Source organism: Kiritimatiellia bacterium (assembly GCA_025054615.1).
Classification (GTDB): Bacteria; Verrucomicrobiota; Kiritimatiellia; order CAIVKH01; family CAIVKH01; genus JANWZO01.
The window spans coordinates 1-46,375 of the sequence record JANWZO010000017.1; the positions used below are offsets into that span (position 1 = coordinate 1).

The 46,375-nt window shown below is 60.6% G+C and carries 43 protein-coding genes, 1 tRNA gene and 1 pseudogene; 31 read left to right on the forward strand and 14 right to left on the reverse strand.

Annotated elements, in window-relative coordinates; all coding sequences use genetic code 11:
• The 9 genes from NZ740_08325 to hisS all read left to right on the forward strand — a co-directional run.
• The coding region (locus NZ740_08325) for a hypothetical protein (protein ID MCS6772015.1) at window positions 1–224 on the forward strand (224 nt) is incomplete at its 5' end.
• Between the two features lie 257 nt (window positions 225–481).
• Window positions 482–1,471, forward strand: coding sequence for a magnesium transporter CorA family protein (locus tag NZ740_08330; protein ID MCS6772016.1), 990 nt, complete (start codon window positions 482–484; stop codon window positions 1,469–1,471).
• Window positions 1,468–2,286 carry an ion transporter gene (locus NZ740_08335; protein ID MCS6772017.1) on the forward strand — a complete coding sequence of 273 codons (819 nt, stop codon included), beginning with the start codon at window positions 1,468–1,470 and terminating at the stop codon, window positions 2,284–2,286. The genes NZ740_08330 and NZ740_08335 overlap by 4 nt, the downstream gene beginning before the upstream one ends.
• A gap of 5 nt (window positions 2,287–2,291) precedes the next feature.
• The gene (radC, locus tag NZ740_08340) at window positions 2,292–3,056 is read left to right on the forward strand and encodes a DNA repair protein RadC (protein MCS6772018.1); all 765 of its coding nucleotides are present in this window, start codon (window positions 2,292–2,294) and stop codon (window positions 3,054–3,056) included.
• A gap of 2 nt (window positions 3,057–3,058) precedes the next feature.
• Complete coding sequence (gene lpxA / locus NZ740_08345; GenBank protein MCS6772019.1) at window positions 3,059–3,865, forward strand: acyl-ACP--UDP-N-acetylglucosamine O-acyltransferase; 807 nt, start codon at window positions 3,059–3,061, stop codon at window positions 3,863–3,865.
• Between the two features lie 157 nt (window positions 3,866–4,022).
• On the forward strand, window positions 4,023–5,765 hold the full coding sequence (locus NZ740_08350; protein MCS6772020.1) for a proline--tRNA ligase: 1,743 nt from the start codon (window positions 4,023–4,025) through the stop codon (window positions 5,763–5,765).
• Between the two features lie 22 nt (window positions 5,766–5,787).
• Window positions 5,788–6,018, forward strand: coding sequence for a hypothetical protein (locus tag NZ740_08355; GenBank protein MCS6772021.1), 231 nt, complete (start codon window positions 5,788–5,790; stop codon window positions 6,016–6,018).
• A gap of 139 nt (window positions 6,019–6,157) precedes the next feature.
• Window positions 6,158–6,463 (forward strand): integration host factor subunit beta, encoded by a 306-nt coding sequence (locus NZ740_08360; GenBank protein MCS6772022.1) that lies wholly within the window; start codon window positions 6,158–6,160, stop codon window positions 6,461–6,463.
• 21 nt (window positions 6,464–6,484) lie between these two features.
• Window positions 6,485–7,768, forward strand: coding sequence for a histidine--tRNA ligase (gene hisS, locus NZ740_08365; protein ID MCS6772023.1), 1,284 nt, complete (start codon window positions 6,485–6,487; stop codon window positions 7,766–7,768).
• Between the two features lie 120 nt (window positions 7,769–7,888).
• On the opposite strand, the pseudogene NZ740_08370 reads toward hisS, so the two are convergent.
• Window positions 7,889–8,440, reverse strand: a pseudogene (locus tag NZ740_08370) (thermonuclease family protein).
• Between the two features lie 129 nt (window positions 8,441–8,569).
• Between NZ740_08370 and speA the strand changes: the two are divergent.
• The 3 genes from speA to NZ740_08385 all read left to right on the forward strand — a co-directional run bounded on the left by speA (window position 8,570) and on the right by NZ740_08385 (window position 11,140).
• Window positions 8,570–10,483 carry a biosynthetic arginine decarboxylase gene (gene speA / locus NZ740_08375; GenBank protein ID MCS6772024.1) on the forward strand — a complete coding sequence of 638 codons (1,914 nt, stop codon included), beginning with the start codon at window positions 8,570–8,572 and terminating at the stop codon, window positions 10,481–10,483.
• Window positions 10,484–10,581: 98 nt separating this feature from the next.
• A tRNA-Pro gene (locus tag NZ740_08380) sits at window positions 10,582–10,659 on the forward strand.
• A 169-nt stretch (window positions 10,660–10,828) separates the two neighbouring features.
• Complete coding sequence (locus NZ740_08385; protein MCS6772025.1) at window positions 10,829–11,140, forward strand: hypothetical protein; 312 nt, start codon at window positions 10,829–10,831, stop codon at window positions 11,138–11,140.
• Between the two features lie 457 nt (window positions 11,141–11,597).
• Here the strand turns inward: NZ740_08385 and acnA are convergent, their stop codons facing one another.
• Window positions 11,598–14,288 (reverse strand): aconitate hydratase AcnA, encoded by a 2,691-nt coding sequence (gene acnA / locus NZ740_08390; GenBank protein ID MCS6772026.1) that lies wholly within the window; start codon window positions 14,286–14,288, stop codon window positions 11,598–11,600.
• A 127-nt stretch (window positions 14,289–14,415) separates the two neighbouring features.
• Between acnA and uvrB the strand changes: the two genes are divergently transcribed.
• From uvrB to NZ740_08470, 16 genes are all read left to right on the forward strand, one after another.
• Window positions 14,416–16,509: an excinuclease ABC subunit UvrB gene (uvrB, locus tag NZ740_08395; protein MCS6772027.1), complete on the forward strand. Its 2,094-nt coding sequence runs from the start codon at window positions 14,416–14,418 to the stop codon at window positions 16,507–16,509.
• Window positions 16,493–17,182, forward strand: a complete 690-nt coding sequence (locus NZ740_08400; protein ID MCS6772028.1) for a biotin--[acetyl-CoA-carboxylase] ligase — start codon at window positions 16,493–16,495, stop codon at window positions 17,180–17,182. The genes uvrB and NZ740_08400 overlap by 17 nt, the downstream gene beginning before the upstream one ends.
• A 48-nt stretch (window positions 17,183–17,230) precedes the next feature.
• The gene (locus tag NZ740_08405) at window positions 17,231–17,992 is read left to right on the forward strand and encodes a type III pantothenate kinase (GenBank protein ID MCS6772029.1); all 762 of its coding nucleotides are present in this window, start codon (window positions 17,231–17,233) and stop codon (window positions 17,990–17,992) included.
• A complete protein-coding gene (trpA, locus tag NZ740_08410) occupies window positions 17,989–18,798 on the forward strand; it encodes a tryptophan synthase subunit alpha (protein MCS6772030.1) in 810 nt (269 codons plus the stop codon). The genes NZ740_08405 and trpA overlap by 4 nt, the downstream gene beginning before the upstream one ends.
• Window positions 18,795–19,877, forward strand: a complete 1,083-nt coding sequence (locus tag NZ740_08415; GenBank protein MCS6772031.1) for a sugar phosphate nucleotidyltransferase — start codon at window positions 18,795–18,797, stop codon at window positions 19,875–19,877. The genes trpA and NZ740_08415 overlap by 4 nt, the downstream gene beginning before the upstream one ends.
• A gap of 1 nt (window position 19,878) precedes the next feature.
• Complete coding sequence (gene ruvX / locus NZ740_08420; GenBank protein ID MCS6772032.1) at window positions 19,879–20,319, forward strand: Holliday junction resolvase RuvX; 441 nt, start codon at window positions 19,879–19,881, stop codon at window positions 20,317–20,319.
• Window positions 20,320–20,327: 8 nt separating this feature from the next.
• Window positions 20,328–21,068: a tRNA pseudouridine(38-40) synthase TruA gene (truA, locus tag NZ740_08425; GenBank protein ID MCS6772033.1), complete on the forward strand. Its 741-nt coding sequence runs from the start codon at window positions 20,328–20,330 to the stop codon at window positions 21,066–21,068.
• Window positions 21,069–21,141: 73 nt separating this feature from the next.
• Window positions 21,142–21,294, forward strand: a complete 153-nt coding sequence (locus NZ740_08430; GenBank protein ID MCS6772034.1) for a small basic protein — start codon at window positions 21,142–21,144, stop codon at window positions 21,292–21,294.
• A 283-nt stretch (window positions 21,295–21,577) separates the two neighbouring features.
• The gene (lptD, locus tag NZ740_08435) at window positions 21,578–23,785 is read left to right on the forward strand and encodes an LPS assembly protein LptD (protein ID MCS6772035.1); all 2,208 of its coding nucleotides are present in this window, start codon (window positions 21,578–21,580) and stop codon (window positions 23,783–23,785) included.
• Complete coding sequence (locus NZ740_08440; GenBank protein ID MCS6772036.1) at window positions 23,728–24,591, forward strand: inositol monophosphatase; 864 nt, start codon at window positions 23,728–23,730, stop codon at window positions 24,589–24,591. The genes lptD and NZ740_08440 overlap by 58 nt, the downstream gene beginning before the upstream one ends.
• A complete protein-coding gene (locus NZ740_08445; GenBank protein ID MCS6772037.1) occupies window positions 24,588–25,112 on the forward strand; it encodes a DUF420 domain-containing protein in 525 nt (174 codons plus the stop codon). Before NZ740_08440 ends, NZ740_08445 begins: the two co-directional genes overlap by 4 nt.
• A gap of 94 nt (window positions 25,113–25,206) precedes the next feature.
• Window positions 25,207–26,916 (forward strand): type II secretion system ATPase GspE, encoded by a 1,710-nt coding sequence (gspE, locus tag NZ740_08450; GenBank protein MCS6772038.1) that lies wholly within the window; start codon window positions 25,207–25,209, stop codon window positions 26,914–26,916.
• A 22-nt stretch (window positions 26,917–26,938) separates the two neighbouring features.
• Window positions 26,939–28,006, forward strand: a complete 1,068-nt coding sequence (locus NZ740_08455; GenBank protein MCS6772039.1) for a type IV pilus twitching motility protein PilT — start codon at window positions 26,939–26,941, stop codon at window positions 28,004–28,006.
• Window positions 28,007–28,014: 8 nt separating this feature from the next.
• Window positions 28,015–29,727 (forward strand): type II secretion system ATPase GspE, encoded by a 1,713-nt coding sequence (gene gspE, locus NZ740_08460; protein ID MCS6772040.1) that lies wholly within the window; start codon window positions 28,015–28,017, stop codon window positions 29,725–29,727.
• A gap of 82 nt (window positions 29,728–29,809) precedes the next feature.
• Window positions 29,810–31,117 carry a type II secretion system F family protein gene (locus tag NZ740_08465; protein MCS6772041.1) on the forward strand — a complete coding sequence of 436 codons (1,308 nt, stop codon included), beginning with the start codon at window positions 29,810–29,812 and terminating at the stop codon, window positions 31,115–31,117.
• A 30-nt stretch (window positions 31,118–31,147) separates the two neighbouring features.
• The gene (locus NZ740_08470) at window positions 31,148–31,765 is read left to right on the forward strand and encodes a hypothetical protein (protein ID MCS6772042.1); all 618 of its coding nucleotides are present in this window, start codon (window positions 31,148–31,150) and stop codon (window positions 31,763–31,765) included.
• Window positions 31,766–31,856: 91 nt separating this feature from the next.
• On the opposite strand, the gene NZ740_08475 is transcribed toward NZ740_08470, so the two are convergent.
• On the reverse strand, window positions 31,857–33,308 hold the full coding sequence (locus NZ740_08475; GenBank protein ID MCS6772043.1) for a TrkH family potassium uptake protein: 1,452 nt from the start codon (window positions 33,306–33,308) through the stop codon (window positions 31,857–31,859).
• Between the two features lie 6 nt (window positions 33,309–33,314).
• Window positions 33,315–34,664: a Trk system potassium transporter TrkA gene (gene trkA, locus NZ740_08480; GenBank protein ID MCS6772044.1), complete on the reverse strand. Its 1,350-nt coding sequence runs from the start codon at window positions 34,662–34,664 to the stop codon at window positions 33,315–33,317.
• A gap of 171 nt (window positions 34,665–34,835) precedes the next feature.
• Here trkA and NZ740_08485 point away from each other — a divergent pair, with 171 nt between their 5' ends.
• From NZ740_08485 to NZ740_08495, 3 genes are read left to right on the forward strand one after another with little or no spacing between them, the layout of a single operon-like run.
• Window positions 34,836–35,753 (forward strand): pseudouridine-5'-phosphate glycosidase, encoded by a 918-nt coding sequence (locus tag NZ740_08485; GenBank protein MCS6772045.1) that lies wholly within the window; start codon window positions 34,836–34,838, stop codon window positions 35,751–35,753.
• Between the two features lie 14 nt (window positions 35,754–35,767).
• Window positions 35,768–37,027, forward strand: coding sequence for an ABC transporter permease (locus NZ740_08490; GenBank protein ID MCS6772046.1), 1,260 nt, complete (start codon window positions 35,768–35,770; stop codon window positions 37,025–37,027).
• A complete protein-coding gene (locus tag NZ740_08495; protein MCS6772047.1) occupies window positions 37,024–37,899 on the forward strand; it encodes an ABC transporter permease in 876 nt (291 codons plus the stop codon). Before NZ740_08490 ends, NZ740_08495 begins: the two co-directional genes overlap by 4 nt.
• Window positions 37,900–37,916: 17 nt before the next feature.
• Here the strand turns inward: NZ740_08495 and NZ740_08500 are convergent, their stop codons facing one another.
• The 10 genes from NZ740_08500 to NZ740_08545 form a co-directional block, all read right to left on the reverse strand.
• Window positions 37,917–38,120, reverse strand: coding sequence for a hypothetical protein (locus NZ740_08500; GenBank protein MCS6772048.1), 204 nt, complete (start codon window positions 38,118–38,120; stop codon window positions 37,917–37,919).
• Between the two features lie 29 nt (window positions 38,121–38,149).
• Complete coding sequence (locus NZ740_08505) at window positions 38,150–38,905, reverse strand: tetratricopeptide repeat protein (protein MCS6772049.1); 756 nt, start codon at window positions 38,903–38,905, stop codon at window positions 38,150–38,152.
• The gene (locus tag NZ740_08510) at window positions 38,902–40,686 is read right to left on the reverse strand and encodes a BatD family protein (GenBank protein ID MCS6772050.1); all 1,785 of its coding nucleotides are present in this window, start codon (window positions 40,684–40,686) and stop codon (window positions 38,902–38,904) included. The genes NZ740_08505 and NZ740_08510 overlap by 4 nt, the downstream gene beginning before the upstream one ends.
• A 10-nt stretch (window positions 40,687–40,696) precedes the next feature.
• A complete protein-coding gene (locus tag NZ740_08515) occupies window positions 40,697–41,221 on the reverse strand; it encodes a hypothetical protein (GenBank protein MCS6772051.1) in 525 nt (174 codons plus the stop codon).
• Window positions 41,218–41,925 (reverse strand): hypothetical protein, encoded by a 708-nt coding sequence (locus NZ740_08520; GenBank protein ID MCS6772052.1) that lies wholly within the window; start codon window positions 41,923–41,925, stop codon window positions 41,218–41,220. Before NZ740_08520 ends, NZ740_08515 begins: the two co-directional genes overlap by 4 nt.
• Window positions 41,922–42,926 carry a VWA domain-containing protein gene (locus NZ740_08525; protein ID MCS6772053.1) on the reverse strand — a complete coding sequence of 335 codons (1,005 nt, stop codon included), beginning with the start codon at window positions 42,924–42,926 and terminating at the stop codon, window positions 41,922–41,924. Before NZ740_08525 ends, NZ740_08520 begins: the two co-directional genes overlap by 4 nt.
• A 5-nt stretch (window positions 42,927–42,931) precedes the next feature.
• Window positions 42,932–43,930 carry a VWA domain-containing protein gene (locus NZ740_08530; protein MCS6772054.1) on the reverse strand — a complete coding sequence of 333 codons (999 nt, stop codon included), beginning with the start codon at window positions 43,928–43,930 and terminating at the stop codon, window positions 42,932–42,934.
• Window positions 43,927–44,850 (reverse strand): hypothetical protein, encoded by a 924-nt coding sequence (locus NZ740_08535; protein ID MCS6772055.1) that lies wholly within the window; start codon window positions 44,848–44,850, stop codon window positions 43,927–43,929. Before NZ740_08535 ends, NZ740_08530 begins: the two co-directional genes overlap by 4 nt.
• A gap of 11 nt (window positions 44,851–44,861) precedes the next feature.
• A complete protein-coding gene (locus tag NZ740_08540) occupies window positions 44,862–45,743 on the reverse strand; it encodes a DUF58 domain-containing protein (protein ID MCS6772056.1) in 882 nt (293 codons plus the stop codon).
• Between the two features lie 25 nt (window positions 45,744–45,768).
• A partial coding sequence (locus NZ740_08545) for a MoxR family ATPase (protein MCS6772057.1) occupies window positions 45,769–46,375 on the reverse strand: 607 nt, incomplete at its 5' end.

Here is a 46,375-nt window from a genome sequence, read left to right on the forward strand (position 1 = left end):
TGGAAGTATTTCAAATCCAAAGCTTAATTCCACACCTGATGCAGATCTTCTCGAGTGAACCGGTTCGCTCCGACTTTAAATTCCAGCACAAAAGCGATATGCTGGCAGAGGATAACGGCATCGATTCTCCGCCCATCCGGGGAATGATGAATTCGAGGAAAAGTCCTCCCTCCAAACCTGAGAGCGTTTTTTTCAGAATTCGAATCGTATCCAGGCATGCGTAGCGCTGAGGCAGATCGACAGAGGTTTCACAATGTTCCGCAAGTTGGCCTAAATGCGGTGAGGATTCGAATGCAAAAATGAGGCGATCGAATCGGCATACTGGGCTCGTTGCAGAAGCGGAATGACCGACCGTCAAGGGTTGCCAGACGTCTACGTGTCGAGAATCGTGAAGACCTGCAACCCCGATTCGAAGAACTGCTCCTTCCTGCTCATAGTTCGCTGAACCTCGCTCTTGACGAACGTAAGACGGATGCACGAAATGAGATCCGTGATTACCGCCGTCCGATTCGATTTTGAGCGGAAGATCGAGAGTTCCATTCCGCTTGGATCTCTGACTGACGCGATTCGCGATGGCTATTTCTGTTGGATCGACATCGACGGCTCGTCGGCGTCTGACCACGAGGAGGCGGCTCGAAAGACGGATGAACTGCTGCAATTGCTCCATGTGAACGAGATGGCGCGGCGCGAGGTGATCGGGCCTGACAGGGAAGGCCGCTATGATGTCTATGAGGACTGCCTCCATTTCGCCGTCACCGAAGGTTCGATCTGCGACGGCCGCCTTCGCACGGCGCACCTGGATGTCCTGGTGAGCGGGTCATTCCTCGTGACCTATCGGCGGAAGCCGGTCGAGCTGATCGGGCGAATCCGCCGGACCTACCGCGAGGATTTCATCAAATTTGCCAAAACCCCCGGCTTTTTGATTTATGAGCTGGCTGACCACCTGACGGAGATGTATCGGCGGGCGCTTCAGGCGCTGGCCGAAGAAGTCGAGCGCGTCCAGATTGAGTTGTACGGCGAGGTGGATGACTCCATCTTCAAGCGGGTGTCCACGACAATGACCGATTTGTTGGCGCTCCGAAAGGTGGTTACCGCGTCCCGCGAGTTGTTTCATGAACTGGCGACTCGCCGATCTCCGTTCGTGAGCGAAACCACGCAACCGTTCCTCGAAAATATTGCCGGGACCCTGGAGCGGTTGAGCGAAGACCTGCGCACGGAACGCGAGGTCCTCAATGAAATGTTGAACCTCTATATGGGCATGGTCAGCCATCGGACGAACAAGGTCATCAACCGGCTGACGGTGATCAGCGCGATCTTCCTGCCGCTGTCCTTCATTTGCGGGGTGTATGGGGTGAACCTGAAGGGCGTGCCGGAATTCGAGTGGGAACACGGATATCTGTTCTTTTGGATTCTTGTCCTGTCGATCTCCACGACGCTGCTGATCTACATGCGCAGGAAAAAATGGTTGTGAAAGGCGCCAACGCGATCCGCCCGATGGTCTGGGCGTGGTGCGAGTCCTCCTCGACGTCCGGTCGGCTCGGGCGCGCGCTGCACGGCGGCTTGTTCGCGCTGATCGTTCTGAACGTGGTCGCGGTTGTCGCCGAGTCGATGCCCGAAGTCGCGAATCGCTATCGCGCCTTTTTTAGGGGCTTCGAGACCTTTTCGGTTCTGATCTTTTCCGTCGAGTATGCGGTGCGCCTCTGGGCGTGCACGGCCGACGGCCGATATGCTCATCCGTTGCTGGGCCGCGTGCGGTATGCGTTGTCGCCGATGGCTCTCATTGACCTCGCGGCGATTCTTCCGTTTTATGCCGCGGCGCTGAACGCGGATCTGCGGGTCATGCGGCTGTTGCGTCTGTTGCGCCTCGGGCGGATCGCTAAAATCGGTCGATATTCCGACGCCGCGGCGATCCTGTTCAAGGTTCTTCGCGCGAAGCGGGAGGAGATGATCCTGACCTTTTCGCTGGTGTTTCTGCTGGGGATTTTGTTCGCCACTCTGGCCTTTTACGCCGAACACGAGGCGCAGCCGCGCGCCTTTCGGGACATTCCGCACGCGATGTGGTGGGCCTTTGTTACGATTACGACCGTTGGGTATGGAGATGTGGCGCCCGTTACTCCGCTCGGGAAAATCATCGGAATTTGCACGGCGATTCTGGGCATTCTGATGATCGCACTGCCGACCGGCGTCCTGGGTGCGGCTTTCGTGGAGGAGCTGAATCGGTCCCAAAAGAAGCAGACCCGGGTTTGCCCGCATTGCGGGAAGACGTTGGACCAGGAGTCGGACTAGGCGGCATGCCGGAAGAAGTTGCCAGGAGTCGGCCCATGTTGCGGGAACAATTTTATGCGTTTTCCCGCCCCATGCGGGACGTTCCGCCCGAGGAACGTCCGCGCGAAATTTTCGACCGCGTAGGCCCCGAAAACATGACCGACAAGCAGTTGCTCGCGCTGATCTTGCGAAGCGGCGTGCGGGGTCGCAGCGTCGCGGATCTCGCCGAAGGTCTTCTGCAGGAGTACGGGTCATTGTCGGCTCTCGCCGAAGTGTCGACCTCGGATCTCGCGTCGATCAAGGGGATGGGCCGAGTCCGGGCCCAGGTTCTCAAGGCGACCTTTGAACTGGCGCGCCGTCTCGCGGCGCGCGGCGACGCCGCGCCAGTCCCGATTCGCACACCAGCGGATGCGGCCGCCATCATGCGTTCGGAGGCTCTCGGGCTGGATGTGGAGTGTTTTTGGGTCCTTTTGCTGGATCGCCGCTACCGCCTTCGGCGTCCGCCCTTGCGAGTGACGCGAGGCATACTCGATTCGAGCCTGATCCATCCCCGGGAGGTTTTCAAGGAGGCCGTTCGGACCAGCAGTGCAGCGGTTGTACTCGTCCACAACCATCCCTCCGGCGATCCGAGCCCTTCCGCGGAGGATTTGCGGATCACTCGCCAACTGGTCGAAGCTGGCAAGGTCATGGACATCGAGGTCCTGGACCACATTATTATCGGCCGCGCCGAGCAGGGCCGCTCGTCCGATTATGTCTCCATTCGCGAAACCGGACTCGTCGCCTTCACCTGAACATGGCTGTACATCCCACTGCCATCATTGATCCTCGGGCTGAAGTTGCAACGGACGCGGAAATCGGCGCGTATACTGTGGTCGGGCCGTGGTCGGTCATCGGTCCGCGGGTGCGGCTCGGCCCGCATGTCGTGGTGGTCTCCCATACGCGGATCGGCGAGGGGACGCAGGTCCATCCCCACGCCGTTCTCGGCGACGCCCCGCAGGACTTGGCGTTCGAGGACCGACAAAGTTGGGTAGACATCGGGCGCAACGTCGTGATTCGGGAGGGAGTGACGATCCATCGCGGCACGAAGGCGGACAGTACAACACTGGTCGGTGACGGCTGTTTCCTGATGGCCAATAGCCATGTCGCTCACAATGTTGTGCTGGGGCATCGGGTGATTCTGGCGAATGGAGCGCTGTTGGCAGGGTATGTGGAAGTGGGCCCTGGCGCGTTTATCAGCGGCAACGCGGTCGTGCATCAATTTTGCCGGATTGGGCGACTGGCGATGATATCAGGCGGCAGCGCAATTTCGCAGGATGTGGCCCCGTTTTGCACGACCTATTCGGCTTCAAGAAACCGCTTGGCCGGTCTGAATGTCGTCGGCATGCGCCGCGCCGGTTTTTCCGCAGAAGAACGGCTGCAGGTGCGAAGGGCGTTCCGTCTGCTGTTTCGAGAAGGTCTGAGTCCGTCGGAGGCCGTGGCGAGGATTCGGGCCGAACTTCCAGCGGGACCCGCTTGGGAGATGGCCGATTTCGCCGCGGCTTCGAAGCGAGGACTTGTCAGCTTCGCGCCGGGACCGATGGGGGAGGGGGAGGACGAATAGTGCGGCGGTGCTGCGGCTCCTGCCTCCGGCATGCCGTTCGCGAGCCATTCCATGCCCTCGAATCAATCCGCCGCGGATAGCTGACAACGCGCGGAACCGGTTGCGCGAGCGGTGACGGACAGATACGGTACTGGGCTTTCAGCCAAAGGACTGAGGCATGATTCTCCGTTGGTCTCAACAACTGATCCCGACGCTTCGCGAGGTTCCGGGCGAGGCGGAAATTCCGAGCCATCAGATGCTATTGCGCGCCGGCCTTATCCGGAAGCTGGGCGCCGGCATTTATACGTTCCTGCCGATAGGTCTGCGGGCGCTTCGGAAAGTCGAGCGGATTGTGAGAGAGGAAATGGACAGGGCCGGCGCACTGGAAATTCTGATGCCTGCCCTTCAGCCGCCGGAAATCTGGCACCAGAGCGGTCGTTACAAGACTGCTGCCGAGGTTCTCTACAAAGTGTCTGATCGGGCGGGCCGCGAATGGGTGTTGGGTCCGACTCATGAAGAGGTGGTGACCCATCTGGTCGCGAACGAGATCAGCTCCTACCGGCAGTTGCCGCGCAATTTCTACCAGATCCAGGTCAAGTTTCGGGACGAGATTCGACCGCGGTTCGGGCTGATGCGGGCCCGCGAATTCATCATGAAGGATGCCTACAGCTTCGACGCGACAGATGAGGGCGCCGCGGAGAGTTACCAGAAAATGTATGACGCCTATGTGCGGATCTTCCGGCGGTGCGGCCTGAAGACGATCGTCGTCGAGGCGGATACGGGTGTGATGGGCGGCAAATTCTCGCATGAATTCATGGTTCCCGCCGAGACGGGAGAGAATGAGGTGGCATACACGGAATCCGGCGATTACGCGGCGAATCTCGAAAAGGCAACCAGCCGCGGCCCCGTGGAGCCGACGCCGTCCGAAACGACCGGTCCCGCGCCGGAGCCGTTTGCGACGCCCGGCGTCACGACCATCGAAGACCTCGCGTCCCCGCCGTACGGGGTTCCGGCTCTCCGGCAGATCAAGACGCTGGTCTATATTGTCGAGAGCAGGCCCGTGATTGCGCTGGTTCGCGGGGATGATTCGCTCAACGAAGCAAAATTTGCCGCCGCAGTCGGCTCCACCATCTTTCGGCCCGCCACGCCGGAGGAATGCCGATCCGCACTTGGCGCCTTGCCCGGCAGCCTCGGCGCGGTCGGCGTTACGCATCTCCCCGTCTACGGCGATCTCCAGCTTCGCCAGGCCCGCGGCATGGTAACCGGAGCCAACCGCGACGGCTATCACCTTATGCATGTGGACGCGGACCGGGATCTTGTGAACGTGGTCTGGCGGGACCTGCGGACGGTGAGGGCGGGCGAACTGAGTGTGGAGTCCGGCCAGCCACTAAAGATCCGTCGTGCGATCGAGGTCGGCCACGTCTTCAAACTCGGCACGAAATACAGCGAAGCCATGAACGCATACTTCCTCGATGCCGACGGGAAACAGAAACCCTGCATCATGGGCTGCTATGGCATCGGCGTGACGCGCACGCTACAGGCCGTCATCGAGCAGCACTGGGACGAGCACGGCATCCGATGGCCCGTTTCGGTGGCGCCCGTTGAAGTGGAATTGATGGCCATCAACACGCAACATGCGGAAAGTGTGCAGTTGGTGGAGAAGATCGCGAATGAGTTGTCGCGCCAGGGGCTCGATGTCCTGATCGACGACCGCGATGAGCGGGCGGGCGTGAAATTCAAGGACGCCGACCTGGTGGGGGCGCCCTTGCGATTGAGCGTGGGGGAGCGTTCCCTGTCGAAAGGGTGTGTCGAAATCAAACGGCGCCGCACTGGTGAACTGGAGCAGGTGCCGCTGGATCACGCGGGCGACCGAGTACGCGCATTGCTGGACGACGAATGGAGAACGCTGCGGGACGGGTAAATTGAATGAGGGATTTTATGCCATGACGAAGCGCTTTACGGTCAAAGGAACGGATACCTTCTTTTACTGGTCGATTGGCCTGTTGATCCTGGGCTTGTGGTGCGTAAAGGATGGCTGGTTCCCGTCCCAATCGGTCATCGATCGGAAAACGGAAGAGGAGCTTCGGAATTTCATCTTATTTAACAGAAGCCTTGCATTTCTTTGTCTGCCCGCATCGGCCGTTTGCGCGTATATTCATCGGATTGTCCGATGACCACTCTTCAAGGCACGGACCGCAGGCCGAGAGCGAGAGGATGACCGGCCTCAATTCCCTTGACCGTCTAGCGGATGTATTTAGTATGGCGTGACTGTCGGCGGCAGGATTTTCCAGTTCCAATTCGCGGGGATCAGCCATGGCGGAAAGCGATCAAAAGAATTTGACCAAGCGCGACCTTGTCGTGCGCATCTCCGAGGAGACGGGTCTCACCCAGCAGGACGTTTACAAGGTTATTCAGAAGACGCTCGATTACATCATTGAATCGCTTTCAAAGGGCGAGTCGATCGAATTCCGAAATTTCGGCGTCTTTGAAGTCAAAGTCCGCAAACAGCGTATCGGCCGCAACCCGAACAAACCGGAGCAGGTGGTGACCATACCCGAGCGGAAGGTCGTCAAGTTCAAGCCCGGTAAGATCATGAAGAAACTGATCACCGGGATTTGAATCGGACGGGTTGCGCACGGGATGTCGAACGAAGAGCTTCAACCCCTTCAGGGGATGGCCGACATCGGCCCTCCGGAAATCAGCCGCTGGCAAGAGCTCGAAGCGGAGGCACGCCGGGTGCTCGCCTTGTATGGCTTCGAAGAGATCAGGACTCCGATTCTCGAAAGGCTGGATTTGTTTGTCCGTTCCTTAGGCGATTCGACGGATGTGGTTCAGAAGGAGATGTATAGCTTCACAGACCGGGGTGGCCGGCGGCTTGCCCTTCGGCCGGAGGGGACGGCGGGCGCCATCCGTTACCTTGCCTCCAAGGGCCAGGATGCGGCCGACGCACGCATCTACTACATGGGACCCATGTTCCGCGCCGAACGCCCGCAGGCGGGGCGGCGGCGCCAGTTTCATCAGCTCGGCGTGGAGGCGCTCGGCCCGCCCAGCCCGGAGTTCGATGCCGAGATCATCGCCCTGCACACGGACCTGTTGCGAAGCTGGGGAATCTCCCGGTTTACCGTCCATGTCAACACCCGCGGCGCACCGGGCGAGCAGGCGACAGCCGGCCGACTGTTCCGGGAGCATCTGCTGCCCCGACAACAGGAATTGTGCGACGATTGTCGGCGCCGTTTCGATGTGAACGTCTTGCGAATTCTGGACTGCAAGAATCCCTTGTGCCGGGCGATTGTGGAGGCCGTGCCGCCGCCGACCGATTTCCTCAGCCCCGAGTCCAAAGAGTATCTAAAACGCGTCCTGCAGGTTTTGGAGGCCTTTTCGATTCCGGTCACCCATAATGCCCGGTTGGTGCGCGGTCTGGATTACTATGTGCACACCATTTGGGAAATCACGCATCCGGCCCTAGGCGCGCAGGATGCGATTGCCGGCGGCGGACGTTACACGCTCGAAGTGGCCGGCCGATCCCTAGAGGGTGTCGGTTTCGCCATCGGGATGGAGCGGGCCCTGATGGCGCTGGACGCGGAAAAACCGGCCGTCGAATCCGGCCGGGCGCCGTTGGTCTGGCTAGTCTCGCTGGGCGAGGCGGCTCGGCTCGAAAATCTGCGTCTGTTGCAGACGCTTAGGCGGCATCATGTAGCCAGCCGCATGTGTCTGGATGCTCGAAGCGTGAAGGCCCAATTCCGCGCCGCAGACCGCGCGGGCGCGTCCCTAGTGGTCATTCGCGGGGACGCCGAACTGGCGAAGGGCGTTTTCGCCCTCAAGAATCTCAGCACCGGCGAGCAGACCGAGGTCGATTTGAGCGAATTGATGCGGCAACTCATGCAGCTCCGGTCTTCCGCGCCGAAGCCAGAAGCGGTCCCCTAGGCGTTCCTTTGTTCCTCCGGGCACGGCCCGCCCCAATCGCCGGCCCGTCTCGATGATGGCAGCCTGACGAAACGGCTCGTTCCTAAACCGGCCGAGTTCGCGAGCGTGTTTCCAGGCTCCGACGCGCCCTGCGCGCGCGGCAGCTTCAAGATCGAGCAAATGAGCACGATAGTGCGATGCTCGGCGTCCGTCCGGACGGTTGACACGGACGCCGTATACTCGGGCAAGACCTTGGATCACCAGCAGCTCTCCCAGATCTCCGGCTGTCGTCTCGACGTACGCGTAGAAACGAGGCACTAGGCTTCGACCCTGGGCGCCCTGCCATCGCGTGATCACGGTGAACGACCCGGAGAGGAGATCCATGGCATAACGTGTGGCCTGGCGGCCATACTCCACGACCTCTTCCGTTGTAATACCGAAATGGAGGGCCTGATCCCGTACCCGCTCCGGGAACTCCAGATCCTGTTCCGGCGCGTCCACAAAATACAGTCGGAACAGGTATTCTTTCCCCTCGTGGCGCACCCGGAAACTGTCGGCATCGTTGTAGGGGTTCGGTACGAGGGAGCAACCCTCCAGGCGCGTCCACTCGCGCGCGGCCTCAACCGGTTCGATCCAGACCGCGCCCGACAGGGCGGTGAGCAAGACGGCCGAAAGCAGCCGGAATCGGGTCATCGGGACCGAACCATTTCTCCGATGTGAAATAATTTCTGCAGCATCAGTTGATTCTTCGACGGCACGGGCTACGATACGCCGCTGAAAGAAATATAAATATATGTTCGGAGGGGCGAAGCTCAAACCTTCATGAAGACAGATACGTTGACGCGGTGGACGAGTGCGGATTCCGCCGAACTCTACGGCGTGCGCAACTGGGGCAGCGGATATTTCGATGTTTCCGAATCGGGCGAACTGGTGGTTCGTCCACGCGGAAAGGGGAGTTCGGAAACGATCAGTATGATGCAGATCGTTGAGGGTCTCAAAGCCCGCGGCATCGGCCTTCCCGTTCTGCTTCGATTCGGAGATATCCTTGCCTCGCGAATCGCGACGATCAATCTGAGCTTCCAAAAGGCGATTCAGGAGGCCGGTTACAAGGCAATTTTCAAGGGCGTTTATCCCATCAAGGTCAATCAGCAGCAACAGGTCGTCGAGGATATTGTCGCCTATGGACGCCCCTACCACTATGGGCTGGAGGCCGGCAGCAAACCGGAGTTGATCACCGCGCTTGCCTACAGCCAGGACCGCGAGGCGCTAATCGTCTGCAACGGCTACAAGGATGAGGAGTTCATCGATCTAGCGCTGTATGCGCTGAAGATGGGGCTCCAGACGATTCTCGTCATCGAGATGCCGAGCGAGCTTCCGATGATCATCGAGCGGTCGCGCAAGCTAAATGTCCGCCCCCGCATCGGCGTCCGCGCAAAGCTCGCAACGCGCGGCGGCGGGCACTGGAACGAGTCTGGCGGAGACCGCAGCCAATTCGGCCTCAACGCCGCACAGATCATCGACCTAGTGGACCATCTCCGCGCCCAGAACATGCTCGATTGCCTGGAGATGCTGCATTACCACCTCGGCTCCCAGATTCCCAACATACGGAACATTCAGGCGGGCATCGTCGAAGCGTCACGCATTTATGTCGACCTCGTGCGGGAGGGCGCCCGAATGGGGATGCTGAATGTGGGCGGCGGGCTAGCGGTGGATTATGACGGGTCGCATTCCAATTTCGCGAGCAGCGCAAATTACACGATCGATGAATACGCCGCGGACATAGTGGACGGGATCATGCGCCGATGCGACGCGGCGGGGATCCCTCATCCGCTGATCGTCAGCGAATCCGGCCGCGCGACGGTGGCTCACCACTCCGTGCTGCTGTTTGACATCTTCGATGTCAGCCGGTTCGAGCCCGATCGTCCGCTGGAGGAGATCCCTCCCACGGCCCATGAGAGCCTGCGACGCCTGGCTGAAATCGGCCGCAGCCTGAATGCCAAGAACGCGCAGGAATGCTACCACGACGCGGTGTTTTATCGGGACGAGATGCGCTCGCTGTTCAACCAGGGGCTGGTCTCGCTTCGGGAGCGTGCGCTGGCCGAACGTTACTTCTGGAGCATCATCAATCGAATCGCGCAGGAGATCCGTGACCGGAAATACGTTCCCGACGAGCTGCAAGATCTGGAGGCGGCCATTGCCGACGTGTACTTCGGAAACTTCAGCGTCTTCCAATCTCTTCCCGATGCCTGGGCCATCGAGCAGCTCTTCCCCATCATGCCGATCAACCGCCTGAACGAAATGCCGACGCGCCAGGCCGTCCTCGCCGACATTACCTGTGATTGCGACGGCAAAATCGACCGATTCATCGACCTGCACGACGTCAAGCGGACGCTGCCGCTTCATGAATTGAACGGGCGGGAATACATCCTGGGCGTTTTCCTCGTCGGCGCCTATCAGGAAACCCTGGGCGACCTGCACAACCTGCTGGGCGACACGAACGTCGTCAGCGTCAAACTGGGCGAGGGGGGACAAGTCGAATTCGCCGAGGAAATAGCCGGCGATACCGTGGCCGACGTGCTGTCCTATGTCGAATATGACGTTCAGGACCTCGTGGAGTTGATGCGCAAAACCGCTGAGCAGGCGGTTCGCGCGGGCCGCATTACCCCCGAGGAGCGCCGCGAAATTATGGAGGCTTATGAAAACGGGCTCCGGGGCTACACGTATTTTGAGAAATGAATGGAGGGACAGCCCCGACGGCTGCGCGCCTGTGAAGATCCCAATCCGCTCTTGAGTTTTGCCGGCCGACCGATCATAAACCTCGTTTGCCGTGGACTCGGGGCGTGGCTCAGCCTGGCTAGAGCGCTTGGTTCGGGACCAAGAGGTCGCTGGTTCAAATCCAGTCGCCCCGACCATTTTCCCGGCGACACCAACATCTGTTGTCCGGCTGCGGCTATCGGCTTCTCTGAAGGCATCCTCACCATCCGGCCGGTGCCCCGCGACGTCAGATCGAATGGAAAAATCGAACGCGAGCCCTTTACTCGGGTCAATTCTGACGTATCGTAAATGTACCGGAGGTAAAACATGAAAAAGTTTGCACTGATCGTAACACTCATTTTGGGCGCCTCGGTGGCGTCATGGGCGGGTAGCGCTTGCTGCGCGGCCGGCAAATCGAAGGCGAAATCAAAGACTTACGACACAGCCTGTACGCGGCCCTTGGCCAGCATTCAGCTGACGGAGGAACAAAAGGCGAAAATCGCTGAAATCGAGGCCGCTTGCAAAGCCCAGGGATGCAGCAAGGAGATGTGCGAAAAATCGCGATCCCAGATCCGTGAGCTGCTGACCGCCGAACAGCGGGGCGTTTACGACGAGCAGCTTTCTAAGATTGCGAACTGAAATTATTGCATCCTTCTTTTTTGCGGGATACGCAGGCGACCCCCTCGTTTGAGGAGTCGTCTGCGTTTGTTTACAGAGGTCGCAACAGACGATCGCTCGTGTACGGATCCTTCTATCTTGTGTTATTCGTTTCCTGCCAGGGGCAAGGAATTTGCAGATTATGGAGGCCCACTCCAGGTTTTTTTACACACGATGGAAATCAACCCTCGCTTAGGTTCGGCATCGACGGATAGCGGCCACCCTGGACTCCACTCATATGAACCCGGCCAACAGCGCGAATAGAAAGATCGCTAGGAAGAGGAGAGCCCCACCGAGTCGAAGGCCCTTTTGGATTGGGGAAGGGTGGGGAAACTCATAACCGCAGATTGGGCACCGGTTGTTGTTGGCTTTTACCTCGGTTGCGCAGCCGGGACATTCACGGACCCCGAAATCCTTGGAGGGATCGATCCGCATCCGGTCATTTCATCGCGGCCCGCAGCACGAAGGGAAGAATCCCGCCGTGCCGCATGTAATCGATCTCCACTTCGGAATCAACGCGGGCCTTGACCTCAAAGGTTTTCTTACCGTCCGCAGACTCGGCGACGACCGTCAGGCGTTTGCCGGGAGAAAATCCGCCGGAAAGCCCCAGGATGGAAATAGTTTCGCGGCCGGTCAGGCCAAGAGAGGACGCGTTTTGGCCGTCGACGAATTCGAGCGGAAGGACGCCCATCTCCACGAGGTTGCTGCGGTGGATGCGTTCGAAACTTTCCGCGATGACCGCCTTGACGCCCAGCAGGTAGGTCCCCTTGGCGGCCCAATCTCGAGAGGAGCCCGCTCCGTACATTTTGCCCGCGATGACCACCAGGGGGGTACCGGCGGCCATGTATTTCATGGCGGCATCGTAGATGCTCATAATTTCACCGGTGGGATGGAAAATCGTGTAGCCGCCCTCCCGGCCGCCTAGCATTTCATTTTTGATCCGGATATTGGCGAAGGTGCCGCGCATCATCACCTCGTGGTTTCCGCGGCGCGCGCCGTAGGAGTTGAAGTCCTCCGGCTTGACGCCCCGGGCGATCAGATATTGGCCGGCGGGGCTGGTTTTCGGAATCGAGCCGGCGGGCGAAATGTGATCGGTGGTGATAAAATCGCCGAAGAGCGCCAGCACGGCGGCGTTGCGAATGTCGGAAAGGTCGGCGACCTCCGAAAGATTTTTGAGGAAAGGCGGTTCCTGGATGTAAGTCGAATCGGGATCCCACTGATAAACTGGCGACCCGCCGCCGGGGAGCTTGTTCCACAGCGGATTGGAAACCGTGATGTCGCGGTAGAGCTCGCGATAGGTTTCCGGATCGGCGGCGAGGGCGAGGTATTGACGAATCTCCTCTTCGGCGGGCCAGAGCTCCCGAAGATAGACGGGCCGACCGTCGTTGCTGTTTCCAATCGGCTCATTCTCCAGGTCGATGTCGACGCGGCCCGCAAGGGCATAGGCGACCACGAGCGGCGGGGAGCACAGGTAGTTCGCCTTGGTCAGAGGGTGGACGCGGCCCTCGAAGTTGCGGTTCCCGCTCAGCACGGCGGCCGCAACGATGTCGCCCTCCCGAATGGCTTTTTCGATGCGCGGATCGAGGGGTCCGCTGTTGCCGATGCACGTGGTACAGCCGTAGGCGACGACATGGAAGCGAAGGCGGGCCAGCGCGTCTAGCAGGCCGGACTTTTTGAGGTAGGCGGTCACCACGCGAGAGCCCGGGGCGAGACTGGTCTTGACATACGGGGGGACTGTGAGCCCGCGTTCCACCGCTTTTTTGGCCAGGAGCCCCGCTGCCAGCAGCACGTGTGGGTTCGAGGTGTTGGTGCAACTTGTGATGGCCGCCACGACCACGGAGCCGTGGCGAAGTGTGCCGAGGCCGTCAGCAGAGACGGACACGGAGAGCTTCTCCGGCGGGAGGGCATAGCCGCGTTCCTTGAGGGGGGCGGTGAGCGCCTTCTGAAACGAGGGCTTAACCTCGCCAAGTGTGAGCCGGTCCTGCGGCCGCTTGGGCCCGGCCACGCTCGCTCGGAGGGTGGCCAGATCGAGTTCGACGACCTGGGTGAACTCCGGCACGGGCGCGTCATCGGTCCGAAATAGTTTCTGCGCTCTGCAATAGGCCTCGACCAGTTCGATCTGCTCCTCGCTGCGTCCCGTTTCCCGGAGGTAGCGAAGGGTCTCGGCGTCCACGGGGAAGAATCCCATGGTGGCGCCATACTCGGGCGCCATATTGGCGACTGTTGCGCGGTCCGCGAGAGTTAGGGCGGTGACCCCCGGCCCGAAAAATTCCACGAATTGTTCGACAACCCCGACCTTGCGAAGCAGATGCGTGATGGCGAGTGCGAAATCCGTGGCCGTCGCGCCCGGCGGAAGTCGACCAATCAGCCGGACGCCCGTGACCTTGGGCGATACGAGCGGGATCGGCTGGCCCAGCATGGCCGCCTCCGCCTCAATGCCGCCGACGCCCCAGCCCAGGACGCCCATGCCGTTCACCATCGTTGTGTGGGAATCCGTGCCGACCAGCGTGTCGGGGAAGGCAATCGTGCGGCCCGCCTCGTCGACGGACGTCATGACAACCTGCGCGAGGTATTCCAGATTGACCTGATGGCAGATGCCGAGGCCGGGCGGAATGATGCGAAGTTTTTTGAAGGCGCTCTGCCCCCACCGGAGAAAGACGTAACGCTCGCTGTTGCGCTCGAATTCCTTCTCGACGTTGATCTGGAAGGACTCGGGCGTCTCATAGGTGTCGACCTGCACGGAGTGGTCGATGACGAGGTCGACTGGAATCAGCGGTTCGATGCGCGCCGGGTCGTGGCCGGCCCGCTGCATCGCGCTGCGCAGTGCGGCAAGGTCCGCGATGCAGGGGACGCCCGTGAAGTCCTGGAGCAGGACGCGCGCCGGTTGGAACGGAAATTCCTCCGGATTTTCGGCGCCCGGGCTCCAGCGAGCGAACGCCTCCACATGGTGGGGCGAGAATGCGGGACGGCCTTGGTAGCGGATGAGCGATTCCAGCAGGACGCGGATTGAGTAGGGGAGTCGATCCAGACGGACAAGACCTTCCGCCTCCAACCGGGGCAGACTGTAGTAGTGGATGGTGCGGCCGTTTTTGAGCTGGAAGGACGACAAATAGCGATCGAGTGATGCCATGCGAACTCCTCTTTCTGGGGAGACCCGTCGTTTTCCTGCACACACGCTAGGAGACGGCGCGAGCGTTGTCAATCAACGGTCGTTGCGCGACATTGCGCGTCGGCCCGGGCGATGTATGCTGAATCGTATGAGCCGATCCCCCTTCCGATTGGTGTCGGAATACCAGCCGACGGGCGACCAGCCGGAGGCCATCGAAACCCTTGTGAAAAGCCTCGAATCGGGAAACCGATTCCAGCTCTTGGAAGGGGTCACCGGGTCGGGCAAGACCTTCACAATGGCGAATATTATAGAGCGCTACGGGCGCCCGACGCTCCTGATTTCCCATAATAAAACGCTGGCGGCGCAGTTGTACGCGGAGCTGAAGGGATTCTTTCCTCACAACGCGGTGGAATACTTCGTAAGTTATTTCGACTACTACCAGCCGGAAGCGTACATTCCGCAGACAGATACCTTTATTGAAAAGGACTCGTCGATCAACGAGGAGATCGAGCGGCTCCGCCTTGCGGCGACCGACGCCCTGCTGAATCGCGAAGATGTCATCATCGTGGCCTCGGTGTCGTGCATTTACGGGTTGGGATCACCCGAGGATTACCGTACCATGACCGTGGAGGCGGCCCGTGGGCAGCCGCTGGACCGAGATGCTTTTCTGCGCGCGCTGGTCGACATTCAGTACGGCCGAAACGACGTGGAGAATAAACCCGGCACGTTCCGCGTGCGCGGCGACACGATCGATATTTTTCCCTCCTATGCGCGCCATGGGATCCGCGTCGAGTTGTTTGGCGACTTTGTCGATCGGATTCAGCGGATTGAGACGCTGACGGGCCGTCCGGAGGCCGAGCTCGATCATGTGGTCATCTCGCCGGCGAAGCATTTCGTGACTCCCTACTCGAAACTCGAACGGGCGTTGCAGACCATTCAGGAGGAACTTGAGGAGCGGGTCCGATGGTTTGAGGAGCGGGGTCGATTGCTGGAGGCCCAGCGCATCCGAATGCGCACACAATACGACCTCGATATGATGCGCGAGTTGGGCTACTGCTCCGGCATCGAGAATTATTCCCGCCATCTGACCGGTCGCGCCCCCGGCGAGCGCCCGTTCACGCTGATCGACTATTTCCCCGGCGAGTTTTTGACGATTATTGACGAGTCCCACGCAACCGTTCCGCAGATTCGCGGCATGTACAACGGCGACCGCGCTCGCAAGGAGGTTCTTGTGGAGCACGGCTTTCGGCTCCCCAGCGCGCTCGACAACCGGCCGATCCGCTTCGACGAATTTCTGGAGATCACAGGGCCGATCCTTTTCGTGTCCGCGACGCCGTCGGAATATGAGCGGCAGGTCAGCGCCGTGACGGCGCAACAGATCATTCGCCCAACCGGTCTGCTCGATCCGCTGGTCGAAGTTCGCCCGCTCAAAAACCAGATCGACGACGTCATCGAAGAGATTCGAGTTCGGGCGGAACGCAAGGAGCGCGTACTGGTCACGACGCTCACGAAAAAAACGGCTGAGGACCTCGCCGAATATCTCAGCCGGCTCGACCTTCGCGTGAAATACATCCACTCTGAAATCGACGCGATCGAGCGTGTGGAAATCCTGCGCGGTCTTCGCAAGGCGGAGTTCGACTGCCTGGTCGGCATCAACCTGTTGCGGGAGGGCCTGGACCTTCCCGAGGTGTCGCTGGTTGCGATCCTCGACGCGGACAAGGAGGGCTTTTTGAGGTCGGAAACCTCGCTGATCCAGACAGCGGGACGCGCTGCGCGCCACGTCGACGGCCGCGTTATCCTGTATGCCGATACCATCACCGATTCGATGCGGCGGATGATTGACATCACGCGGGAGCGCCGGGAGCGGCAAATGGCGTATAACCGCGCGCACGGCATCACGCCGCGATCGATCCAGAAAGCGATCCAGGAGAGCCTGGCGATCCGGCGGGAGGCCGAGGAGGCGGAGCGAATGGTGGTGCGGGAGGCGGGGGTTGACTACGATGTTCAAAAGACGATCGCCGAGATCGAGCGGGAGATGCTGGAAGCGGCCGAGCGGCTCGAATTCGAGCGCGCAGCGCTGTTGAGAGACCAACTGTTCGAATTGCGCCGCGCCAGCGGAGCTGTCGTGAACTCCGGGGCTGAGCCCTTCGGCGTAGGGCCAGTCCGGTACGACCGTCCCGCCCGGAAACAGCGTGGGCGCCGCCGCACGGGCGCCGCAGCCTCTCATGCTAAGCGAGCTTGAAGGCCAGCGCGACGTCGCGTGGGAGGCGCGGCTCTCCGAAGGATTGTTGACCTCGCGGGTCGGCTGCCCAATTCTGGCGTTTCACGAGGTGGGTTCCACCAACGACATCGCCAAGCACTTGGCGGAAGCGGGGGGGCCCAGCGGATTGGCCGTGATTGCGCGGAACCAGACTGCCGGTCGTGGGCGCCGTGGCCGGCATTGGATTTCGTCTCCCGGACAATCGGTTCTGATGTCCGTGGTTTTGAGAACGCCGCTGCTGCCCGGTGAAAGCCCTTGGCTGGGTTTAGCGGCTGGAGTTGCGGTTGCCGATTCGCTGGAGACGCTCGGCTTGGGTCGGATTTCGATCAAGTGGCCGAATGATATTCTCGTAAACGGCCGGAAAATTGCAGGGATCCTCGTGGAGCCGCGGCTGGGCCTCGAGCGTTTGGATTTTGCTGTGCTCGGGATCGGGGTGAATGTCCGTCAGCGGGAATCGGATTGGCCCGCCTCGCTTCGGGGGTTGGCGACGTCCTGCCTTCAGGAGGGCTGCGACGTGTCGCTGGAGCGCGTCGCGGCGGTTATTCTAAAGCATCTGGAGGCGTGCGAGGACCTGCTTCTCCGCGGCGAAAAGAGGTTGTTGATCGAACGTTGGATCGGGTGGGGCGGCTCCGAGGAACTTCCGCAACTCGACTGACGCTTGACCGGCGGCGCAAACCTCAAGAGACTGCGCGCTTTGCGCGTCATGGTCGTTCTGGTTGTGGATGTGGGCAATACGAGCACGTCGGCAGCGAGCTATCGCGGCGGCCGGGTGTCGCGTGTTTTCAGGTTCTCGACGCCGGAGACCTCCGTACGATGCATCCAACGCGCGCTGCATGCCGTGATGGGCGGCCGGAGGCCGGACGGTGTCGCCATCGCTTCGGTGGTTCCCCGCGTAGACGACATCTGGCGCCGGGCTTTGGCGATTCACAGATGGGCGCCCGTACACTTCGTGACGAGCCGCTCGGTGCTGGACGTTCCGCTGGTGTATCCCCGACCGGAGACGATCGGGGCGGACCGGATTGCCAACGCCGTTGGAGGGGTCGCCCGATATGGTAAACCGCTGATCGTGGCGGATTTTGGAACGGCGGTGACCTTCGACATTATTACGCGGCGCGGGTACGAAGGCGGGGTCATCGCGCCGGGCCTGCCGCTCGTGTTTGAGTACCTTGCGGAAAAAACGGCGAAATTGCCACGTGTGCGCTATGCCCCCGTTCGCGCCGCCTGGGGGCGATCGACGCTTCAAGCGATGCGACTGGGCGCGATGTGGGGATATCCGGGCCTAGTGAGAGGGATTTTGGAGCAGTTGCGGGCGGCCCCTCCGCTCGAAGGGGCGAAACTGGTACTGACCGGAGGGTACGCGCGGGTGGTTGCAACTTCCCTGGGAGAGGAGGTAAGGGTGGATCCCACGCTCACCCTGTTTGGCATCGGCCGTATTTTTGAACTCAACAGGGAGCGCCCAGCATGAACACGCGCATCGACCGGCGGTTTTCGGAACTGCGAGCCGAGGGGCGCAAAGGATTCATAGCCTACATTACGGCTGGAGATCCATCGCTGGATGCCACGGTGGACTTCGTCCTTCGCCTGGAAGATGCGGGCGTCGACGTGGTGGAGCTGGGCATACCGTTTTCAGACCCTTTAGCAGACGGCCGCGTCAATCAGGAATCGGCGTGCAGGGCGCTTGCCGCCGGGGCCACGCCGCGTGCGGTTTTCGACGCTGTTGAGCGGATTCGAAAGAAAAGCGAAGTCCCGCTGATGGGCTACACGTATGCGAATCCCGTGCATGCGCGCGGCGCGGATCGGTTCATGGCGGATGCCGCTGCCGCGGGGTTTGACGGCCTGTTGATTCTGGACGTTCCGCCCGAGGAGGCGGCCCCTTATGTACGAGCGATGACGCGGCACAAACTCAACCACATCGTGCTGGTGACCCCGACCACGCCGGATGAACGCATCGCCTCCATCGTCCGTACGGCGAGCGGGTTTGTGTACTGCATTTCGAGGGAGGGCGTTACCGGCGCGCAGAAAACACTGAACCCATCGGCGCTTGATCTGGTCCGCCGCACGAAGGCGAAGACCGATTTACCCGTTGCGCTCGGTTTCGGAATCGGCACGCCGGAGTTGGCCCGGCTGGCGGCGACCGCGGCCGATGCGGTGGTCGTGGGCAGCGCGATTGTTCAGAGGCTGTTTGAGGCGCCCCACACGCGCGCGGGGCGCCGGGCCGTCGCGGATTGGGTTGCACGCCTCGTGAGGGCCGTGAAGGAGGTGTCCGCATGACCGAACGGTTTGCCGTCATCCTTGCCGGCGGGCGCGGCGAACGGTTTTGGCCGTTGAGCCGATCGTCCCGTCCGAAACAGCTCCTCGACCTGGTGGGGGAAAAGACCCTGATTGCCCAATCGGTCGACCGCCTCCGCGGGTTGGTCGAGCCCGAAAAGATTCTCGTGCTGACCAACGCCGATTTGGTTGGGGCGACGCGTGCTGCGGTTCCGTCGCTGCCGCCCGAAAATGTGATCGGAGAACCTGTTGGGCGCGATACGGCCCCCGCCGTGGCGCTGGCGGCGGCGATTGTCAAATCGCGGGCGCCCGAAGACGCCGTATTCGCGATTCTCACGGCCGACCACGTGATTGGCGATGTGCCGGTATTTCAACGAACCCTCGCCGCGGCGATGGATGTTGCTGCAGCGGATTCTGTTCTGGTGACGATCGGCATCCGCCCGTTCGAACCGAGCACCGCCTACGGGTATATCGAAGTGGGCGAACATGTCCCATCCGTTGGGGGTGTCCGGTTTCGACGGGCGATTCGATTTGTCGAAAAACCTGACCGGCCAACAGCAGAACAGTACGTCTCCGGAGGGTGCCACGTTTGGAATTCCGGCATGTTTATCTGGCGGGTTTCGACGATTGAGCACTCCTTGGCGAAGCACTGCCCCGACCTCGGATCCCGAGTGAAGGGATGGGCTTTGAAAGCCGGCTCGTCGGATTTTCCCGCATGCATCGCGGACGAGTTTGGGACCTGCACCAAAATCTCGATCGACTATGCGGTGATGGAAAAAGCGGATAACATCGTCGTCGCAGAGGCAGAGTTTTCGTGGGATGATGTGGGCTCATGGCCGGCGTTGGAGCGGCATTTTCCCGCGGATGCGCGCGGCAACGTCCACATCGGAGATGTCGCGGCGATCGATTGCTCCCGCAACATTGTGTATTCGCGGGGCCGACTGACCGCCCTGGTCGGCATCGAGGACGCAATCGTTGTGCAAACAGACGACGTCACGCTGATCTGCCGGCGCGAGAGCGCGCAGAACATCAAGTCGCTGCTTGCCCATCTGCGCGAGGCGGGACGGAACGAGGTGTTGTGAGATGCCGCGCTGGGTCGGGATCGACGTTGGCGAAAAGCGGATCGGGGTGGCGGTCAGCGACCCGGATGGATGGCTGGCGACGGCTCGGGAAGTAATTGAGATTTCGACCGCCGGAGAGGCGCTCCCGCGCGTTCTCGAGGCGTGTCGGGCGGTCGGCGCCACGGGCATTGTTGTCGGGCTGCCTCTCAACATGGACGGGTCGAGGGGGGAGGCGGCTCGAAAGGCGGAGACGTTCGCTCGGGAACTTCGCGCCGCGACGGGACTTCCGGTGCATCTGTGGGATGAGCGGTTGACCACGAGGAGCGCGCACGGCGCGATGCTTGAGGCGGGTCTTCGGGGCGAGCGGCGCCGGGGGCGAGTTGACATGGTGGCGGCCCAGATGATGCTCCAATCCTTTCTGGATGCGGGAGGGGCTGCGGGCCGTTTATCCGGACAGGAATGAACGGGGCCATGGGCGTGCGCTATCGCGCGGTGGTTTCCTACGACGGCACGGATTTTTACGGCTGGCAGGTTCAGTCGGGCCGCCGAACGGTCCAGGCGGCGATCGAAGAGGCGCTGCAGAAAGTGACCGGCGCCCGGGTGGCGGTCTTTTGCAGCGGGCGGACCGACTCCGGCGTTCATGCCCGCGGACAGGTGATTCATTTCGATCTGCCCGCCCCGCGACCAACGGAGAAGCTCTTTCTCGCCCTGAATGCGAATTTGCCGGAGGATGTCCGCGTGGAGCGCGTGGCGAGAGCGCCGGCGGGGTTCGACGCGCGGTTCAGCGCGAAGGCCAAGGAATACCGATATTTTATCTGGAACAATCCCGTGGCCACCCCGGATACCCGACGAACGCATGCGCACGTGAGAGAACGGTTGGATGTCGGCGCCATGAAGGCCGCGGCAGCACTTTTGGTGGGGTGTCATGATTTCGCCGCATTTTGCGCGAACCCGGGCTATGAGCGGGGCAGCACGGTCCGTCGGGTGGATCAAATCACTGTGAGGAAGAGTGGTCGGACCGTCATCATCGTTGTGCGCGGGGAGGGATTTCTTTATCGGATGGTTCGGAGCCTCGCGGGTTTCCTCATCCGCGTCGGGCTGGGCGAGCTTCGCCCGGAAGATGCGGAACGCATCCTGGCGTCCAAGGTTCGAACGGCCCGCGTGCCGACCGCCCCGGCTCGTGGACTCTTTCTCTGGCGCGTGTATTATTGACATCAGACCGCAAATTCGTATACCGCTCGCTGATCTCCGCGGGATACGAGCCGGCGGAGGGGAGTAATCCGCCATGTCGATGCATAGCAGTTTGAAGTCCGCCACGCGCATCGCCGCGAAGCGCAATGTGTTGAAGCGCTACGAGCGAATTGATTTGCTCCGCAAGAAGGGCAAGTGGAAAGACGGCGATCGCGCGTACGGACTGCCCAAGACCAAGCCTGTCTGAGCCGTCGGAAAGTGATTTTCGCTTGAATGCCTGCTCAAGGCCCGGCGCGACGGGGCCGGTATCCGGCGGAATTCTCTAGCCAGTGTGGTTTATGGGCCGGCGCAGGCCCACAATTGTGTATTTTGATGTTTCGCCGAGCACATCGCCAGTCGCATGCTTCGCGGTGGCGATGCTCCGAATATCGGAGCCTCATGGCGAAAATGCGAAGAGCATTCCGGCGATAAAGCTGTTGGAGCCTCCCAGCCGGTTTGATAAGGTCAGCCGCTCAAACGGAGGAAGGCACATGGTTCGCGCTTGCTTGGCGATTGTTGTTCTCGCGCTGGCGGCCATGGGTGCGGCTCCGGTTTCGGCCCAGGTGCCAACCACCGCAGTCCCATCGGATCGCGCGGCCCAGACGCCATCGGAGATCGACATCAGCGCGGACAGCCTCGAATACCTGGCCGATCAGCGGCTGATCATCGGAACGGGCAATGTCGTGATCCGAGAGGGCGACGACGTGCTGCAGGCAGACTACGTCAGCGTGAATCGGGAAACGCGAGACGTTCATGCCAAGGGAAATGTTGTTCTCCGGCGCGGAAAATCCATCTGGCAGGGTGAGGAGCTAAAATACAACCTTAGAACTCGTACGGGGGATTTTGGGGCCTTTCAGGCGTATTACGAGCCCTTCTACATCCGTGCCGAGGGGTCGAAACGCATTTCGACCAATCTCTATCAGCTTCAGGGGGTGATTCTGTCGACCTGCGAGGGGGACCCGCCCGATTTCTCGATTCGAGCACGGGAAGCCACCTTGATTCCCGGTGAGCGAATTGTGGGCAAAGGGGTTACGATGAATTTCGGCAACGTGCCGGTCCTCTGGCTGCCCCGACTGAGCCGCGGTCTGAAAGACCGCCGGACCTACTGGGTGTTCGAACCGGGATACAGCTCGCGGATGGGCGTATATCTCCGTTCGCAATACAACATTCGCTGGGTCCCCGGGTTCCGTTCGTCAACCGACATCGATCTTTACTCCCGAAAAGGGGTTGGGGTGGGTCAGGGGTTCCACTGGGATTCGGAGAATCGCACCGAGTTTCCGTATTCGGGTTATGTGAAGGGCTACTACATTGAGGATCGGGAGCCGTTCCGTAGCGAAGCCGAGCGCGAGCGCGAAAAGGATCTGGTGGACAATGAACGTTATCGCATCAAGCTTGCTCACAACCAGAGCTATTCGGCGAGGGACTTCCTGATTTCCGAATTCAACTACCTGAGCGACCCCGAATTCCTCAAAGACTTCTTCCGGGACGAGCACATTTCCGGAGTCAGGCCGGAAAACCGCGCAACCCTGACCCATGTCGGTGACAATTACATCGCAGCCCTGCAGCTCAACCTGCGGTTGAATGATTTTTACGAAAACGTGAACCGAACGCCCGAGCTGCGGTTGAAGGCAAACCGGCAGCAATTGGGCGACTCCGGATTCTACTATGAGAGCGACAACACAGCGTCCTATCTCACGCGCGTCTTTCCGGAGGGCTCGGAGCGTAAGGACTATGACGCATTCCGGCTCGATTCGGGGCACATGCTGTATTACCCGACCCGGCATTTCGGGTTTTTGAATGTGACGCCGCGCGCGGGATACCGCGGAACGTATTACTCCGACACCATTTCCCGACGGACCGTCACAAACGATGTTGTGGTGACGGACACTAACGGGATCGTGAGCGTGGTCCGTGAGACGAATACGGTGGAGCTTGCCACCGGCGCCGACTTGCGGAACGTCTACGAGCTGGGGGCCGAGGTATCTTTCAAGGCGTTTCGAACTTGGGACGATTTGATCGTCCTGCAGGACGGCGACGGTCTCCGCCATGTGGCCGAACCGTTTGTACGACACACCTATGTCCCGGAGCCCAACCTGTTGCCGGAACGCCTGCCGCAGTTTGATGCCGTGGATCGCGTAAGAGATGAGCACACGCTGCGGCTCGGGATGCGCAACAAATGGCAGACGCGCCGGGACCGCGTGCCGGTCGACCTCGTAAACGCTCTCCTATTCACCGATTATCGGATTGAGAAGGATCGAGGTGAAGAGGATTTCAGCGACGTCTTTTTCGATGTGGAACTGCGTCTGGCACGTACTCTCCCGATCGATTTCGATGGGGCGTACGACCCTTATGAGGGCGAGTTCTCCCGGTTCAGCCTTCAGGCGGCCCTGATTATGGCCGACGCCTCCACGCTTTCCCTCGACTACAATTACGGCCGCGACGACTACCATCAGGCTGGCGCCGAGCTCAAACTGTTTCCAAACAATAAGTGGTCGTTCCTGACATACGCCCGATGGGATCTCGATGAGGGTGATTTGCAGGAGCACTCCTATTTTGTTCAGCGCAGCACGGCCTGCCTGGGCTACGGGGTGGGGTTCCGACAAATCCGTAAGGAGGATGGGGAGGAGGACGACAACCGGATATGGATTCAGATTTGGTTGACAGCCTTTCCAGAAGGCCGGATTCGGGCGGGCGGGTGACCGAGCCGCCCTTTTTCGAACTCCTCGCCTGCGCTGTCGAGGCGGTACGTCGGGCTGGCGAGCATGCGCGGCAGAATGGACACCGCCGCTCGGAGGTTGTGAGCCGGTCCGCCCACGACGTGAAGCTGGCGCTGGACCACGAGTGCCAACAGGTAATCGAAAAGGTGATTCATGGGCGTTATCCTGCCCACGCGATCCTCGGCGAGGAGGGCTCCGCCGGCGAACGGGAGTCGGACATTTTGTGGATCGTGGACCCCCTCGACGGCACCGTGAACTTCTCGCATGGTCTGCCCTATTGGTGCCATTCGGTTGCGGTGCGGGTTCGCGGCGAGACGGTGGCCGCGGCGGTGTATTCGCCGCCGCTGGACGAGCTATACACGGCGGTGGTTGGCGATGCCGCGAGGCGAAACGGCGCGGTAATCCATGTTTCGGACGTAGCGCGCCTTGGCGATGCCGTCATTCTCACCGGCCTGGAAAAAAATTTCGACCAGTATGCGCAGTCCCTCGAAGTGGCCCGTGCCATTGCATCGAGGGCACAAAAGCTGCGCCTGATGGGCGCTGCGGCGCTGGATTTGTGCCAGGTGGCGTGCGGGCGCGCGGATGGTTTTTATGAGTCGGGATTGAACGTGTGGGACATGGCGGCGGGCGACCTGATTTGCCGGCTTGCGGGCGCGTCAACGCGTATCGTGGCAAAACTCAGCGAGACCAAATTGCGATACCTCGCGACCAACGGCCGAATCGAAGCGGAGCTGATGGGCCTGTTGTCCTCCTATGGAGTCTGGCTTGAAGGAGGGCAGGGCGCTTGAACGAGCGGATCGCTCTCCGCCTGATCTATGCGGTTTCGGGCGTGTTGCTCGTGGCGGTCGCCGTCATTTACAACCTGCCGAAAGCGGAGCAAATTCCGCCGTTCGTGCGGTGGCTGCCGCGGCTCAACGCCACGATCAATACGATTTGCTCCGTTCTCTTGCTTGCCTCCTTCGCGGCGATCCGGCGCGGCCGCGTTGAGCTCCACAAGAGGCTCAACATCGCCACCTTTGTGCTCTCCTGCGTCTTCCTGGTTTCTTACGTGACGTTTCACACCTTCGGGGTGGAAACGCGATTTCCCGCAGACAACCCGTGGCGTCCCGTGTACCTCACCATCCTGATCTCGCATATTATCCTTGCTGCGGTTGTGCTTCCGCTCGTTCTGGTCACGTTCTACCGGGGGTTGGTCGGACCGGTCGACCGACATCGTCGAATCGCGCGGTGGACATTTCCGATCTGGCTTTACGTGACGGTGACCGGTGTGATGGTCTACCTGATGATTTCCCCGCATTACGCCTTCTGACCGGGCTTCCACCGGAAGGCGACGAATTGACATTCCCTTTGCCGGGCGGCTAGATTACCGACATCGTTCATCATATCGCCGCACCGAGATAACCGTGACTGCAAACGACGAATACATCGTCGAGATTCTCGAAAGCGTTGGGCTGATTACGCACCAGCAGGGCGTTGAGGCCCTCAAAACGGCTCAGGATGCTGACAAACCGGTTGTGGACGTGCTTGCCGAACGTCAGTTTGCGACGAAGAGCGATATTCTCAAAGCCCTCGCCAATCAGTTCGGCATGGAGTTCATCCGGCTCAATGCGGCCGACATCGACCAGAGCGTGATCGACCTTGTCCCCGGCGAGATCGCGCGCCGATATCGCGTCGTCCCCGTTTACCGAATGGACAACACGATCGCCGTTGCAATCAGCGATCCCCTCGACGTCGAGACGCTCGACAGCCTGCGATATGTGCTCCGATGCGATGTCACCGGCGTCGTGGCCATGCCGGAAGAAATCGAAGCGGCAATCAACCAGTGTTACCCGGCCGCAGGGACGACCGTCGCCTCGATGTATGATGAATTGACGGAAGGCACAGTTACCATGCCCGGCGAAAAGCCGCCGAGCCTGGAGGGCGAGGACGAGGTGACCGAGGCCGACGCCCCGATCATCAAACTGGTTAGCCTGATCATCCTCGAGGCGTTCCGCAGCCGGGCATCGGACATACACCTCGAGCCGCTCGAGAAGAAATTCAGAGTGCGCTACCGCATCGATGGCGTATTGCACGAGGTCGAGAGCCCGCCCAAGCGGCTTCAATCCGCGATCATCAGCCGCGTTAAGATCATGGCGAACATGAGCATCGCCGAAAAGCGGTTGCCGCAGGACGGGCGCATCCAAATCAATGTTATGGGACGTGACCTCGATCTACGTGTCTCGTCCGTCCCGTCGAACCACGGGGAGTCGATCGTGATGCGGATCCTCGACAAGGAGGGGCTGGCGCTCGGACTCCCCAAACTTGGATTCTTTTCCGATGACCAACAAACGTTTGAGCGGTTGATCGGCCTGTCCGACGGCATCATCCTCGTAACGGGTCCGACGGGATCTGGCAAGACGACCACGCTGTATGCCTGCTTGAACCATATCAACAAACCCGACCGGAAGATCATCACGGTTGAGGATCCCGTCGAGTATCAGATCGCTGGCATCAACCAAGTTCATGTTCGCGCCGATATCGGCCTGACATTCGCGGCGGCGCTCCGGTCGATTTTGCGCCAGGCGCCGAATATCATCATGATCGGTGAGATTCGTGACCTGGAAACCGCCGAGATCGCGGTCAATGCCTCGCTTACCGGGCATTTGGTGTTTTCAACGCTGCATACCAACGATGCGCCGAGCGCGGTGACCCGCCTGATCGACATCGGCGTGAAACCCTTTCTGGTGGCGTCCTCGACCCGCGCGATCATGGCGCAACGCCTTGTGCGCCGGATTTGCGAGCGCTGCAAGGAGCCGGTTCGCCCGACGGACGCTGAATTGCGCGCTCTGGGCGCGCTCGCCGGCGAGGTCTCGGCCGCCCAACTGTTCCGCGGCCGGGGTTGCCCGGAATGCAACTACACCGGGTACCGAGGCCGCCTCGGCATCTTCGAAATTTTTGTGATCACGGACGAGATACGCCATATGATCTACGAGCGCGTCTCCGCGTCGCAATTGCGCGCCCGCGCCCGACAGTTGGGCATGCGCACGCTGCGGGAGGACGGAATCCGGAAGGTGGTTGCGGGATTGACGACGCTCGAGGAAGTGATCCGGGCGACGATGGGAGATTCGAATTGAAATGCCTGTCCCGGCGTCCCAGATACGCATGGCCGACCTGCTCGACCTCGTGATCGAGGAAGGAGCTTCGGATCTTCACGTAGGCGTCGGGCTGCCGCCGGTACTGCGCCTGCATGGGCGGCTGCATCCGATCGACACCGAGCCGCTCGAGCCCGCCGACACCGAGAGACTGATGGCCTCGATCACGCCCCCCGAGCACGTGAAGCGGCTGCAGGAGATGGGCGGTGCGGATTTCGGCTTCGGCCATGGCGACAAGGGTCGATTTCGCGTGAGCGTGTTCCGTCAGAAAGGCGCGGTCGGCATCGTGTTGCGGCTGATCCCATCCCGCCTACTCACGCTCGAGGAAATCGGCCTGCCCCCGGGCATCCGGGATCTTCTCTACAAGCCGCGCGGTCTGATCCTCGTCACCGGTCCCACGGGATCTGGAAAAACCACCACGCTCGCCAGCATGCTGAACGTCATCAACGAAACTCGGGACGTTCACATCATTACAATCGAGGACCCCATCGAGTATTACCACCCGCACAAGCGGAGTGTGATCACGCAGCGCGAGGTCGGCGTGGACGTGCCGAGCTTTGGCGAGGCGTTGAAGCGGGCGTTGAGGCAGGACCCCGATGTGATTCTCGTCGGCGAAATGCGGGATCTCGAAACGATTCAGGCGGCCATCACGGCTGCGGAAACGGGGCATCTCGTTTTCGCCACGCTTCATACGACGGGCGCCGCTCGCACGGTGGACCGCATCGTGGACGCTTTCCCCATGGAGCAGCAAAACCAGGTGCGCACGCAACTGGCGGCAAGTCTCGAGGCCGTGATCTCGCAGTTGCTGCTCATTCGCAAGGACCGGCCGGGCCGCGTGGCCGCGTTCGAAATCATGGTGGCCACGCCCGCCATCCGGGCGCTGATCCGCGACAACAAGACCTATCGCATCACGTCCGACATCCAGACCGGCGCCAAGTATGGCATGATGACTCTGGACGATCACCTTGTCAGCCTCTACGAGCAGGGAATCATCGACTACGAGGAAGTGGTGACCAGCGCGCAAGACATCGAATCGGTCATGCAGAAAATCCAGCCGAAAGGCCGCCGATAGGAGCCGCCATGTCAGACGTGGAATTTCGAGATCCTCTTCTGCAGCAGCTCGTGGACGACGGGCTGGTGACACGGGAACAGGCCCAGGAGGTCTTCGACGAGCACGAACGCACGGGCAAACCGGTCCGGCAGGTGCTGCTTGATATGCAGGTCGTGGAGGAGCCGGTCCTGTTGCAGGCGATCGCCACGCACTTGGGTACGCGTGTCGTGGACCTGAGCAGAACCGAAATCAGCCCGTATGTGCTGAAGGCAATTCCCTCGAGTATCGCCCGAATGTACAGCGTTGTGCCCGTAGAAGCGGATGCTCATTCGGTGACGCTGGCGACCTTTGATTTGATCAACCCCGAGGTCGTGGATGAGCTGAATTTCGTCCTCACACGGGATGTTTCGTTCGTCGTGGCCTCGGAGACAGACATCCGCGCGTTTCTGAACCAGCACTACGGCGATGCCGGCGAATCCATCAATGAGATGCTATCAGCGCTCGAAAGCGAGCTGGAGCACGTCGGGGAACAATCCATTCAGGTCAAGGGCGGGGATGAGATTGCCGAAATCCAGGAGATGGCAAACCAGGCGCCGGTTGTGCGTTTCGTCAATCTGGTCCTGTTCCAGGCGGTCAAGGATCGTGCGTCCGACATCCATTTTGAGCCGTTTGAAAACGAATTCCGAATCCGCTACCGGGTCGATGGGGCCCTTTACGAAATGGCGCCGCCCCCCAAACACCTTGCGCTGCCCGTGATCTCGCGCCTGAAGGTCATTTCCGGGCTGAACATCGCGGAGCGCCGCCTGCCGCAGGATGGGCGCATTCAGCTACCCGTCGCCGGCCGTACGATCGATTTTCGCGTGTCAACCCTACCGACGCAGTTCGGCGAAAGTGTGGTGCTGCGCGTCCTCGACCGAAGCTCGGTTCAACTGGAGCTGCAAAACCTCGGCATGCCGGAGGATGTGTTCAACGCGTTCACGGCGGACATCGAGAAACCCAACGGAATCGTGATTGTCACCGGTCCGACAGGTTCGGGGAAGACCACGACGCTGTATGCCGCCCTCCGCAAACTGAACACGATCGACAGCAAGCTCCTGACGGCGGAGGAGCCGGTGGAATACGACATCGAGGGCATCATCCAGATCCCGATCAACGAGGCGATCGGTCTGACGTTTGCCCGCGTCCTTCGCGCATTCCTGCGTCAGGACCCCGACATCATCATGGTTGGCGAGATCCGCGACAAGGAAACCGCCGAGATCGCAATTCAGGCCTCCCTGACGGGTCACCTTGTATTTTCGACGCTTCACACCAATGACGCGCCCGGCGCGGTCACCCGGTTGATCGACATGGGCGTCGAACCGTTTTTGATTTCATCGACGCTCGAAGGCGTTCTAGCCCAACGTCTGGTGAGGACGATCTGCCAGGATTGCAAGACCCCTTACCAGCCGGACAAGGACGTGCTTGAGTTGCTGGGTCTGCGGCCGGACCAGGTTGAGGACCGGCCGTTCTATCACGGTGCCGGTTGCGTAAAATGTAACCAGACCGGTTATCGGGGTCGCCGCGGCATTTATGAGTACCTGCGGGTGACGGATCCGATCCGCGATTTGATCAACGAAAGGAAGCCCACGATCGTTATCCGGGACAAAGCCATGGAACTGGGCATGCGGACCCTGCGGCAGGACGGCATCCGATGCATTCTGGACGGTTACACCACTGTAGAAGAGGTGCTGAAATACACGTAGCTGATGCGGCTTTGAATCCGGTGTTGCCCTGCCTTTGTAATTTTTTGTACAAACGATTTTATCGAACCTTTGACGAGCGTTCATGCCCAAATTCAACTACATAGCGCTTGACGCCCGCGGTCGGGAGAGCCAGGGCGAGATCGAGGCCGATAACCAGACCATGGCGATCGCCCGTATCCGAGAGCGCGGGCTTTTCCCAACTACAATCACAGAGGCGACGGCAAAAGCTCGCAAGACGGCCCCCACGAAACCGGGGGCGAAAACAAGAGGGTCGGCGCTCAATATGGAGATCAAGCTCCAGGCGCCGTCCTTCCTGCAGAAGGTCAAACCGAAAGAATTGATGGTGTTTACCCGCCAGCTCGCAACGCTCGTCGATGCTGGTTTGCCGCTCGTCCGCAGCCTGGAGGTTCTGGCCAAGCAGGAGCGCAATCCCATGTTGAAACGCGCTCTCATCGAGATGGCGGAGGCGATTCAGTCCGGCAGCACGTTTGCCGAAGCGCTCGCTCAGCATCCTCGGATTTTCAACAAACTCTACGTGAATATGGCCAAGGCAGGCGAGGTGGGCGGCGTATTGGACAAGGTCCTGCTTCGGTTGGCCGAGTTCATGGAAAAAGCCCAGAAGATTAAAAACAAGGTCGCGAGCGCCATGGTTTACCCCATCGTCGTCATGGTCATGGCGGTCGGGATTTTGACCTTTCTGATGGTGTTTATTATTCCGAAGTTCAAGGAGATCTTCTCCGAACTACTGGAAGGGCAGGCGCTTCCCGGATTGACTGAATTTGTGATGGGCGTCAGCGGTGCCGTGGCAGGCACGGTGGATCTCGGATTCGCGCGTGTTCCGGGGCTGTTGCTAGTGATCCTTGCGATTTTTCTGATCGTCAGCCTGGTGAAGCTGCTCGCGAAGACCAGCGCCGGGGCGTACATGATCGACAAATTGAAGTTCAACCTGCCCATATTCGGCCCGCTCATTCGAAAGACGGCGATCGGACGGTTTACGCGAACGCTTGGCACTTTGATGTCCTCCGGCGTTCCCGTGTTGCAGGCCCTCAACATTGTGCGCGATACTGCTGGGAACGAGGTCCTGGCCCGTGCGGTCTCTATGGTGCACGACGCGGTCAAAGAGGGCGAAAACATGGCTCCGCCGATCGAGGCAACCAAGGTCTTTCCGCCGATGGTCATCAGCATGGTGCAGGTCGGCGAGGAAACCGGCGAATTACCGGAAATGCTGATGAAGATCGCCGACAACTACGACGACGAGGTGGACAACGCAGTCGCCGGTCTAACGTCCGTCATTGAGCCGCTGCTGATCGTCTTCCTCGCGCTTGTGGTCGGAACCATCGTCATCGCCCTGTTCCTGCCGCTCATCTCGATCATTGGTAAGTTGAGCTGAGGCTCGGAAAGCCGTGCCAGCGGCCCGCCCGTGCTGCCAATTACGAAAAGCCATCCCTCGCGTTGGAGCCGTGGCGAGCTGGCCATTGCGGCAGCAATCGGCCTGCTTGCGCTAGCCATCGCCTGGCCCGGTTGCCGAACCATTCACGCTCGCCGTCAGTTGGCGATGGTCCGACATGATATCGCCACGCTGGAAAGGGCCTTGGTCCGATATTTTCGGGAATACGGAGCGTGGCCCGTCCCGCCGAGTGTATCGCCTGGCGATGCGCACTTTGGAGGACTGCGTTCGAATTCGGAAATCGTCAGGGTCCTTCGGGCCAAAATGGCCCCAGGTGACCCCGAGGACGCATTGAATCCGCAACGGATCGTTTTTTTTGATGCCGATTCGTATCGGCCCGGAGCGTCGGGTCTTGACGAAGACGGCTCGTTCCTCGATCCGTGGGGGACTCCTTACCAGATTGCGCTCGACGGGGACTATGACAACGCCGTTACGCCGTCCCACGGCTCGACGGAGCGAATCTTGGGTTCCGGAGTGGCGATCCGATCATTTGGGCCGGACCGCCTACCCGATACGGCCGACGACCTTCGCTCATGGAAACAGGGCGCCGATGAACGGGTCAGAGCCGACGCAGGGATAACTTGGGAATGATGAAACCGCTACCTTTTCCATTTATGGGCAGCACGGCGCTTCTGCGCCCAGATTCAGAGGGAAACGCCTCTTCATGGCGTCCCACAGTGATCTAACGTCGCCAGAATCGAGGGATCAGAATCACGAGCAGCGTGTATAACTCCAGACGCCCGAGGAGCATGCAAACCGACAGCAGCGCCTTCGCGGCGTCCGGGAAGAAGGCGTAATTTCCTGCGGGGCCCACGCTGCCCAGTCCCGGACCCACGTTGCCAAGGCAGCTTACGGCCGCGGAAACGGCGGTCTTGAGATCGGGGGTGAAGGCCGCAAGCATCGCGGAAGCCGTCGCCCAGATGAGCGTGTAAATCAAGAAAAACGCCGAAATCATGGACACGATTTCGGGATCAATGATTTGGCGGCCGATCTTTATGTTGAAAATCGCCTGGGGCTGGATGAAGAGCTTGATCTCGCGAGAAACCTGTTTGGCCAGGACCAGAACCCGCACCACCTTGATGCCGCCGGCGGTCGATCCCGCGCAGCCGCCGATCAGCATCAGGCCAAAGAGCAGATATTGCGAAAGCGCCGGCCAGAGGGTGTAGTCGTGCGTCGTGAAACCTGTCGTGGTCATGATGGAAACGACGGTGAAAAGGATTTCCCGCAAGCCGGGGGACATTTCGCCGCCGTAGTTTCGGAAGCCAGCGTTGGCGAGGATCACGGCCGCCGCCGCTGCGAGGATGAGGATGTAGAGTCGCCATTCCCGGTCCCGCGCCCAAGCGGACCACTCACCGCGCAGCAGGCGCCAGTGGAGGGCGAAATTGATGCCGCTGAGGAACATGACGACGAGGATGATCCATTCGATCGCTGGATTCCCAAATGCGGAAACGCTGGCGGACCGCGTGGAAAATCCGCCGGTCGCCGTCGTTGCAAAGGCATGACAAACGGCGTCAAACCACCCCATCCCGGCCCATCGAAGCAGAGCAATCGTGACGACCGTCAACCCGATGTAGACGCCCCAAAGGAGCTTGGCCGTTACCGCGATTCTCGGCGTGAGACGGTCTTTGGCGGGGCCCGCGGCCTCTGCCTTGTAGATTTGCATGCCGCCGGAACCGAGCAGAGGGAGGATCGCAACGCAGAGGACGAGAATCCCCATCCCCCCGAGAAACTGGGTGACCGCCCGCCAGAGTAGAATCGAGCGTGGCGCTGACTCAAGGTCGCTCATCACGGAGGCGCCCGTCGTGGTGAATCCGGAGACCGATTCAAACCACGCATCCGCCAACGAAGGGGTTGCACCCGACAGCACAAACGGAATTGCCCCCAGCAACGTGCTTGTCAGCCAGCCGAATGCCACCACGCCCACGCCGTCACGGCGATTCAGGTCCACCGGTCCCCGAGTGAATGCCCATAATGCGGCGCCGCTGGCCAGAGAGAAGCCGGCGGCCAGGGCAAAGGCGAGCTGGGCATTCGGGGAATCGCCGAGCGCGGCTCCCACGCCAAGGCAAACGAGCATCGCCGCGCCCATGACAAGGGGCAGGAACGAAATCAGGTGGAAGACCGCGCGGAAGTTCACGAATGATCAGCCCCGAAACAAATCCTCCACGCGCTCGACCCCGCTCGGGAGGGCAAACAGCACCAGCCGATCCTGGATGCGCAACACAAGGTCGCCGGTGGGGGGCAGTACATTCTCCCCGCGCAGAACCGTCGCAATGACGATATCCTCCGGTACTTTTAGCGCGCGGATGGGCTTGTCGGCCCAACGATGTCCGGGCGCGATCACTACGTCGAGGAGCTCGCCCGGGAGATTGTGCAGCATGGCGGCCGCTTTCACGTTTTTCCCGCGCACAAAGTGAAGGATCGAGTTGATCATCGACATGTGGGCGCTGACCGCGCGGTCCAGGAGGCTCAGGCTTCCGATGATCGGGACGTATTCCGGACGGGTCACTTGCGCCAGGGTGAATGCCGCGCCAGCCTTTTCGGCCAGAAGACAAATGATGATGTTGTTCTCATCGGAACCTGTGGCGGCCACAAATGCCGAACCTCGAACCACGCCGGCGTTTTCGAGCGTTTCCTGCTCCAGAGCATTGCCTTTGATGACGAGCGCCTTGTCTAGGGCCTGTGAGCAAAATTGTGCGCGTTCAGCGTCTCGCTCGATCAACACAACGGGCATGTCGGCCTTTTCCAACCGAAGAGCAATTTGCAGGCCAAGATCTCCTCCACCGGCAATGACCACCTTCTCGAAGCGTTTGTGTTCCGGGTGGGCCCACTCGAGGAACGCGTTCACATCGTCCGGGGTGCCGCACAGATAAAGTTCATCGCCGATCATCAACTGGGTGTCCCCTCGGGGAATCATCAGTTCATTCGCGCGCATCAGAGCCATCATTCGGATACGTTGGAGCAGGTCGGGCCGCGGAAAATTCTTCAAGGTCTGAAGGATCAGCGGGCTGTCCATGTGGATTTTGAAGCCGACTGCCAAGACCCGGTTTTCAAACAAGTCGACCGCCTCGAGCGTTCCCGGCATGCGAAGGATAGTGAAAATTTCGTCGGCGCACTCCTCCTTTTGACTGATCACCAGGTCGATCCCCATACGCCTGAGGTCAAATTTGGCCCGCGTATGGGTCAGATCGGGATTGGAAACCCGCGCGACCTTGTGCCGGACCCCCGCTGCGTTCGCGAACAGGCAGGCGAGGATGTTGACTTCGTCCCGGTCGGTCACCGCCACTAGCAAGTCGGTTTGGGACAAACCTGCCCGGTCCAGGACTCTGGGGCTCGAACCCTCGCCCGCGACCGCCTGGATGTCCAGTTGTGACGACAGCTCAGTCAGCGCCGACTCGTCCCGGTCGACAACGACAATATCGTGGCGTTCCTCGCTAAGTTTAGCGGCCAAATAGCGTCCGGCGTTGCCGGCACCTACAATCAGGATGCGCATGAATAACGTCCAATTCGAAATTCAAAAGGAATATGCTGGACCAAGAGACCCGCGTCTTCAATCCCGAAAGCGCTCGACGGGGGACCAGCCCCCATTCAGGGTCAGGGCTGGATCTGGCTTCGTTGAGATGCTGGTTTGACGCGGGCCGAGACAACGCAAGAATGCTGCCTTATGGATTTGATGTTCAGCCGCGAGACCTCGGGGGCGAGGCTGGAAGGTCGGCCGATCGTGGCCTTGGAAAGCGCCCTTCTCACGCACGGGCTTCCATTTCCGGCGAACCTCGAAACGGTCCAGAGGATGGAGGCCGCGATCCGCTCCGAAGGGGCCGAGCCCGCGCTCATCGCCGTGGTCGGGGGGCAGATCCGGATCGGCGTCGAGGCGGAGGACCTGGAACGGCTCGCACGCGGCAGATCGGCAAGAAAGTGCAGCGTTCGGGAACTGCCGATTGCCGCCGCGAGAAAGGAAGATGGAGGGACGACCGTGGCGGCAACCGCCTGGCTTGCCCATCTTGCCGGCATTCGGATCATGGTGACGGGGGGCATCGGTGGCGTGCATCGCGGTCAGCCGTTTGATGTGAGCGCCGATCTGGACGCGCTCGCCCGCACGCCGCTGATCGTGGTCTGCTCGGGGGCGAAGGCGATCCTCGATCTGCCTCTGACAATCGAGGCGCTCGAAACGCGGGGCGTGCCGGTTGTCGGATATGGATGCGATGAATTCCCCGCCTTTTACTCGCGACGGTCGGGGTTGCCAGTTGATGTGCGGGTGGATACGCCGCAGGAGGTCGCGGATCTGGCGGTCGCGCGGGACAGTCTCGGATTGAGCGAGTCCCTTTTGGTGTGCGTGCCGGTTCCTAAGGAATTTGACATTCCGGCCGAGGAGATCGCCGACTCGGTTGCGCAAGCCGTAGCGGATGCGGAAAAGATGGGCATCCGGGGCAAGGCGATCACCCCATTTCTGCTCGCCCGCGTATCCGAGTTGACCGGCCAGCGAAGTGAGAGGGCGAACCGGGCCTTGCTGGAGAACAATGCGAGGGTATCGGCTCAAATCGCGGCCGCGGTTCAGAGCCTCCCGCGCGCTCGCAACCGTTGAGGGACATCCCGGCCATGCTGCGGTACATCGCAAGGCGCCTGCTGCAAATGATCCCGACGATGTTCGGCGTGATCCTCGTGACGTTCCTGCTGTTCAACTGGGTAGGGGGCAGTCCGGCCCGTATGAAGTTGGGGGATAAGGCCTCACCGGCCGCGCTTGAGGAATTCGACGAAATTCGCGGATTCAACAAGCCGCTCATCTGGGGGCGTTATGTCAAAACTCGTGCATTGCCGGATGTCGATTTTGACCTTGGGCCGGGCGGTTGGGCGGCAGGCGAGGGTGCGGTCTGGCACGGCGAAGTTCTTCGTGTCCCAGCGGGAGTGCCGTTGAAACCGCCGTTTGCGTTCGAGCCCCCGCGGGATCGGGCCCACGAGTGGCGGATCCGATGGCGGAACCCGGGAGAAAAACGCTGGCGCGTCGAGCGAGTGCCGGTGGCGAGAGGTGACGCGGCCGCTGACGCTCTCACAAGGTGGAGGAACGACCGTGAGCTCGAACTCGGATCGGTCGCCCTGCGGAGGGTTGTGGACGCGCCATGGGATTCGCAGTTGTTTTTCTTTCTCAAGCAGTTGGCTCGCCTCGATTTTGGCGTGTCCAGCAGCGCGAACCAGCCGGTCCGAGACCTCCTTCTGGATGGAATCGGCCCCACGATCTCCCTGGCCCTTCCAATTCTGATGTTGGAGACGGCATTGGCGATTTCGCTCGGTCTGTATAGCGCTGTCTATCGGGGCCGTCTTCCGGACCGGATTCTCGTCATCGGATCCGTGGCCCTGATGAGCGTCAACTATTTGGTGTGGATCGTTGCCGGACAATATGTGCTGGCATTTCGTCTCGGATGGTTTCCCGTGTGGGGATTTGAATCGTTTGCCTATTTGTTGTTGCCCATTTTGGTCGGCGTAGTAAGCGGGCTTGGGGCCGGTGTCCGTTTTTATCGGACAATTTTGCTGGAGGAATTGAACAAGGATTATGTGCGGACAGCTTATGCCAAGGGGTTGAGCCGCGCGCGTGTTCTCTTCGTGCACGTACTCCGCAACGCTGCGGCGCCGATCATCACGCAGGTGGTGCTCTCGCTGCCGTTTCTCTACACCGGCAGCTTGTTGCTCGAATCTTTTTTTGGGATTCCGGGGCTCGGTTATCTCAGCGTCAATGCGATCAATGAGAGCGATGTGGATGTGGTGCGCGCGGTGGTCGTGATCGGATCGGCGTTGTACCTCGTTGCCAATTTGATTGCCGATGTGTTGTGCGCGGCGGCGGACCCCCGCGTCAAACTCTCATGACGTGGCTTCGACACCTGTGGAAGGCCGGCTGGCCGGAGCGGTTCGCTCTCTGCATCGTTGCGGCGTTTGCGGCCATGGCGGTTTACGGCGAGGTTGTGTATCGCCTGCATCGGATTTGGGATCAAACGCCTCCGTATCAGCTTCAAGACCTGGATCGCCGCCACCAGCCCCCGTCGGTGGAGCACTGGATGGGAACCGACGGGCTCGGACGCGATGTCTTCCAGCGTTTGGTACAAGGCGCGCGAATCGCGTTTTATGTCGGGATCATCACCTCGTGCATTGCCATCCCGATTGGGGTGCTGCTTGGATTGCTGGCCGGATATTTTGGTGGCAGGGTGGATGACGCGATTGTCTGGTTGTATTCAACGTTTGCAGCGATCCCCGGCCTGTTGTTTATCCTGGCTGTCTCGTTGGTCGTAGGGAAGGGGTTGCTCGGTGTGTTTCTAGGAATCGGGTTAACCACCTGGGTGGGGATCTGCCGGCTCATTCGCGCGGAAACGATGTCGCACCGGGAACGGGCCTACGTGCAGGCTGCGCGCGTGCTGGGCTATTCCGCGCCGCGAATCTTGTTTCGGCACATTTTCCCCAACGTCTTTCATATCGTGCTGGTGACGTTTACACTCCGTTTTCCCGCTTCAGTAGGAACCGAGGTGTTTATGAGTTTCCTGGGTCTCGGCGTCCAGGGTGAGCCTTCGTGGGGCATCATGCTGAACGACGCCCGCGCACGGCTATGGCAGGGCGTGTGGTGGGAAATGACCTTCGTGACCGCCGCGATTTTTTTGCTGGTGCTGTCCTTCAATATCCTTGGCGACCGTCTCCGTGATCTGCTCGATCCGAGAACACGGCTCGCCGAATCATCGGGAGCAGCTTGATCGGGTGTAGGCGTCCGTCAGCGGTGCAGCCACCACCTGGCGCTCGCGGAGATAAAAAAGAGTCCTGAAAAAATCACTGTGACCATCAGGATGTGGCGGATCCAGGTCTTTTGATACAGGATGTTTCCGTATTCGTGGACGAAATAAATCGCAAGGGCCCCGGCCGCCATAATCAGCAGGCCGGTGATCCACAATCCCCTCGATGAGTGAGGCGCGCGCATACGGCGAATGAATATATCTTGAGCTTCAATTATTCCAATCGGACAATTTGGACTGCTTTTTGGGGAAGCCAACCCGACCGCGAACCATCCTGCACGCGAAGCCACTCGCCTTCGGTTGCGGTTACCCGCAAGGTAAATCCCTCGGGAACGTCAAAGTGAGGGGTCGCGTCGGGAAGCGGCGCGAAGAGGACCTGCTGGCCCGTCGCGGTAACAACTGCCCAGGGCTGCCGCTCATACCAGATCCAATATCCGACCCCGCATACGGCTACCAATGCCACCGCCAAAAGCAACCATCCGATGGAGCGAAGAAGGCGCGGAGCGCCGCGCATCAGCAGAGAGAGTATGAACAGGGCGGATCCCGCCCACCATGAAGCGGTGGCCGCGGATTCCCACTCGTCGCGCGAAAGGCGGGAAAACGCATACTCGAGCATCGAGGGGTCCGCGGGGGAGGGCAAGCCGCGGGATTCGCGAAGAAATCGCACATTGGCCTGCGCATCCGGATCGCGGGGCGCCAACAGGAGGGCGCGGAGATAAGCGGCCATCGCCTCTCCCACACGTCCCTGCCTGGCCAGGGCATTCCCGAGGTTGAAGTGCAGCGCCGGCTCGGAAGGAAACTCGCGGATAAGCTCGCCAAAGATGCGTCCAGCTTCGGAGTAGTTTCCGTTGTCATAGGCCTGTTTGGCTGCGTCAAAACGTGATTCCGGTGATTCATCGCCGGCCTGTGCCGGCGGGGCGACAACAGACAGCCACCAGAGCGCCGCCAAGAGCCACGCAAGGCCTTTCATCGCGCATACCTCCTGCTGGCGCGCAAGAGGTCGGGAGCGCGCTCGATCGCGCGGGCAAGGGCTTCGCGATCCGAGTCGCCGGCCGCCGCAGCCGGTCCGGCAAACTGCAGGCGCTCGCACAACGAGAACAGCGCCTCAAGCTCCTTGCACAAAGCATCGGGCATCCCGCCCGCGCGCAAGCGGCTGCACACGGAGATGGCCGAAATTTGGCCCGGTTCGATCCCCAGTAGCGGCCCGAAATAATCTGCCAAGGCCCGGGAAAGCGAGGCGGCGGCCGACCGCGGGTCATCCAACGATTTTCTCGCCCGGTCCAGACCTGCGCGGGCCCGTCGCGGCGCGCGTCTCCGCGCGGATGCAAGCGGATCGCGCTCCAACCTCTCTCGTCGGCGCGCGAAAAGCGCACCGGCCAGCAGACCAATCGCAGGAAGCACGTGGAGGAAAGGCGGGACGCCGGAATTGTTGGACCGTGGACGCCAGATTTTTGGGGCCGGTTTCAGATACACCAGATCCGTGCCACGAATCGTCTCCCAGTCGGTCTGATCAGAGCGAGGGCGCATCGCAAGGGCGGGAGTGGCCGGATCGCTCTCCACCGCGATCGGAATCGGCCCGCGCACAAGCGTCTCGTATCGTTCTGAGAGCGGGTTGAAGAAACTGAATGACAAAGCGGGTATTTCTGGAAGACCTGGCCGACGCGGAATTACCGCCTGCTCGAAAACGAGTACGCCCTCGTTGCGGTTCTGCTCCGTCAGTTGTGCATCGAAAGCGCGGAAGTCGTGATCGGCCTGGAGCGCCGGGGCTCGTATGCCATCCATATTGCCCGATCCCTGAATTCGATAGCGAATCGTGATGGGTTCACCCACCCGGACGCGGGTTGGCGAAACCGTCACGTCAAATGAATACTGTCCCACGGCCCCGGAAAAGTTCGAGGGACGACCTTCCGTCGGAAGCTCGTGGATCTGCAGCCGGAGGGGCCTTGTGGGTAATGTATGGGCGCGAACATCCACCCGAGGAGAGAAGACGTCGAAGAAGCTGTCGCCAAAAAACGGATCCTGCAGACGCGGGCGTTCGCGTCGGACGAACACGTTAACCCGGACCTTGGGCTGTAATTCGATCACGCCGGGCGCCAGTGCAGTGACCCGCGCTCGAAAACGTCGGACGTCATAAACGCGCCCATCGACAACTGTCCGGTCCCCTGCAATTTCCTCAAAACCGCCGATCGATAGGCCGGGTGGATCAAAATTGAGCAGCGAAAGGTACCGGTCCAGGTTGATGCCCGGCAGCGTAAACACCGACAGCGTGAGATCAAAGACTTGTTGGACGTACACCTTTTCCCGATCCACCTCGAGTGTGGCGAACATCCATTCATCGAGGGAGGATGCGGGGTTCTGGCCTCCAGGAGACTCGGCAGGCAGAACCTTGATCCGCACCGGGGCGACCTGTTGGTTCCGCCCTTGGAAGCTGTATTCAAAGGGACCGATTTGATAATCCCCCGCTTTCTGAGGGATCAGATGGTAACGATACGCGATCGAGAGGGATTGTTGGCCGTTGACGATGGAAATGTTTTGCTCCGTGCCGGCCGGCTCCATGGACAGTCCGTCCAAGGATGGCAGTTGTGGCGGGGGGGCGCCTTGCGCGCCTCGGATGACAAACCGGCACATAGCCGATTCACCGACCCGCAGCACGCTTGGCGAGACCTCAAGTTCCACCTCAAATGCGCCCGCGCGCGCGGGAAGGCCTGCGATCGCGAAGGCGCATAAAAGGCTGCAAAAGATTCCGCGCATGGCCAGATCCTCACCAATCTTTTTCAACCGGAGGGAGCCTGCCCATTTGGCGACGTATCCGGTCCGCACCCATCCGCGCCCGCTCCGCAAGTTCCCGGTTGCTCAGCGCGTCGAGCAGTTGTTCGGCGTCTTCCTTAGACATCGACGCAAGGGTCTCGCTGGTTGAATCGGGCGGTGCGGATCGATCATGCTCTTCACCATTCGCAGACCCATGCGTCTTTGATTCTTCCTGTTCCTGAGACGAGGTCTCAGACTTGTTCTGGTCGCTCTGGTCGGGCTGAGGTGTCGAGGACGCCTGCGGCTGCGGCGGCTTTTCGAGCAATTGCTTCAACAGAATTAACTTCGGTTCGGATGGGTACTGCGCCAACCCTTCATTGACCCAGCGTCGAGCTGATTCAACATCGTCCCGGCTGTATCGCTCCGCTCCTCGGTTGAAAAAGTAATCGGCATCTGCGTCCGAGGGCTGCTGGGCAGGGGCGCCCAAGGCGAGCAGCAGGGCAGTGACGGCGATTCTTCTGGTCTGGCTGAACATCATGGAGCCACATTGCCGGTTTGGCCGGCGTTGAGGATCGCAACAATTTGACCGGTTCGCTCCATCATTTGCTCAAACGCCTTGGTTTTCTCATTCGGGAGAAGAAGTGCAAGACCCACCTCTTCTCTGGAATCCATCAAGATGCGATGCGCCTTTTCGAACTCAAATGCCTCCAGCAATCGGCTTACTTCGGCTAGAACCCTGTCCAATTGTTGAACCGAAGCCAGCAGGCGTTCGCGGCGCTCCAGGGCCACCTCAAGCTGCCGCCTGACGTGTTCCTGATCCGGTCGGATGACAAGGGAGCGTTCAAGATAGTGGATGGCTTCGGCCAGATAAGTCTCCAGCTTGGCGCCATCACGCCGTTCCACCGCAGCATCGAATTGCCGGAGGCGGGTGGTTCCTGCGTTATACAGCGCGCGGGCTTGCCGATCCAGGTCCGTGGTGTTGCGGGCCCGAAGAAAGGCTTCAACGGCCGCATCGAGCAATCCCTTCCGGTAGAGAGCCACGCCCTGGTTGAACCAGGGCACGGAGGGGTCCAGATCGGATCCTCGCGCCTGCGCAGCGGCCTGCTCGAATTGGGCGGCCGCCTCCGCAAAATCCCCCCGCTCGAACGCCTGTATCCCCTGTTGCAGAATCGCGCGAGGATCCGCGAGGGCGGGCGCCGACATCACGATGAGGAGATGAAGCGAAATCGGGACCGACCTCATCCCTCATCCCTCCCGCCGCGCTCTCGAAGCGCGCTTTCCGCAGCAAGCAAAAGGAGGCCGAACGCAATGAACCAGCCGGCCTGTTCCTCATAGGTTTTGGAGAGTCGACTCTCCGACTCCGCTCGCACCAAATTCGAAAGGTGATCCGAAATGAGTTTATCCAGTCCGAGGTCGCCTGGGGCAGCCCGTATGTAGGTGCCGCCGGTTTCACGGGCCAGCATCTGGAGGGGCTCCTCGCGCAACGCGCTAAGGATGATGTTGCCGGCAGCATCTTTTTGAAAGCCTGGCGCGCCATCAGGAGCCGGCAGGGGCTCCCCCTCGGGGGTTCCCACGCCGATAGCGAAAATTCGAATCTTGCGCTCTTTGAGCGCCGGCAACCATCGGTCCAGATTGCCCTCGTGGTCTTCACCGTCAGTGACCAGCAGGATGACCCGATCGGCGATCGATTCCTTGTCGAAGGTCTCTACGGCGACGCGAAGCGCGGCGGCGATCGCCGTGCCGCCGCGCGGCACCGAACCGATGTTTGCGTCCTCCACGCTCATGAGAAAAGCGGCATAATCGGTGGTCAGCGGGCACAGCAGAAAAGCGGCGCCCGCAAACGGAACGAGCCCGATTCGATCACCCTGCAGGCGTTGCGCCAGCTCTCGAAGACCCCACTTGGCCTGTTGGAGCCTCGACGGCTTGAAGTCCGCGGCGAGCATGCTCCGGGAGGTATCGAGCAACACCAGGATGTCCAGACCCCGCGTGCGAACCTGCTCCCATCGAAGTCCCCATTGGGGCCTGGCCAGCGCGACGATAAGGGAGGTCACAGCGAGTAGCCACAGACACAATCGAACGATGCGCCGGCCAATTCGCGCGCCGGGGGCGAGCCGCGCGAACGCAGCCGGCGGAAGGAACCTGCCGAGTTGGGCTCGGCGCCGTCTCGCCAGCAGCAAAAGCAGCGAAGCAGTCAGCGCTAACGCCCACAACCACTGAAGTTGCGATGGGTCACCGAAACGCATGGCGATTATGGAAACCGCTCGAGACGCCACAGACCGAGCGCCTGTTCCGCGATCAGCAACAGGATCGCTGCGGCCAGAAAAGGCTGGAAGCGTTCGTCCCACCTCACGAAGTGTTCGACCTCAATTTCTGTTTTCTCCATGCGGTCGATTTCCTCGAACGTGCGGTTGAGCGCCTCCATATCAGTGGCTCGAAAGAAAGAGGCCCCAGTAATCTCAGCGACGCGTTGTAGCGTCGCCACATCAACATCCGACCGTTCCCAAACGTAGCGGACGTTGCCGAAGGGGTCCTGAATGGGGATTCGAGACATGCCCTCGGCCCCGGCCCCGATGGTGTACACCTTGATGCCCAGCGCCTTCGCGGCGAGCGCCGCGTTTAGCGGCGCGATGGTCCCCGTGTTGTTTACGCCGTCGGTAAGAGCGATGATGATGCGGCTCTTCGCAGGGCTTTCGCGCAAACGATTAAGCCCTGTCGCGATGCCGTCGCCGATTGCCGTTGCGTTTCCGAGTTCGCCCTCTCGCAGCCGCTCCAATTGGGCCAGAAGCCATCCATGATCCAGGGTCAACGGCGCAATCGTGTACGGGAGCGCTCCAAAGGCGACGAGGCCGATGCGGTCATTTTTTCTTGATCGGATGAATCGTTCGGCCACGCGCTTGGCAGCCTCCAGACGGTTGAATTCACGCCCGTTCTCCTCATAGTCGAGAGCCGCCATGGAAGGTGAGACGTCGATGACGAGCACGATGTCGATCCCCTCGGTCAGTACACGTTCCTGACCAAGCATTCGTTGAGGGCGCGCGAGCGCGAGGACGATCAGCGTGAGTGCCACACCAAAAAGTATCGGCAAGATTGGACGCAAGTGGACGCCCAGCCCGCCGCCGATGCCCGTCAGTCGGCCGACAGCGGGGTGGCGGATGGCCGCACGCAGGGACCGCAGTCCGTAGCGCAGGTAGAGCACGACTGGCAGAAGCAAAAGCAACGCAAAGAAAATGGGGTAGCGGAAGATCATGGCTGAGTGGGCGCCACCTGAGGGTGATCGCTTCGAGGCATCGTTTCGGTCACCAGCCGTTCGGCGGATAGGAGGGCCGATTCGATCTCCTGGGCGCCGGGCCGATGTCGCGCGAATTTGACCAGGTCGCTCTGTTCAAGAAAGTCAGCGATCAACTGCCGGTGCTCGAGGGCGAGAGCGGTCGAATCCGCTGCCGCCCGAATGAATTCTTCGGTCGTTTGCTCGGGCGCATGAAGCCCAAAAGCTTCCTCCACATACCGGCGAACGATGGCGGACAAATCAACGTAGAAGTCTTCGACGGCTTCGCCCTCTGGAATGCCTTTTGCGCGCAGCGAGCGAATGGCGGCAAGGGCAATTTCATGGGGTGGAATCCTCCGCGCCGGGGGCGGTGGTTTACGGGGCCGGCGCAGCGCGATGGCTATCAGCGCTGTTGCCAGGGCAATTCCGGCAACCAACGCGATCCCGATGGCCAGCCGTTTCCATCTCGGGTCAGACCATCTCTCAAGTCCCTCGATGTCGGCGGGCTCGTGTTGAGTTTCCGAAAGAGTTGGGCGAACAACCAGATTCAAGAAGGGCACTGGACGCTCAACACGCTTTCCGCCAGCTTCAGTCACTGCGACGATGCCTGTCCAGACCACATGGGATCCGGTCCGCAGGGGCAAAATTTCCCATTCGTAAGCCGATCCGACTTCCGACTTCACGGACCGGGATGATCGAACCACTAATGCGGGTAGGTTGCCAGGGGTGGACCAGGATACGTTGGTTCCGAGGATCGCTGCCCGGAGGAATACCGGGCGTCCGATCACCGTCTCCTTCTCGCTCAGTTGGACGACCAGTGGTTGATCTTCAGTGGGAGAGGGCAGGTCGTGGCGCTGGCAACCGCCGAGCGTTAGCGCGGGAATAACCGCCAAAGGAATCATCCATGGGCGTCTCATGGGGCTAGACGGCTTTCGCGCATTTTGAAAAAGCGGATAAGTTCGCCCACGTAGGGCTGCCCTGCCTGCAAATCAATGAGATCCACGCCAGAAGACCGCAGCATCTTTTCAATGTTTGACCGCTGGGTCTGTCGTCGCCGCGAAAGAGCTGCCCGAACGTGGCGATCGCTCGTGTCGATGAGTTGGCGACGGCCGGATTCGGGGTCGACCCATTCCATCACGCCGGCGCTCAGCCAATCGTATTCGGCACGGTCTTCGATGCGGATGGCAATGACATCGTGCCGACGAGCGGCGGCGGCAAGCGGTCGTGAAAACTCGTCGTCATCAAAATCGCTGAGGATAAACGCAACGCAACGCCGTGGGATGACTCGGTTGAGATAATGCAGCGCGGAGGCGATGGAGGTGCCCTTCCGTTGGGGTGAGAAATAAAGGGCATCCCGGATTATTCGGAGAACGTGCCGGGGCCCCTTCGCGGGCGGAAGGTAGTGCTCCACCTGGTCGGTGAACAAGATGAGGCCGATTCGGTCATTGTTCTTGATCGCGGCGAAGGCGAGGACTCCTGCGAGCTCTGCTGCCAGGTCCTTTTTGAATTGGGCGCCGCTGCCGAATTGAACCGATCCGCTGATGTCGACGAGCAGGATTACCGTCAGTTCGCGCTCCTCTATGAATTTTTTGATGAACGGGTGTCCGAGGCGCGCCGTGACATTCCAGTCAATCGCGCGAACATCGTCGCCCGGGACATATTCGCGGACCTCGTGAAATTCCATACCGCGGCCCTTGAAAACGCTGTGGTACTGGCCTGCGAATACGTCGGACACGAGACGTGACGTCCGGATCTCCAACTGGCGAATTTTTCGGATGACGTCCGGCGGAATCATCGGCGCGAGGCAATCCCCGCCCTCGTTATGGCACGGGCAGCGAGGACAGAATGCGGTGAATAATGTCGTCGGACGTCAATTGCTCAGCCTCGGCTTCATAGGACACGATAATCCGGTGCCGCAACACATCCGGCGCGAGCGATTTGACGTCTTGCGGAATAACATATCCACGACCATGGAGAAACGCATGGGACCGGGCCGCGATGGTGAGATTCAGCGTGGCCCGCGGCGAGGCGCCGTAACGGATATACGGCTTGAGGTCAAGTTTGAAGGAGGCGGGGTCCCGTGTGGCGAAGATGATGCTCAGGATGTAATCCTTGATTTTCTCGTCCACATAAATGTCATCTACGACGGATCGGGCGCGGAGCAATGTCGGCGGATCTACAACAGGTCGGACGCTTACCTGCGCGTCCGTCCGGGCCATGAGGTCAAGGATTCGGCGCTCTTCTTCGCGAGTGGGATAGGTGACCACCAGCTTCATCATGAACCGGTCCACCTGCGCTTCCGGGAGTGGATATGTCCCCTCCTGCTCAATCGGGTTTTGCGTGGCCATCACTAGAAAAGGTTTGGGGAGTTGAAACGTATCCTGACCGATTGTGACTTGTCGTTCCTGCATGGCCTCGAGCAGGGCA

Coding starts and splice junctions, on each gene's coding strand:
- NZ740_08330 (MCS6772016.1), top strand. CDS start 482: ATGAGATCCGTGATTACCGCCGTCCGATTCGATTTTGAGCGGAAGATC.
- radC (MCS6772018.1), top strand. CDS start 2,292: ATGCCGGAAGAAGTTGCCAGGAGTCGGCCCATGTTGCGGGAACAATTT.
- lpxA (MCS6772019.1), top strand. CDS start 3,059: ATGGCTGTACATCCCACTGCCATCATTGATCCTCGGGCTGAAGTTGCA.
- NZ740_08350 (MCS6772020.1), top strand. CDS start 4,023: ATGATTCTCCGTTGGTCTCAACAACTGATCCCGACGCTTCGCGAGGTT.
- NZ740_08355 (MCS6772021.1), top strand. CDS start 5,788: ATGACGAAGCGCTTTACGGTCAAAGGAACGGATACCTTCTTTTACTGG.
- NZ740_08360 (MCS6772022.1), top strand. CDS start 6,158: ATGGCGGAAAGCGATCAAAAGAATTTGACCAAGCGCGACCTTGTCGTG.
- hisS (MCS6772023.1), top strand. CDS start 6,485: ATGTCGAACGAAGAGCTTCAACCCCTTCAGGGGATGGCCGACATCGGC.
- speA (MCS6772024.1), top strand. CDS start 8,570: ATGAAGACAGATACGTTGACGCGGTGGACGAGTGCGGATTCCGCCGAA.
- NZ740_08385 (MCS6772025.1), top strand. CDS start 10,829: ATGAAAAAGTTTGCACTGATCGTAACACTCATTTTGGGCGCCTCGGTG.
- acnA (MCS6772026.1), bottom strand. CDS start 14,288: ATGGCATCACTCGATCGCTATTTGTCGTCCTTCCAGCTCAAAAACGGC.
- uvrB (MCS6772027.1), top strand. CDS start 14,416: ATGAGCCGATCCCCCTTCCGATTGGTGTCGGAATACCAGCCGACGGGC.
- NZ740_08400 (MCS6772028.1), top strand. CDS start 16,493: ATGCTAAGCGAGCTTGAAGGCCAGCGCGACGTCGCGTGGGAGGCGCGG.
- NZ740_08405 (MCS6772029.1), top strand. CDS start 17,231: ATGGTCGTTCTGGTTGTGGATGTGGGCAATACGAGCACGTCGGCAGCG.
- trpA (MCS6772030.1), top strand. CDS start 17,989: ATGAACACGCGCATCGACCGGCGGTTTTCGGAACTGCGAGCCGAGGGG.
- NZ740_08415 (MCS6772031.1), top strand. CDS start 18,795: ATGACCGAACGGTTTGCCGTCATCCTTGCCGGCGGGCGCGGCGAACGG.
- ruvX (MCS6772032.1), top strand. CDS start 19,879: ATGCCGCGCTGGGTCGGGATCGACGTTGGCGAAAAGCGGATCGGGGTG.
- truA (MCS6772033.1), top strand. CDS start 20,328: ATGGGCGTGCGCTATCGCGCGGTGGTTTCCTACGACGGCACGGATTTT.
- NZ740_08430 (MCS6772034.1), top strand. CDS start 21,142: ATGTCGATGCATAGCAGTTTGAAGTCCGCCACGCGCATCGCCGCGAAG.
- lptD (MCS6772035.1), top strand. CDS start 21,578: ATGGTTCGCGCTTGCTTGGCGATTGTTGTTCTCGCGCTGGCGGCCATG.
- NZ740_08440 (MCS6772036.1), top strand. CDS start 23,728: ATGGATTCAGATTTGGTTGACAGCCTTTCCAGAAGGCCGGATTCGGGC.
- gspE (MCS6772040.1), top strand. CDS start 28,015: ATGTCAGACGTGGAATTTCGAGATCCTCTTCTGCAGCAGCTCGTGGAC.
- NZ740_08465 (MCS6772041.1), top strand. CDS start 29,810: ATGCCCAAATTCAACTACATAGCGCTTGACGCCCGCGGTCGGGAGAGC.
- trkA (MCS6772044.1), bottom strand. CDS start 34,664: ATGCGCATCCTGATTGTAGGTGCCGGCAACGCCGGACGCTATTTGGCC.
- NZ740_08485 (MCS6772045.1), top strand. CDS start 34,836: ATGGATTTGATGTTCAGCCGCGAGACCTCGGGGGCGAGGCTGGAAGGT.
- NZ740_08490 (MCS6772046.1), top strand. CDS start 35,768: ATGCTGCGGTACATCGCAAGGCGCCTGCTGCAAATGATCCCGACGATG.
- NZ740_08495 (MCS6772047.1), top strand. CDS start 37,024: ATGACGTGGCTTCGACACCTGTGGAAGGCCGGCTGGCCGGAGCGGTTC.
- NZ740_08500 (MCS6772048.1), bottom strand. CDS start 38,120: ATGCGCGCGCCTCACTCATCGAGGGGATTGTGGATCACCGGCCTGCTG.
- NZ740_08505 (MCS6772049.1), bottom strand. CDS start 38,905: ATGAAAGGCCTTGCGTGGCTCTTGGCGGCGCTCTGGTGGCTGTCTGTT.
- NZ740_08510 (MCS6772050.1), bottom strand. CDS start 40,686: ATGCGCGGAATCTTTTGCAGCCTTTTATGCGCCTTCGCGATCGCAGGC.
- NZ740_08515 (MCS6772051.1), bottom strand. CDS start 41,221: ATGATGTTCAGCCAGACCAGAAGAATCGCCGTCACTGCCCTGCTGCTC.
- NZ740_08520 (MCS6772052.1), bottom strand. CDS start 41,925: ATGAGGTCGGTCCCGATTTCGCTTCATCTCCTCATCGTGATGTCGGCG.
- NZ740_08525 (MCS6772053.1), bottom strand. CDS start 42,926: ATGCGTTTCGGTGACCCATCGCAACTTCAGTGGTTGTGGGCGTTAGCG.
- NZ740_08530 (MCS6772054.1), bottom strand. CDS start 43,930: ATGATCTTCCGCTACCCCATTTTCTTTGCGTTGCTTTTGCTTCTGCCA.
- NZ740_08535 (MCS6772055.1), bottom strand. CDS start 44,850: ATGATTCCTTTGGCGGTTATTCCCGCGCTAACGCTCGGCGGTTGCCAG.
- NZ740_08540 (MCS6772056.1), bottom strand. CDS start 45,743: ATGATTCCGCCGGACGTCATCCGAAAAATTCGCCAGTTGGAGATCCGG.